At 65.4% G+C, this 55,221-nt stretch carries 60 protein-coding genes (1 of these 60 only partly in view); 23 read left to right on the top strand and 37 right to left on the bottom strand.

What is annotated here, in order from left to right; genetic code table 11:
• On the bottom strand, positions 1-1,288 hold the 5' portion of the coding sequence (locus H6A16_RS08520) for a Na+/H+ antiporter NhaC family protein (protein WP_204618178.1). Its footprint begins 26 nt before the window's first position; only the first 1,288 of its 1,314 coding nucleotides appear in the window; it begins with the start codon at positions 1,286-1,288; its stop codon lies beyond the left edge, outside the window.
• Between the two features lie 54 nt (positions 1,289-1,342).
• Positions 1,343-2,185: a LysR family transcriptional regulator gene (locus H6A16_RS08515; RefSeq protein WP_239458307.1), complete on the bottom strand. Its 843-nt coding sequence runs from the start codon at positions 2,183-2,185 to the stop codon at positions 1,343-1,345.
• A 150-nt stretch (positions 2,186-2,335) separates the two neighbouring features.
• Here H6A16_RS08515 and H6A16_RS08510 point away from each other — a divergent pair, with 150 nt between their 5' ends.
• From H6A16_RS08510 to H6A16_RS08500, 3 genes are read left to right on the top strand one after another with little or no spacing between them, the layout of a single operon-like run.
• A complete protein-coding gene (locus H6A16_RS08510; RefSeq protein ID WP_204618174.1) occupies positions 2,336-3,244 on the top strand; it encodes an aldo/keto reductase in 909 nt (302 codons plus the stop codon).
• A 48-nt stretch (positions 3,245-3,292) separates the two neighbouring features.
• Complete coding sequence (locus H6A16_RS08505) at positions 3,293-4,171, top strand: aldo/keto reductase (RefSeq protein ID WP_204618172.1); 879 nt, start codon at positions 3,293-3,295, stop codon at positions 4,169-4,171.
• 45 nt (positions 4,172-4,216) lie between these two features.
• A complete protein-coding gene (locus H6A16_RS08500) occupies positions 4,217-4,816 on the top strand; it encodes a histidine phosphatase family protein (RefSeq protein ID WP_239458297.1) in 600 nt (199 codons plus the stop codon).
• 116 nt (positions 4,817-4,932) lie between these two features.
• On the opposite strand, the gene H6A16_RS08495 is transcribed toward H6A16_RS08500, so the two are convergent.
• The gene (locus H6A16_RS08495; RefSeq protein ID WP_204618168.1) at positions 4,933-5,196 is read right to left on the bottom strand and encodes a substrate-binding domain-containing protein; all 264 of its coding nucleotides are present in this window, start codon (positions 5,194-5,196) and stop codon (positions 4,933-4,935) included.
• Here H6A16_RS08495 and H6A16_RS08490 point away from each other — a divergent pair.
• On the top strand, positions 5,195-5,461 hold the full coding sequence (locus H6A16_RS08490) for a hypothetical protein (RefSeq protein WP_204618165.1): 267 nt from the start codon (positions 5,195-5,197) through the stop codon (positions 5,459-5,461). The two genes, H6A16_RS08495 and H6A16_RS08490, sit on opposite strands and share 2 nt — an antisense overlap.
• Before the next feature lie 130 nt (positions 5,462-5,591).
• The gene (locus H6A16_RS08485; RefSeq protein WP_204618163.1) at positions 5,592-6,911 is read left to right on the top strand and encodes a glycoside hydrolase family 32 protein; all 1,320 of its coding nucleotides are present in this window, start codon (positions 5,592-5,594) and stop codon (positions 6,909-6,911) included.
• Between the two features lie 23 nt (positions 6,912-6,934).
• Here the strand turns inward: H6A16_RS08485 and H6A16_RS08480 are convergent, their stop codons facing one another.
• The 4 genes from H6A16_RS08480 to H6A16_RS08465 form a co-directional block, all read right to left on the bottom strand.
• Positions 6,935-7,828 carry a proline iminopeptidase-family hydrolase gene (locus H6A16_RS08480; RefSeq protein ID WP_204618161.1) on the bottom strand — a complete coding sequence of 298 codons (894 nt, stop codon included), beginning with the start codon at positions 7,826-7,828 and terminating at the stop codon, positions 6,935-6,937.
• Positions 7,829-8,407: 579 nt separating this feature from the next.
• Positions 8,408-9,028, bottom strand: coding sequence for a DNA-3-methyladenine glycosylase I (locus H6A16_RS08475; RefSeq protein WP_204618159.1), 621 nt, complete (start codon positions 9,026-9,028; stop codon positions 8,408-8,410).
• Between the two features lie 38 nt (positions 9,029-9,066).
• Positions 9,067-9,867, bottom strand: a complete 801-nt coding sequence (locus tag H6A16_RS08470; protein WP_204618157.1) for a class I SAM-dependent methyltransferase — start codon at positions 9,865-9,867, stop codon at positions 9,067-9,069.
• 84 nt (positions 9,868-9,951) lie between these two features.
• Positions 9,952-10,398: a GNAT family N-acetyltransferase gene (locus tag H6A16_RS08465; protein WP_204618155.1), complete on the bottom strand. Its 447-nt coding sequence runs from the start codon at positions 10,396-10,398 to the stop codon at positions 9,952-9,954.
• A gap of 154 nt (positions 10,399-10,552) precedes the next feature.
• Between H6A16_RS08465 and H6A16_RS08460 the strand changes: the two genes are divergently transcribed.
• Positions 10,553-11,068 carry an AAA family ATPase gene (locus H6A16_RS08460; RefSeq protein ID WP_204618153.1) on the top strand — a complete coding sequence of 172 codons (516 nt, stop codon included), beginning with the start codon at positions 10,553-10,555 and terminating at the stop codon, positions 11,066-11,068.
• A gap of 34 nt (positions 11,069-11,102) precedes the next feature.
• On the opposite strand, the gene H6A16_RS08455 is transcribed toward H6A16_RS08460, so the two are convergent.
• From H6A16_RS08455 to H6A16_RS08445, 3 genes are all read right to left on the bottom strand, one after another.
• Positions 11,103-12,341, bottom strand: a complete 1,239-nt coding sequence (locus tag H6A16_RS08455) for an MFS transporter (protein ID WP_204618151.1) — start codon at positions 12,339-12,341, stop codon at positions 11,103-11,105.
• A 65-nt stretch (positions 12,342-12,406) separates the two neighbouring features.
• The gene (locus H6A16_RS08450; protein WP_204618149.1) at positions 12,407-12,811 is read right to left on the bottom strand and encodes an HI0074 family nucleotidyltransferase substrate-binding subunit; all 405 of its coding nucleotides are present in this window, start codon (positions 12,809-12,811) and stop codon (positions 12,407-12,409) included.
• Complete coding sequence (locus H6A16_RS08445) at positions 12,795-13,082, bottom strand: nucleotidyltransferase family protein (RefSeq protein WP_204618146.1); 288 nt, start codon at positions 13,080-13,082, stop codon at positions 12,795-12,797. Before H6A16_RS08445 ends, H6A16_RS08450 begins: the two co-directional genes overlap by 17 nt.
• Before the next feature lie 158 nt (positions 13,083-13,240).
• Here H6A16_RS08445 and H6A16_RS08440 point away from each other — a divergent pair, with 158 nt between their 5' ends.
• On the top strand, positions 13,241-13,756 hold the full coding sequence (locus tag H6A16_RS08440) for a nitroreductase family protein (RefSeq protein ID WP_204618143.1): 516 nt from the start codon (positions 13,241-13,243) through the stop codon (positions 13,754-13,756).
• A gap of 61 nt (positions 13,757-13,817) precedes the next feature.
• On the opposite strand, the gene H6A16_RS08435 is transcribed toward H6A16_RS08440, so the two are convergent.
• From H6A16_RS08435 to H6A16_RS08405, 7 genes are all read right to left on the bottom strand, one after another.
• Positions 13,818-15,245 (bottom strand): MFS transporter, encoded by a 1,428-nt coding sequence (locus tag H6A16_RS08435; protein WP_204618141.1) that lies wholly within the window; start codon positions 15,243-15,245, stop codon positions 13,818-13,820.
• A gap of 30 nt (positions 15,246-15,275) precedes the next feature.
• Positions 15,276-16,139: a hypothetical protein gene (locus H6A16_RS08430; protein WP_204618139.1), complete on the bottom strand. Its 864-nt coding sequence runs from the start codon at positions 16,137-16,139 to the stop codon at positions 15,276-15,278.
• A 527-nt stretch (positions 16,140-16,666) separates the two neighbouring features.
• A complete protein-coding gene (locus H6A16_RS08425) occupies positions 16,667-17,770 on the bottom strand; it encodes an AI-2E family transporter (protein ID WP_204618137.1) in 1,104 nt (367 codons plus the stop codon).
• 82 nt (positions 17,771-17,852) lie between these two features.
• The gene (locus H6A16_RS08420) at positions 17,853-18,743 is read right to left on the bottom strand and encodes a sensor histidine kinase (protein ID WP_204618135.1); all 891 of its coding nucleotides are present in this window, start codon (positions 18,741-18,743) and stop codon (positions 17,853-17,855) included.
• 99 nt (positions 18,744-18,842) lie between these two features.
• Positions 18,843-19,727 carry a hypothetical protein gene (locus tag H6A16_RS08415; protein ID WP_204618133.1) on the bottom strand — a complete coding sequence of 295 codons (885 nt, stop codon included), beginning with the start codon at positions 19,725-19,727 and terminating at the stop codon, positions 18,843-18,845.
• 78 nt (positions 19,728-19,805) lie between these two features.
• Entirely contained in the window at positions 19,806-20,828 is a 1,023-nt protein-coding gene (locus tag H6A16_RS08410; RefSeq protein ID WP_204618131.1) for an ABC transporter ATP-binding protein, read from the bottom strand.
• A gap of 147 nt (positions 20,829-20,975) precedes the next feature.
• Positions 20,976-21,701 carry a response regulator transcription factor gene (locus H6A16_RS08405; RefSeq protein ID WP_204618129.1) on the bottom strand — a complete coding sequence of 242 codons (726 nt, stop codon included), beginning with the start codon at positions 21,699-21,701 and terminating at the stop codon, positions 20,976-20,978.
• Positions 21,702-21,831: 130 nt separating this feature from the next.
• Here H6A16_RS08405 and H6A16_RS08400 point away from each other — a divergent pair, with 130 nt between their 5' ends.
• A complete protein-coding gene (locus tag H6A16_RS08400; RefSeq protein ID WP_204618127.1) occupies positions 21,832-22,242 on the top strand; it encodes a hypothetical protein in 411 nt (136 codons plus the stop codon).
• 285 nt (positions 22,243-22,527) lie between these two features.
• On the opposite strand, the gene H6A16_RS08395 is transcribed toward H6A16_RS08400, so the two are convergent.
• Both H6A16_RS08395 and H6A16_RS08390 read right to left on the bottom strand, forming a co-directional pair.
• Complete coding sequence (locus tag H6A16_RS08395) at positions 22,528-22,884, bottom strand: helix-turn-helix domain-containing protein (protein WP_204618124.1); 357 nt, start codon at positions 22,882-22,884, stop codon at positions 22,528-22,530.
• Positions 22,885-22,947: 63 nt separating this feature from the next.
• Positions 22,948-23,811: an alpha/beta fold hydrolase gene (locus H6A16_RS08390; RefSeq protein WP_204618122.1), complete on the bottom strand. Its 864-nt coding sequence runs from the start codon at positions 23,809-23,811 to the stop codon at positions 22,948-22,950.
• Between the two features lie 60 nt (positions 23,812-23,871).
• Here H6A16_RS08390 and H6A16_RS08385 point away from each other — a divergent pair, with 60 nt between their 5' ends.
• The 4 genes from H6A16_RS08385 (at position 23,872) to H6A16_RS08370 (ending at position 26,667) form a co-directional block, all read left to right on the top strand.
• Entirely contained in the window at positions 23,872-24,360 is a 489-nt protein-coding gene (locus H6A16_RS08385; RefSeq protein WP_204618120.1) for a GNAT family N-acetyltransferase, read from the top strand.
• Positions 24,361-24,612: 252 nt separating this feature from the next.
• Positions 24,613-24,981: a GntR family transcriptional regulator gene (locus H6A16_RS08380; RefSeq protein WP_204618117.1), complete on the top strand. Its 369-nt coding sequence runs from the start codon at positions 24,613-24,615 to the stop codon at positions 24,979-24,981.
• 39 nt (positions 24,982-25,020) lie between these two features.
• Positions 25,021-25,941, top strand: a complete 921-nt coding sequence (locus H6A16_RS08375; RefSeq protein ID WP_204618115.1) for an ABC transporter ATP-binding protein — start codon at positions 25,021-25,023, stop codon at positions 25,939-25,941.
• On the top strand, positions 25,942-26,667 hold the full coding sequence (locus H6A16_RS08370) for an ABC-2 transporter permease (RefSeq protein WP_204618113.1): 726 nt from the start codon (positions 25,942-25,944) through the stop codon (positions 26,665-26,667).
• Positions 26,668-26,751: 84 nt separating this feature from the next.
• Here H6A16_RS08370 and H6A16_RS08365 read toward each other — a convergent pair whose 3' ends face one another.
• Both H6A16_RS08365 and hemH read right to left on the bottom strand, forming a co-directional pair.
• Positions 26,752-27,198: a zinc ribbon domain-containing protein gene (locus tag H6A16_RS08365; RefSeq protein WP_204618111.1), complete on the bottom strand. Its 447-nt coding sequence runs from the start codon at positions 27,196-27,198 to the stop codon at positions 26,752-26,754.
• 136 nt (positions 27,199-27,334) lie between these two features.
• The gene (hemH, locus tag H6A16_RS08360) at positions 27,335-28,324 is read right to left on the bottom strand and encodes a ferrochelatase (protein WP_204618108.1); all 990 of its coding nucleotides are present in this window, start codon (positions 28,322-28,324) and stop codon (positions 27,335-27,337) included.
• A 194-nt stretch (positions 28,325-28,518) separates the two neighbouring features.
• Between hemH and H6A16_RS08355 the strand changes: the two genes are divergently transcribed.
• Together H6A16_RS08355 and H6A16_RS08350 are read left to right on the top strand one after the other, a co-directional pair.
• A complete protein-coding gene (locus H6A16_RS08355; protein WP_204618106.1) occupies positions 28,519-28,809 on the top strand; it encodes a DUF6110 family protein in 291 nt (96 codons plus the stop codon).
• 8 nt (positions 28,810-28,817) lie between these two features.
• Entirely contained in the window at positions 28,818-30,893 is a 2,076-nt protein-coding gene (locus tag H6A16_RS08350; RefSeq protein WP_204618104.1) for a heavy metal translocating P-type ATPase, read from the top strand.
• A 183-nt stretch (positions 30,894-31,076) separates the two neighbouring features.
• On the opposite strand, the gene H6A16_RS08345 is transcribed toward H6A16_RS08350, so the two are convergent.
• The gene (locus H6A16_RS08345; protein WP_204618102.1) at positions 31,077-32,810 is read right to left on the bottom strand and encodes an ABC transporter ATP-binding protein; all 1,734 of its coding nucleotides are present in this window, start codon (positions 32,808-32,810) and stop codon (positions 31,077-31,079) included.
• Entirely contained in the window at positions 32,811-34,415 is a 1,605-nt protein-coding gene (locus tag H6A16_RS08340; RefSeq protein ID WP_204618100.1) for an ABC transporter ATP-binding protein, read from the bottom strand.
• A 53-nt stretch (positions 34,416-34,468) separates the two neighbouring features.
• Here H6A16_RS08340 and H6A16_RS11025 point away from each other — a divergent pair, with 53 nt between their 5' ends.
• A complete protein-coding gene (locus H6A16_RS11025; RefSeq protein WP_204618098.1) occupies positions 34,469-35,368 on the top strand; it encodes a helix-turn-helix domain-containing protein in 900 nt (299 codons plus the stop codon).
• Between the two features lie 211 nt (positions 35,369-35,579).
• Positions 35,580-36,920, top strand: a complete 1,341-nt coding sequence (locus H6A16_RS08330; protein ID WP_204618096.1) for an ATP-binding protein — start codon at positions 35,580-35,582, stop codon at positions 36,918-36,920.
• 28 nt (positions 36,921-36,948) lie between these two features.
• Here the strand turns inward: H6A16_RS08330 and H6A16_RS08325 are convergent, their stop codons facing one another.
• The 3 genes from H6A16_RS08325 to H6A16_RS11020 form a co-directional block, all read right to left on the bottom strand.
• Positions 36,949-37,335 (bottom strand): MmcQ/YjbR family DNA-binding protein, encoded by a 387-nt coding sequence (locus tag H6A16_RS08325; protein WP_204618094.1) that lies wholly within the window; start codon positions 37,333-37,335, stop codon positions 36,949-36,951.
• A 195-nt stretch (positions 37,336-37,530) separates the two neighbouring features.
• Positions 37,531-37,812 (bottom strand): HigA family addiction module antitoxin, encoded by a 282-nt coding sequence (locus H6A16_RS08320; protein ID WP_204618091.1) that lies wholly within the window; start codon positions 37,810-37,812, stop codon positions 37,531-37,533.
• On the bottom strand, positions 37,787-38,005 hold the full coding sequence (locus H6A16_RS11020) for a Txe/YoeB family addiction module toxin (RefSeq protein ID WP_342589746.1): 219 nt from the start codon (positions 38,003-38,005) through the stop codon (positions 37,787-37,789). The genes H6A16_RS08320 and H6A16_RS11020 overlap by 26 nt, the downstream gene beginning before the upstream one ends.
• Positions 38,006-38,271: 266 nt before the next feature.
• Between H6A16_RS11020 and H6A16_RS08310 the strand changes: the two genes are divergently transcribed.
• The gene (locus H6A16_RS08310; RefSeq protein ID WP_204618089.1) at positions 38,272-38,484 is read left to right on the top strand and encodes a type II toxin-antitoxin system Y4mF family antitoxin; all 213 of its coding nucleotides are present in this window, start codon (positions 38,272-38,274) and stop codon (positions 38,482-38,484) included.
• 54 nt (positions 38,485-38,538) lie between these two features.
• On the opposite strand, the gene H6A16_RS08305 is transcribed toward H6A16_RS08310, so the two are convergent.
• The 3 genes from H6A16_RS08305 to H6A16_RS08295 all read right to left on the bottom strand — a co-directional run bounded on the left by H6A16_RS08305 (position 38,539) and on the right by H6A16_RS08295 (position 42,225).
• Complete coding sequence (locus H6A16_RS08305) at positions 38,539-39,888, bottom strand: FtsX-like permease family protein (RefSeq protein ID WP_204618086.1); 1,350 nt, start codon at positions 39,886-39,888, stop codon at positions 38,539-38,541.
• Between the two features lie 193 nt (positions 39,889-40,081).
• Entirely contained in the window at positions 40,082-40,945 is an 864-nt protein-coding gene (locus H6A16_RS08300) for an AraC family transcriptional regulator (protein WP_204618084.1), read from the bottom strand.
• An 86-nt stretch (positions 40,946-41,031) separates the two neighbouring features.
• Positions 41,032-42,225, bottom strand: coding sequence for a helix-turn-helix domain-containing protein (locus H6A16_RS08295; RefSeq protein WP_204618082.1), 1,194 nt, complete (start codon positions 42,223-42,225; stop codon positions 41,032-41,034).
• 256 nt (positions 42,226-42,481) lie between these two features.
• Here H6A16_RS08295 and H6A16_RS08290 point away from each other — a divergent pair, with 256 nt between their 5' ends.
• Positions 42,482-43,084 (top strand): hypothetical protein, encoded by a 603-nt coding sequence (locus tag H6A16_RS08290; protein WP_204618080.1) that lies wholly within the window; start codon positions 42,482-42,484, stop codon positions 43,082-43,084.
• A 30-nt stretch (positions 43,085-43,114) separates the two neighbouring features.
• Here the strand turns inward: H6A16_RS08290 and H6A16_RS08285 are convergent, their stop codons facing one another.
• Positions 43,115-43,996, bottom strand: coding sequence for a DMT family transporter (locus H6A16_RS08285; RefSeq protein ID WP_204618077.1), 882 nt, complete (start codon positions 43,994-43,996; stop codon positions 43,115-43,117).
• A gap of 140 nt (positions 43,997-44,136) precedes the next feature.
• Here H6A16_RS08285 and H6A16_RS08280 point away from each other — a divergent pair, with 140 nt between their 5' ends.
• Positions 44,137-44,700: a TetR/AcrR family transcriptional regulator gene (locus H6A16_RS08280; protein ID WP_204618075.1), complete on the top strand. Its 564-nt coding sequence runs from the start codon at positions 44,137-44,139 to the stop codon at positions 44,698-44,700.
• Between the two features lie 100 nt (positions 44,701-44,800).
• A complete protein-coding gene (locus H6A16_RS08275) occupies positions 44,801-45,124 on the top strand; it encodes a DMT family transporter (RefSeq protein ID WP_204618073.1) in 324 nt (107 codons plus the stop codon).
• A 73-nt stretch (positions 45,125-45,197) separates the two neighbouring features.
• Here the strand turns inward: H6A16_RS08275 and H6A16_RS08270 are convergent, their stop codons facing one another.
• The 3 genes from H6A16_RS08270 to H6A16_RS08260 are packed head-to-tail and all read right to left on the bottom strand — an operon-like array spanning position 45,198 to position 48,514.
• Positions 45,198-46,376, bottom strand: a complete 1,179-nt coding sequence (locus H6A16_RS08270) for an ABC transporter permease (protein ID WP_204618070.1) — start codon at positions 46,374-46,376, stop codon at positions 45,198-45,200.
• Positions 46,363-47,565: an ABC transporter permease gene (locus tag H6A16_RS08265; protein WP_204618068.1), complete on the bottom strand. Its 1,203-nt coding sequence runs from the start codon at positions 47,563-47,565 to the stop codon at positions 46,363-46,365. Before H6A16_RS08265 ends, H6A16_RS08270 begins: the two co-directional genes overlap by 14 nt.
• Positions 47,566-47,575: 10 nt before the next feature.
• Positions 47,576-48,514 carry an ABC transporter ATP-binding protein gene (locus H6A16_RS08260; RefSeq protein WP_204618067.1) on the bottom strand — a complete coding sequence of 313 codons (939 nt, stop codon included), beginning with the start codon at positions 48,512-48,514 and terminating at the stop codon, positions 47,576-47,578.
• Between the two features lie 141 nt (positions 48,515-48,655).
• Between H6A16_RS08260 and H6A16_RS08255 the strand changes: the two genes are divergently transcribed.
• A complete protein-coding gene (locus H6A16_RS08255; protein WP_204618065.1) occupies positions 48,656-49,747 on the top strand; it encodes a sensor histidine kinase in 1,092 nt (363 codons plus the stop codon).
• Entirely contained in the window at positions 49,744-50,376 is a 633-nt protein-coding gene (locus H6A16_RS08250) for a response regulator (RefSeq protein WP_204618062.1), read from the top strand. The genes H6A16_RS08255 and H6A16_RS08250 overlap by 4 nt, the downstream gene beginning before the upstream one ends.
• A gap of 54 nt (positions 50,377-50,430) precedes the next feature.
• Here H6A16_RS08250 and H6A16_RS08245 read toward each other — a convergent pair whose 3' ends face one another.
• The 4 genes from H6A16_RS08245 to H6A16_RS08230 are packed head-to-tail and all read right to left on the bottom strand — an operon-like array spanning position 50,431 to position 53,930.
• Positions 50,431-51,696: an ABC transporter permease subunit gene (locus tag H6A16_RS08245; protein WP_204618060.1), complete on the bottom strand. Its 1,266-nt coding sequence runs from the start codon at positions 51,694-51,696 to the stop codon at positions 50,431-50,433.
• Entirely contained in the window at positions 51,689-52,618 is a 930-nt protein-coding gene (locus tag H6A16_RS08240; protein ID WP_204618058.1) for an ABC transporter ATP-binding protein, read from the bottom strand. Before H6A16_RS08240 ends, H6A16_RS08245 begins: the two co-directional genes overlap by 8 nt.
• A gap of 41 nt (positions 52,619-52,659) precedes the next feature.
• Entirely contained in the window at positions 52,660-53,424 is a 765-nt protein-coding gene (locus H6A16_RS08235) for a hypothetical protein (protein WP_204618056.1), read from the bottom strand.
• Positions 53,421-53,930 carry a sigma-70 family RNA polymerase sigma factor gene (locus tag H6A16_RS08230; RefSeq protein ID WP_342589744.1) on the bottom strand — a complete coding sequence of 170 codons (510 nt, stop codon included), beginning with the start codon at positions 53,928-53,930 and terminating at the stop codon, positions 53,421-53,423. The genes H6A16_RS08235 and H6A16_RS08230 overlap by 4 nt, the downstream gene beginning before the upstream one ends.
• A 254-nt stretch (positions 53,931-54,184) precedes the next feature.
• On the opposite strand from H6A16_RS08230, the gene H6A16_RS08225 reads away from it, so the two are divergent.
• Positions 54,185-55,162 (top strand): VanZ family protein, encoded by a 978-nt coding sequence (locus H6A16_RS08225; protein WP_342589743.1) that lies wholly within the window; start codon positions 54,185-54,187, stop codon positions 55,160-55,162.
• The last annotated feature ends 59 nt before the right edge of the window (positions 55,163-55,221 follow it).

Here is a 55,221-nt window from a genome sequence, read left to right as displayed (position 1 = left end):
ATGGTGCCGGGTTCAATCTTGTCGCAAGCCGCCAGAGGGGCACGGCGTAGAGGAAGACGGCGAGCGCCATGCTCTCGATCGGCGCGCCCATGGAGGCGAGCGGCACGCCGCCGGCGATGGACCAGGGCACAAGCCCCGCCACCAGCACGACCGAGTCCTCAAGGTCGAGCGCGTGGTCCTCTGCGGACGTCGCGAGGTCGCGGCTCAGCTGGTGCGCGAGCATGATGGCGAGCGTCTGGTTGCACGAGATCGCCGAGGCGAGCACCGAGATGCCGAGCGTTGCCGCGAAGGGCGACATGCGTGCGGACAGGCGCGCCACCACACCCTCGACGCCGTGAAGAAGGCCCGTCTCCTCGAAGATGCCCGCGTAGGTCGAGGTGATGACCACGATGGCGATGGCCGACACCATCGACGCGATGCCGCCGCCTGCAAGGGCCGCCGTCTCGGGCGTAGGCGCCGTGAAGCCGAACAGGGCGGTGCGCAGGACATCGGCCGCACCCATCCCCTGCACGGCCAGGCAGAGCGGGACGGAAGACACGATGCCCGCCGCGATTACGAGCAGGATGTCCATCCGCGCAAGCGCAAGGGCAAATACGAGTGCCGGGGGCACCAGCACGATGGGCGACAGGTCGAACGCGGCCGCCAACGCCTTTGCGGTATCGGCACCGGCGGCGCCGGCGGGCACGAGCCAGCCCAGCACGAAGTAGATAAGGCAGGTCAGCGCAAACGGCACGACCGCCGTGCGCAGCATGTTGCGAAGGTTGCCATAGAAGTCGGTGCCGGTGATGTTGGCCACGAGCAACGCGCTTGTCGAGATGGGCGACCAGCGATCGCCGAAAAACGCGCCCGAAAGCGCCGCACCGCCGGCAAGCACGAGCGGCACGTCCATACTCGCCGCGATCGAGATGCAGATGGCGCCCATGGTCGCCGCCGTGCCGAACGAGGTGCCCGTGAGCACCGACACCAAGCAGCTGAGCAGAAACGTCATGAGCAGAAGGAGCCCCGGCGTGATGAGCGGAACGGCGTAATACACGATGGCCGGGATGACGCCCGCCGCGCGCCAGAGTCCCGTGAGGACGCCCACGGTCACGAGCATGCCCAGGATGCGGCAGATGGGGCGAACGCCGTGCCAGCACATCTCGGCCACCCGGCGCGGCGAGTTGCCGGCACGCCACGCGTAGACGCTAAACAACGCGAGCCCCGCCACGAGCGCGTACGCCGTCGGGATGCCCACGGCGACGCAGGCAACGAGCACGGCGACGAACGCACCTAGCACGAACAGTTCCACAACGCCCCTTCCGCTCAATGCAGGTGAAAAAACCTCTAGGGTGTTTTCACCTAACTATAGCCCTGCGACCCAGGCGAACAGGCGTGCAACGATGTCGGACGCGTCGGCTCGCGCGGCCAGGTGGAACACCGCGTGGGCGCCCTCGTCCACGATGGGCACGACGGCGCGGCCGGGAACGGGATCGCTTTGGAACGGGGCATCTGTGATAAACGTGCAGTGCGGTGTCGAATGGGAAAGCTGCGTGAACACCATGCGGTCGCGCTGCTCGATGTAGGTGGCATCTGGAATCTCGCGGTCGACGACGCCGCGCCAAAATCCGATCTCGGTCATGATGAGAAAGGTCTCGCCGGCGAGGTCGGCAAAGGTCACCTGACGCCGCGCCGCGAGGGGGTGGTTCGGTGGCAACGTCACCGAGAGGTTCTCGCGCATGAGCTCGCATGACATAAGGCCCGGCCGGTGCGGCGGATCGAGCACGATACCGAAGTCGAAGGCCCCCTCCACCACGCCGCGCAAGACCGAAGCCTCGTCGACGATCTCGGAGGTAAGCGTCTCCTGCGGAAATCGCTCGACCATAAGTCCCGTCAGGCGCCATACGGGCGCGGGCGCCACCGACGCCACGCGCAGGGCGTGCACGCGCTGAGCCGCCGCGGCAACCGCCTCGCGCATGAGGCGCTCGTCGCGCAGCAGCTCGCGGGCCCAATCCACGGCCACGCGACCGACGTCGTTCAGCGCGATGCGCCTGCCCTCGCGGTCGAACAGCGCGCAACCGAGCTCCGTCTCAAGCCGTTGGATGGAGCGGCTGAGCGCTGGCTGCGAGATATGCAGCTCCTCGGCCGCGGCGGACACGGTCCCCAGCCGCTCAATCGCCTCGATCTGCCGCATCTGCTCGAGCTCCATCACGTTCCCCTTCTTCCGCATGCCAGTGTGCAATCGTGGTCTCCTTATGCGTTGAACGCATATAAATAGCGCCATCTTGCATTGTACTTTCAAGCATTTGTGCAGGACACTTGCATTGTAAGCAATACCTCACAGAAAGGAATACCGCATATGACTGCATCGGTTCCCGCCTTCACCCTCGCGAACGGACGCACGATTCCCGCCATGGGTTTCGGCGTCTACATGATGAGTTCCGAGGAGGTGCTCGAGCATCTTCCGCAAGCGCTCGAACTTGGCTACCGCCACATCGATACGGCAAACGCATACTTCAACGAGGTCGCCGTGGGCGAGGTCATCCGCTCCTGCGGCATTCCGCGTGAGGAGCTCTTCGTGACCACAAAGCTCTTCCCGCAAAGCTACCCGTATGAGCAGTGCGCAGCTGACATCGACGCCACGCTCGCGCGCCTGGGCCTAAACTACGTCGACCTGCTGCTGTTCCACCAGCCCTACGGCGACTACGCCTCCGGCTGGCGCGCCATGGAGGAAGCGGTCGCCAACGGCAAGGTACGCGCCATCGGCCTCTCTAACTTCCCGGTGCACAAGATCGACGAGATCCTCGAGGTCGCAACCATCAAGCCCGCGGTGCTGCAGGTCGAGATCAACCCCTACTGGAACCAGCACGAACTCAAGGCGACCCTGGCGAAACGCGGACTTTCCGACACCGTGTACGAGGGCTGGTACCCGCTCGGCCACGGCGATGCCGCCCTGCTCGCCGAGCCCGTGTTCACCGAGATCGCCGCTGCGCACGGCAAGACGCCCGCGCAGGTCATCCTGCGCTGGAGCTACCAGGAGGGCAACGTCACGTTCCCGAAGACGCTGAACCCTGCGCATATGGCCGACAACCTCAACATCTTCGACTTCGAGCTCACCGACGACGAGATGGCTCGCATCAACGCCCTGCCCCAGCGCCCCTACTACGAGGTGCCCGAGGAGCCGCCCGCGTTCGTGCTGACGGTCAACGACTACAGCAAGCAGGCGACGTCTGGCCCCCGCTCCCCCATGCGCCCAAACGGCGAATAACGGCAGCGCTCCCGATGCGCACCTCCGTTTACGAAAGAAAGGATCGCCATGCTCTACAAGACCCTCAACAACGGCGTGAAGATGCCCATGCTCGGCTTCGGCGTGTTCCAGACGCCGCCGGAGGACACCGCGCGCTGCGTGGCGCAGGCACTCGACGCCGGATACCGCCTGATCGACACCGCGCAGGCCTACGGCAACGAGGAGGGCGTCGGCGCCGCGGTGGCGGCCAGCGATGTCCCGCGCGACGAGATCTTCATCACCTCGAAGATATGGGTCTCGAACATGAATTACGAGCGCGCAGCCGCCTCGATCGACAAGACGCTCGCCAAACTGGGCACCGACTATATCGACCTCATGCTGCTCCACCAGATGATGGGCGACTATCCGGGCGCCTACCGCGCCATGGAGGACGCCTACCGTGCCGGCAAGATTCGCGCGATCGGCGTGTCCAACTGCAATCCGGAGCGCCTCGTGGACCTCTGCGCGCTCGCCGCGGTGCCGCCCGCGGTGAATCAGATCGAGACGCACCCCTTCCGCCCGCAGCGCGAGGCACACGAGCTGATGGAGCGGCTCGGCGTGGCTCACGAGGCCTGGGCACCGTTCGCCGAGGGGCAAAACGGCATCTTCACCAACGAGGTGCTCGCCGGCATCGCCCAGAAGCACGGCAAGACGCCTGCGCAGGTCGTGCTGCGCTCGCTTCTGCAGCAGGACGTGATCGTCATCCCCAAGACCGTGCGCCCCGAGCGCATGGCGGAAAACATCGACGTCTTTGACTTCGAGCTCGACGCGGACGACATGGCAGCCGTCGCCGCGCTGGAGGACCCCGCCTTCCCTAGGATCTTCGACCACTTCGACGTCGATACCGTGAGCTGGCTTCTGAACGACCTCGTGAAGACACAGCAGCTCGCTGGCGCCACCCTGTACTAGCATGCAAGTTTGGGGACAGGTCCCAAACTTTCACAAGGAGGAATGATGTCCAAGCTCTACCTTATGCGTCACGGTCAGACGCTGTTCAACGTACTCAAACGCAAGCAGGGCTGGTGCGACTCCCCGCTCACGGAGCTGGGACGCGAGCAGGCGCGCCGCGCGGCCGCGTGGTTTGCTGAGCACGATGTCGCATTCGATCACGCCTACTCGTCAACCTCGGAGCGCGCCGTCGATACGCTTGAGCTCGTGCTCGAGGGTATCGGCCAAACCGAGCTCCCCTACGAGCGCGTGAAGGGCCTGAAGGAGTGGAACTTCGGCGGCTTCGAGGGGCTCACGGAAGACGTGAACCCGCCTCTGCCCTACGGCGACTTCTACGTGCCGTTCGGCGGCGAGGGCGAGATGGCCTTCCGTGAACGCCTCGTGACCACGATCACCGCGCTCATGCAGCGCCCCGACCACGAATGCGTGCTCATGGCGTCGCACGGCGCAGCGGTGGCGCAGTTTTTGCGCGCCCAGGGCGCGCACGCGGAGGCGCGCCTGCGCGGCGACGGCCGCCGCATCGGCAACTGCGGCATCACGGTGTACGAGTTCGATCCCGCCACAGCAACTTTCGACGCGCTCGAGCTCATCAACCCCAACGGGTAATGCATGCAATTCCTTGGTTTTTTGCTGCGGCATGCAAGACAATCGTCCCGCATGCCGCACCGCTTGTCGCGTTGAACCCGACCGACAAGATTGAACCCGGCCCCATCTTGTCGCTGTTAGCGCGCGGTGTCCCTGCGAACGAGCACGGGGTCGACCACTTTGTGGATGGGCTCATCCAGAGGCTTCGGCCGACGCTTCTTCCGCTCCTCCATCTGCATCACCAGCACCTCCATCGCCTCTTGTGCAATCGTTTCGACCTGCTGCCCCACCGTGGCTATGGGGACGATGGATTCCCGAGATACGGGAGAATCGTCAAAGCCGACGATCAGATAGTCGTCCGGCATCTCGCGCCGCGCACGCACAATCAAGTTGAGCAGCATGTTCGCGTACGTATCGTTCGACACGAACACGCTCTTGCGCTTTCCCTTCTACGCCGCCCTCATCGGCGGTGGCATCGGCGCCGCGTACGCCACCATGGTCCACGTGCTGTCCGTCTCGCAGGGACCCTGCGGCATCATCGGCGTCATCTGCATCCGCCCCGACTGCATGGTGCAGTTCCTCGTCTCGACAATCATTGCCATCGTGTGCACGTTCATCATCACGCTGACCTTTGGCAAGACGATCGGCCGAAAGCAAATCGCGTAGCATAAAGGACCGCAACATACCATGCGGCGGCAGAAGCGGTGCGGTGGTGGGGCGATTGCCTTGCACGCCGCGCCGCCTGCCGCGTTGTACTATCGTTCAATACACCACGACCTCCAATGGATAGGAATGTATGAAACAGACAGGCCATATCAAAGCACCCGGCAACTGGATCAACGACCCAAACGGATTCATCTACTACCGCGGGCGTTACCACGTGTTCTACCAGCATTTTCCCTATGAACCTCGGTGGGGCACCATGCACTGGGGCCACGCGGTGAGCACAGACCTCGTCCACTGGGAGCACCTGCCCATCGCGCTGTACCCCACCAAGCCGCAAGATCGCAACGGCTGCTTTTCGGGAAGCGCCGTTGAGCACGACGGCAAGCTCTACCTGTTCTACACCGGCGTGCGCTACCGCCAGGAGAACCCCGAGAACATACACAAGCACGTGGACAACGACTTCGAATCATGCCAGATGCTTATGGTTTCCGACGACGGCGAGCACTTCGACAACCTGGGATCCAAGCACGTAATCATCCCCAAGATCACCGATCCCGAGGTGGGTGACGTCACGCACACGCGCGACCCGAAGGTCTGGCGCGGTTCGGACGCCTGGTACATGGTGCTGGGCAGCACGCGCCACAACGAGGGCGAGGTGCTCATCTATCGCAGCCGTGACCTCACGACGTGGGAGCTGGCCGGGCAGGCGGAGCGCCCGGGCATCGGCTGGATGTGGGAGTGCCCCGACTGGTTCACGGTCGACGGGCAGGGCGTCTTGCTGTTCTCCCCCATGGGATATATGAAAGACTGCGCCTGTCCGCCCGATATGTCGCTCTGCGCGCTCGCCGATTTTGACGAGGCGACGTGCGCCATGCACATCGCGGACGACGGGCGCTTCTTCGATTACGGGCTTGACCTCTACGCACCCCAAAGCACGCTCGACGCCGAAGGGCGCCGCATCGTGATCGCATGGCTGCGCATGCCTGGACCGGTCGATGAGGGCAGCCGCCCCTGGTGGGGCATGATGTGCCTGCCACGCGTCGTGTCGGCGCGCGACGGGCGAGCGCGCTTCTCGGTGCACCCCGATGTGCGCGCAGCTTACGCGCACCCGATTGCCGCGCCTTCAGAGGCGGGCAACGGGGGCTTCCGTATGACGCTTGAGCTGCACGAGGGCGAGACCCTCGACATCGGCGGCTACCGCATCGCACGGATAGAAGGACGCCTTCGCGCCGACCGCAGCGCCGTGTGCCCGCACAATGGGAAGTGCCGGCTCGTCTCCGAGACGCCCGAGGCTCGCGAGGGCGATCATCTGGAAATCTACGTGGACGGCAATATCGTCGAGACCTACGTGAACGACGGCGAGTACACGCTCACCAATGCGGTCTATGGGCTCAGCGACGATATTCATCTCGAAGGTACCGGCACGATCGCGCTCTACGGCCTTAGGTGAAAAGACCTCTAGGGTAATTTCACCTAGTCGAAGCGGCTGATGAAGCCCTCGACGGCGGCGAGGCACTCATCGGGGTGCGTGATATTGGCCAGATGCGGTGCGCCCTGGATGAGCGTCCATTCGCAGCCGGGGATGAGGTCGACGCTCTCCTTGATGGTGTAGGGCGTACCCTCGTCATCGGTTCCAGAAAGCGCCATGCACGGCACGCGGATGCTCTTCACGCCCTCGCGGATGTCCCAGTCCTTGAGCTTACCGGTGCACACGAACTCGCTCGCGCCCTGCATGACCATGTAGCACTCGCCCGTGCCCGCGTTGGAGTCGATAATCTCCTGCGGATAGTCGGCGGCGTAGACGCCCATCACGTGGCGCTTGTAGTACTCGTCGGCTGCCGCTGCCGCCGCCGGCGCGTCATAGTCGCCCGTGCGCTCCGCTTCCTCCAGGGCCTCCTGCATGTCCTTCGGGAGATACCGGATGAGGCGGCGCGCCTCGGAAAGCCAGGTATCGATGCGCACCGGCGAGCTGTTGATCACGAACGAGTTGACTCCCGCGTCGTCCCTCATCATGCAGAGCATGCCGAGCATGCCGCCCCACGAGTTGCCGAACAGGTGGATGTCGTCGAGACCGAGCGCGCGGCGCACGGTGTAGAACTCGTCGATCCACAGGTCGCAGGTGTAGAAGTCGTCCTCCTGATGAGGGATGGCGCTCTTGCCGCAACCGATCTGGTCGTAGAACACCACGGTGCGCCCGTAGCGGTCGGCAATCTGCGCGTAGGTGAGCAGGCAGTTGTGGCAGGCGCCGGGACCGCCGTGCAGCACGAGCAGCGGCTTTTTGCCCGCGGCGGGCTCATCCGGCTCGACGGTCTTGCAGTAGGTCTTGAACCCAGCGTAGTCGACATAGGTCTCGGTGATGTGCGCCATGGCAGGCTCCTTTGCTCCCGCGTCGATAGATATGGGATAGATACCCGCGCCGCACCCGAGCCATGCAAGTTTTTATGACGGGCGAGACGGGTCCAGCGTCATAAGGCTCATAATGCCATGACCCACCCGGCCGCCGCGCGCCAACGGGGCACGCAGAGCGCAAAAGCATGACAGTGGAACCTGTCCTAACTGTCATCATTGGGCCTCGTGGTCGGGAGCTGGACAATCTGACCAGATATGTATCTTTTTTCGCCGGTCCGGAGGGAGAAATAGGGGTTCGAAGTGGCGGGACAGAAGCTCACACCTGTTATTCTCGGGGAATCGCAATATTTCATATTGCGATTCCATGTCTCATCGAGGTGTGTCGCCAACCGAATAGTACATATCTGGGGAGATTGCCCACATGGGCCTTACGGGAGGGCCGGCAGGGCCAAAACGAGCCGAATCGCTGGCGGCAAAGCACAAAAGAACCCGGCTCCAGCGCCGATGCGAATCGAGGCACACGTCGCGAGAAGTGATGGGGCCCCGCAGAAGCCGGGACATAGATGCAAGTTTGGGACCTGTCCCCAAACTTGCATGTCAGCCGTAGTGGCGGATATCGCGCTCGAGGTAGCGACGGCGCTCGACCGTGGGGTGAGCATCGTTGATCTGCCGGTAGCGCGGGCAGTCCTCGGCGTGGTCGTTAATAATGCCGCACGCCTGCAGGTGCGAGTAGACGACCACGGGGCCCAGGTACTTGAAACCGCGCCGCTTGAGGTCCTTCGAGATCTTCGCCGAAAGCCCGTTGCTCACCGGGATGTAACCCTGGGCATGCTTGTGGTAAAGAATCGTCTTGTTGTCCGAAAAGCCCCACAGGTAGGCCGAGAAGCTGCCGAACTCCGCGCGCGCCTCCAGAAAGCGCTGCGCGTTGTTGATGATGGCCTCGACCTTGCGACGCGAACGGATCATCCCCGGCGTCGCCAAGATGAGCTCTACGTCGTCCTCACCGTACGCCGCCACGCGATCGTAGTCGAAGCCGTCGAAGCATCCACGCAGGATCTCACGCTTCGCCATCATCATGTTCCAATTGAGTCCGCACTGCATGACCTCAAGCGAGAGGAACTCGAATTGCCCGATATCGTCGTGCAGCGGCACGCCCCACTCTTCGTCGTGGTAGCGGCGCGTGATCTCGCTCGATCTATCCCAATCGCAGTACGACATGGTCACCCCCCGACAAGATTGTACCTGGCACCATCTTGTCACTTTTCGGCACAGGTTGCCCAGAAGGTGGGGATGCCCAGCTCGTGCAGGCGACCTTCGCCATTGGTGTCCTCGTACAGGTCGAGCAGGCGGAAGCCCGCCTGGATCTGCCCACGGATCTGCTCGTCGAGCGTGTGCGAGAACTGCACGCCCCAGTCGGCGAGCTCCCCTTCGGGGATGAGCGAGGGGTCGCGCAGCGGGTTGAACGGCAGGCCGCGCACGATACGCCCCTCATCATCGTCCACCACGTAGTTGAACCCGTTGTCGAGACCCGCCAGCAGGCGGCCGCCCGGCGCCAGCACGCGGAAGCACTCGCGCCAGACCGGCAGGACCTTCTCGATGTAGCAGTTGGACACCGGATGGAAGATGAGGTCGAACTCCCCGTCCTCGAAAGGCAGCGGGCGCGTCATGTCGGCGCGCACGGTACGGATCTCGTAGCCCTCGCGCTCGGCGACAAGCCGCTCCGAGGCGATCTGCTTCTCGGAGTAGTCGAGTACCGTGCACGCGGCGCCCATCGCCGCGAAGATCGGCATCTGCTGGCCGCCGCCGGCCGCAAGGCCGAGCACGCGGATCCCGCGCATGTCGTCGAACAGCCAGCTGCGCGGAACCTCGCGCGTGGGCGTGAGCACCATGGACCGGTCGCCCGCGAGCGCCGCCTCGTAGCGCTCGTGCGAGATGGGCGTCCCCCACTGCCAGCCGCCTTCAATCCACTGGTCGATGATCCGCGCGTTCAGATCGGTATACGAATCGGTCGGGGCGGTATCCTCCGCGCCCGTACCCCCATGTTTCTGCAATCCCATATCCGCTCCTTCATGACAGTTAGGACGGGGCCAGCTGTCATAAGTATGACAGCTGGCCCCGTCCTAACTGTCATGCTCTTTCTGCTAGCGGCGCATGAACAGCAGCGGATAGGGCGCGCCCTCGCTGTCAGTTTCGGTGCGGCGGTAGGTCGCAAACCCCATGCGCTCGTAGAAGCCAACTGCCTGCGGGTTCTGCTCGTTGACGGAGACCTCGGTCGCACCGTGCTCGGAGATCGCGCGCTCGACCAAGCCGAAGCCGATACCCTGCCCGCGGCAGGCAGCCGACACGAAAAGCATCTCGATGAAGGTGCCCTCCATGCCGAGGAACCCGACCGGCTCGCCGTCGCGCATGCACACGAGCAGCGTCGGCACACCCGCGATGGCCTGCGGGACCATCGCGCCGATGCGTTCGACCTCGCCCGCAGGCAGGTAATCGTGCGTCGCGCGGACGGCGCCCTCCCACACCGCGCAGAGCGCATCCACGAGCTCAGGCGTGCGATCCGCCGCTTCGATCTCAACGATATGCAACATAGACCCGCTCCCCTTTCCCGTAACCGATAAGATGGGGCCAGGTTCAATCTTGTCGCTTGGCGCTCAGACGCGTTGTTCCCGCATCATGCTACCGTAAGATGCACGCCAGTCGGGCCAGCAAGCCGCCAACCGTCGACCGTCGAAAAGGAGCCCCGTGAGCGAAAACCCAACTCCAAATCGCGTCCTTGTCGCGGGCTGTCCCGGCGCCGGCAAGAGCACCTTTGCACGCCGGCTTTGCGACCGCCTCGGCCTGCCGCTCGTCCACCTCGACATGATCTGGCACAAGCCGGACGGCACGCACGTGACACATGAGGAGTTCGACCGCAGCCTCGATGCGGAGCTGGCGCGCGACCGCTGGGTCATCGACGGCAACTACCTGCGCACGCTCGAACGGCGCCTCGCCCGGGCGGACACCGCGTTTCTGTTCGACCTGCCGACCGCCACCTGCCTTGCCGGAGCCGCCGCGCGCATCGGGCACCCGCGCGAGGACCTGCCTTGGGTCGAGTCTGAACTCGACCCCGAATTCGTCGACTACATCCGCCGCTTTCCCGTCGAACAGCGCCCACAGCTGCTCGAAACCCTTGGAACCCGCCCCGCGGGGTGCCGGCTGGTCACCTTCCGCTCGCACGCGGAGGCGGACGACTATCTCGAGCGTATGCGACAAGATTGAACCTGGCCCCATCTTGTCGGCTCCATCTTGTCGGCTAATCCTCAATCGTACGGATGCTGGGGATCGCCCAGGTCGCCACGGCAAGCAGCGCCATCGCAACGCCCGCGCCCGCAAACCAGACCGGCGCGCCCACGGCGTCGGCGAACAGCGACGAAACCGCAAGGCCCACCGGCATCGCCCACGACATGATGGCGCCATACAGGCCGAACACGCGGCCCAGGTACTCGGGCGGAATCTTCTCCTGCATGAGCGCGGTCTGCGGGCCGGAATAGAACGGCGAGCTCAGGCCCATGAGGAAGCTCATCGCCAAAAACAGCAGGTAGCCGTTCGCGCCGAGCATACCCGCCACGAAAGTCGCAACACCGTAGAGAGCCGTGGCCGCCACCACGGTGAGCGCGCGGTTCCTGAAGCCGCCCGTCGAGGCGAGCAGCGCCGAGCCGGCGATCATGCCCACCGAGAACACGATCTCGGCGGTCGCCGCGTCGGTCGTGGTGCCGCCGAAGTGGTCGAGCGTCATGAGCGGAAAGAGCGCCGCGATGGGCGAGAACACAAGCGTGAACACGAAGCCGCACCACAGCAGCGCGAACAGGCCGCGATAGCCGCGCAGCACGCGATATCCGGCGGCCGTCTCGCCCATGAGCGCGCGGACCTGCGCGGCGACGCCGACGCGGCCCTCCCCCGTCGTCGTCTGCGCGCCGCCCGCGTCGAGCCGCGCCGCGAGCACGGCTACCGTGGCGAACAGCGCGCCGGCGACATCGAGCGCAATCATCGCCGTGAAACCCCACAGCGGGTAGATCACCGCCGCGAGGGCCGTGCCCAGGATGTAGCCGCCCGACTGCACCGCCTGCGTGACGCCCGCCAGGCGGGTCAGGTGCTCGGCCGGCGCCACAAGCGGCGTCAGCGTCTGGAACGCCGGGGTGTGGAAAGCGCTGCCGATGGCTCGGAAGAACAGCGCCGCGATGACCACCCAAACCGGTAGCGCGCCCATCGCCGACACGAGCGCCACGACGCCGCTCACCGCGGCGATGAACAGATCGGCGCCGATGAGCACGCGCTTGAGCGGCAGCCGGTCCACGATGGCGCCGGCGAAGGTTCCGAACAGCGCCAGCGGCAGAAAGCCCGCGAGCGACGCCAGCGACAGCATGCTCGCGGAATTCGTCGCGAGCGTGATATGCCAGATGAAGCCCATCTGCAGAATGGAGCTCGTGAGCACCGAGACGAGCTCACCGACCCACACGCAGGCGAGCTTCGCCTGCCACGACCGATTGGCCATGAGATCCCCCTTGTTGTTCAGCAGACGCTCGGGCGACAAAGCTCGCCCCCGCCCTTTCGCTACGGCTACATACGATCGAGTAGCTTACCATACCGTTCGCGCAAACAGTCTTCTACGTGTTGGAATTCTGGAATGTAGCGCTCGATGATGACATCCACTAAAGCTCTTGCCTTGGTGGAATCGTATTCATGCGACGTGTTATTGCGATCGCGCAGCATGCACAGCCAGGTATCCTCATCCATGCAGTCGAAATACCGATAGGCAACCTTTATGATGTCTCGCGGCGAGCCGCTTGCCGAAACGGGATCGCCCTCGTACGACAGAAGCTGTTTGAACAGCTTCCACCCGAGTTCGAACTGCACGAAGAACTTGTCGATGACGCCGCCTTGGATGAACTCGTTCGCAAGATCCTGCTCATGCGCAGTCTTAAGGACCGACAAAGCGGACGCGTAGCTATCGAATCGCTTCATACAGCACCTTTCCATCCCGGGCGATCTCCGAGCGCAGCTCGTCCGATATCTGCTCATCAAGATTAACGACATCGACCTCCAGCAGCGACCAGAGACGCTCCTGCAGGTCCTCTTCGAATCCAGCCGCATCCCCACCGGAAAACGCGATATCAAGGTCGCTTTTCGGGGCATTATCGCCCCGAGCACGCGAACCGAAGAGCACGACCCGCTCAACCCCTCGCGCCCGCGCGAAGGCACGAATGTCCTCGTAAGTCCGCTCGATCGTCGGCATATGCCCTCCTTCGTCCACCCAATCATATCTGATGGCAGGGCGATTTGATGAGCGGCATACCGACAAGAGTGAACCCGGCCCCATCTTGTCGCTGCTTGATCGGGCGTAAGATTATGACACTGGAGCACGTCCTACCTGTCATGAAAGGATGCGATGGTATGGAATTCAGCGATGTGATCAAGAGCCGGTATTCCTGCAAGGAGTACGATTCCGCGCGTCAGGTGACGCCCGAGCAGCTCACGGCCATCCTCGAGGCGGGCCGCGTGGCGCCTACGGCCAAGAACCTGCAGGAGCAGCACATCTACGTATTGCAGGGCGATGCCGACCTCGCCCTGATCGACGAGCTCACCCCGTGCCGCTATGGCGCGCCGACCGTGCTCGTCGTGGCCTTCGACACGAAGAACGTCTACACCTACCCGGGCGACGAGCGCGATTCGGGCATCGAGGACGCGGCGATCGTGGCGACGCACATAATCCTCGCCGCTACGAACGAGGGCGTCGACAGCTGCTGGCTCAACCGCTTCGATCCCGCCGAGGCCAAGGCGAAGCTCGGCCTGCCCGACAACGAGGAGATCCTCATGCTGCTCGACCTCGGCTTTGCCGCCGAGGGCACGGGTCCGCTCGCGAACCACGCCAGCCGCAAGCCGCTCGAGGAGACCGTCACCTACCGCTAAAACGACAAGAAGGGGCCAGGTACAAACTTGTCGCGACTAGTTTGTACCTGGTCCCAACTTGTCACTTCCGGTCGATCACCAGGGTGCGCACGAGCGAGATGGCCAGCGCCGCGGCGACGAGTGCCGCCAGCAGATGGAACACCGTCGCCAGGCCATGCATGAAGAGCTCGGGCCGGTCCGCCACGAAGCTCGACACGCGATAGCCCGCCTCGGCACTCATGGTGCCATACAGCACGCCTGTGGAGATGGTGATGCCGAGCGACTGACCCAGATAGCGCATGAGGTTGCCGAGCGACCCCACGAAGCCGAGCATCTCGGGCTCAGCGTGACCCATGATCAGCGAGTTGTTGGGGCTCTGGAACATGGCGCTGCCGAGCGAGGTGAACATGAGCATGGGCACGATCCGCGCAATCGGCGTGTCGAGCGCGAGCGTCGAGAGCCCAAGCAGGCCGAGGGCGAAGACGACCTGACCGGCAAGCGTCGGCTTGATGCAGCCGATCCTGTCGGACAGGGCGCCCGAGAGCGTGCCGATCGTCGCGTTGACAAGCGGATAGCACGCCATCACGAGGCCCGCCACACCGGGCTCAAGGCCAAGCGCACTCTGCAGGTAGAACGGCATGATAATCGTCACGCCGGAGAGCCCCAGGAACACGAGCACCATCGCGATGAGGTCGATGTCGAAGCTCGCGTTGCGAAAGATCCGCAGCTGCACAAGCGGCTCGGCTGCGCGGCGCTCCACCGCGATGAACGCCGCCACCAGCGCCAGCCCACCCGCGAGCATGCCGAACTCCATCGGGCCAGCACCGTCCTCCATAAGCGTGATGGCGGCGAACACGAGCAGGATGGCGGGCACGACGAGCAGCGCTCCGGGCACGTCGAGCGCACGTTTCTCCGCAGGGCGCTGGTTGGGCAGGGCGATAGCGCCGATCGCAAACGACAGGATGCCGATGGGAATGTTGATCACGAAGATCGACTCCCAGGGAAACATCGACACGAGCACGCCGCCGACCGTGGGGCCCGCCATGGCGCCGAGCGCGGTGAACGTGGCAACCAAGCCCAGCGCGCGGCCGCGGCTCTCGGCGAAGAGCTCCGTGATGATGCCCTGGTTGTTGGCGAGGCTGCATGCCACGCCAAGCGCCTGCACGGCGCGCGCCGCCACGAGGACGGGCAGCGTCGTCGACAGTGCGCAGAGCGCCGAGCCCACCGTGAACAGCACGACGCCCGTCTGGAAGACGCGCACCTTGCCGAGCATGTCGCCCAGCCGGCCGAACACAAGCAGGAAGGCGCAGGTCACCACCAAAAACACGCTCGCCACGAGCTGGATCTCGGTCGCCTCGACGCCAAGCTCCGCCTGCATGGTGGGAAGCGCCACGTTGACGATGGTGCCGTCGAGCACCTCCATGAAGGTCATGCACAGGATGGCGAACAGCGCCAAGCCGCGGCGTGGCGCGCGACCGGGCCTCGATGGTGCCGTCATCTCATCGCTCATGTCGTAACTCCTTATCTACCCGCATGCGGGCTACCTAACTGAGCGCCTGCGATAGTGTACGTCGCCCCGCCGGCGCTCGACCAGGCGCGCATTAGCCGCAAGCGCGAGCCGCAGGCCTATGATTACCATGCACAGGCAGACGAAACCTCCCAAGCCGCCCTCTACCACGCTGCGCGACACGGTATCGGGCAGCAGTTCCCAATCGACGCGCGAGAGCAGCACCGTCTGCAGGGCGAACACCGATATGAGGGCGCTCGCCAGGTTGAAGGCGCGCACGCCCCTGACCGCAAGCGTCTCCTCGCGGCGGGCGCGCACGAGGTTCACGAGCGCGATGAGGATCTGGATGAGCGCGTAGGCAGCGTACACATAGATGAGCGCACCGGGGTACTCGCCGCCGAACCCCTGAAGCACCAGGCGTGCCACCGTGCCCGACATGGCGAGAATCACGAGCACGAGCGCGATTCCGACGCGGCGGCAGCGCAGCAGCGATTCCTCGGTCTCGTAGCTCGAATCGATCGCGACGCTCATGAGAGCGCCCGACGCCAAATACGACTTGCCCACGTTGAGCGCGGCGATGACCAAGCCCACGGACAGCGCCCAAACCGAGCGCGCAAGGAGGGCAAGAACGACATTAGCCACGGCGAACACCACGTGGATGCTGCCGATGATCAGGCCGGTCGCCATTGCGCGGACCCGCGCGTTCTCGACAAGCGGGTGCGGCACGACGCTGCGGACAACGGAACCCACGCGCGACACCCGCCGAACCGTGATGTCGTTGTCGGCAGCACGCGTAGGCACGCCGGCGAGTCTACGAAACGCGCGGACGAGCGAGCGGCGCACCCGCGTGCGCAGCCGTGCGCGCGCACGGCCCTGCGTCTCGACGATAACCCGCATGCGCGCACCTCCCCACTTCGACAAAACGGCCCATCTTTATGATACCGGGCGAGCGGGAAAGCGGGTGCCACGCGCGCGTCGCGCTTGCGGGGAGCAACATGTTCCTTGTGGGCTTCACCCCAGTCGAATCCGCGCGAAAACGGCGTACGGGCACAGAACAGGAGGGCCTCGGTGGCATGCCGCCGATTATGAACCCAGGCGAAAATGGTGAGCAACTGCAAAGCCGACGGGCACAAATGAGCGCATTGCAGAATTATGAATGCCGTTTTCAGCGAATCTTTCGACAGCCCTTCAGTAGACCGACCAATTGCCTGAATGTCCAAGCGTTCTACCTGGGGTTTTATCGGAGACCTTCGCCCGGATTCCAGGGTATACCGGACCCCTCCAGTAAAAAACGCTGAAAACGGCCTCCATAATTCACGCGCCCGCCAAATGAGCGGGTAGACCGCTGCCGCCAGCGCCCTCGTGTCGTCATTGGCCACGATATTGAACCGCCCAAGGCGCCCTCCGGCGCAATCGCACGAAACCTACCGGGGCGCGACGCCGTAGACGTCGTTGCGCAGCAGGCGGTAGGCGACGGCGGCGAGCGGCACGCCCACGAACATGCCGGCGATACCGAAGGCGCCGCCGCCCACCGTGACCGCAGCGAGCACCCAGATGCCCGGCAGCTGGATGGACGAGCCCACGACGTGCGGATAGATGAGGTCGCCCTCGAGCTGCTGTAGCACCACGATGAAGATCAGGAAGATCAGCGCCTGCACAGGCGACACCATGAGGATCAAAAACGCCCCGACCGCCCCCGACAGCAGCGCGCCGACGATGGGAATGAGCGCCATGAACGCCGTCAGCGCACCGATCATGAGCGCATAGGGCAGCTGCAGCGCGAACATGCCGAGCGCGCACAGCACGCCGAGCACGACGGCCTCGGTGCACTGGCCCACGAGGAAGCGATGGAAGCAGTCGTCAGCGATGCCGAGCACATAGCGCACGCGCGAGAGCGTCTGCGCACTCAGGTAACGCTCCATGATCAGATCGCGCTGGATGGCAAGGCGCCTCTTGTTGAGCAGCACGAAGATGGAGAAGATGACCGCCAGGAAGAACGTCGCCGTGCCGGACACCACGCCCGACACCGCGCCGACCACACCGGACATCACCACGCCGGCAAGCTCGCTGGCGCGTGTGCGCCAGTCGAACGCCTCGAGCGAGGCCGTCACGCTGTTCACAAGGTCAGGCGTGATGAGGTCGCTTTCCTCGAGCCAGTCGAACAGGGCGACCGCCGCCACGGGGACCTCGTCGATAAGCAGCTTCACGCACTCGATGAGCTGGGGCACCACGAGCCACATGACGCCCGTCGCCACCACGACAAGCGTAAGAAGCGCGAGCACCAGGCAGACGCCCGGACGCACGCGCGCCACGACCGGGCTTTCGCTGCGCGCCAGGAAATGCCGCTCGTAGAAGCTCATGAGGATGTTCAGCGGGTACGCGAGCACGAGCCCCAGCACAAGCGGCGCCACCGCGCTCGCGATGAGCCCGATGAAGCCTGCGATATTCGGCCAGTAGTAGATGCCGAGGTACACCGCGAAGACCGCAAGCGCGACCAGGGCGATCGTGCGCCCGCTCGGTTGGTTCATAGCTGCTCCCCTTGAAGACTAGCCAGGCGTTTCGTTTCATCATACCCACTCGTACGACAGGATGGGGCCAGGTCCAAACTTGTCACCCGAGCGTGATGGTGAGCATGTTGCCCGCGAGCTCGGCGGAAAGCTCCATCCCCATGGCGCGGGCGAGGTTTGCCGCGACGGATAGACCAAGGCCGCTCCCCTTGGCGCCGCGGGCGGAATCCGCCTGGTAAAAGCGATCAAATAACCGATCCGGATCGATAGCGGTCGGGTCTTCCACGGCATTGGATATGCCAAGGAGGACCCGGCCGTTTTCCGTTCTCTGGGAGATCATCGGCGCCGACGAGCCGTGGCGCAACGCATTGACCACAAGGTTCGTGAGGATGCGCGCGAGCGCCTCGCGGTCGGCCTCGAGGGTCGCCGCGGCATCCTCGAAGGCGATCTGCGGCTCCCAGCCGCGCTCCTCGAAAGCCGGATACTGCCCGAGCAGGATCTCTTCCACAAAGGGCTTAAGCGCCACGGGTTCCATCTTGAGCGCCAGGTCGGGATCGGTCGACTTTGTGTAGGCGAAAAGCTGGTCGAGCAGCTCCGTCGTGGCGTCGATGCGCGCCGCCGCGGCATCCAGGTGCCGGGCGCGCTGGCCAGGATCTTCCTCGTCGCGCGCAAGCTGCAGGTAGCCCTTGGCGCCCATGAGCGGCGTGCGAATGTCGTGCGAGAGCGCCGAGAGATCGCGCTGAAACTCTTGCTGGTGACGCACCGCTTCGATATGCGCCTGCGCACTGCGGTCGAGCTCGGCGTTGACGGCGTCGGCCAGATCCGTCACGCCCGGAGCCCCGCCCGCCGTCACGCGTGCGTTGCTCTGCGGATCGCGTCCGCGCAGAAAGCGCGCGATGCGGCGCAGCTCGCCCAGGTAACGCGTCCCGGCAAGCAGCGCGCCCATGCCCAACCCGACCACGAGCAGGACGATGGCAAGCAGGCTGGTGTCCATGGCTCCTCCAGTTATCTGAAAGGGGCACCTCCCGGCGCTGCTTATGCGCGGGAGCTGCCCCGTACTTCCCTAAGGATAGGGACCGCCTCTATTGTCCCACTAGATATCGCGCTTGCGAGAGATGGCGAGCACGAGAGCGCCGGCGAGAACGATCCAGATGATGCCCGTGAGTACCGTCTGGATGCCGGGGGCGATGGTGAAGGCGTAGCCCGTCTCTCCCCAGATGCCAAGCGACGCGTTGAGGAACAGCTGCCCGCCTTGGCTCAGATTGCTGAGCGCCGTGGAGGGTATCCAAGCGGCGAGGGTCTCGAGCACCGGGCGAATCGGCTGCAGCACGCTCAGGATACCGCCGGTGGAGTACGCGAGGCCCATGAGCGTCTGCGGCACAACAGAGGCGCAGAAGCAGAAGGCGCCGATATAGCTCACCGGGCTCACGCGGGTCGCGTACACGAGGATGAGCGAGCACGCGGCAAGCGCCCAGGTGTTGAGCCAGAAGCCTACGAACCAGCCAATGACCTCGAGCGGTCCGTCCACCGTGTTGAAGACAGGGTGACCGGCGGTCATCACCGGCAGGCACGCCAGCACGACGAGCGTCGAGAAGATAATCATGAGCGCAGACAGCACGCCCACGAACAGCAGCTTGCCCGTGATGTACGAGAGGCGGCCCGAGCGCGCCGAGAGCACAGATTTGATGTAGCCGTTCTTAAACTCGGCAAGCGCGTGCTCAACCGCCATGAACGCCACGCAGAGCGGCACGAGGCCGTTCAGCATGTCGGCGAAATACACCGTGAGCGAGGTCTTCGTCACCACATCGCCGATGGTGCCGCCCGTCATGTCGAGAAACACCTGGCTGTTCGCGAAGGCCACGAGTGCCACGACGATCCCGTAGGCGGCAAGGATCGCGATGCCGTACTGCCAGAAGCTGCCGCGCAGGCCGCGCGGGCGAGTGATACGGTAGAGGTCGGATTTGATGAGGTTCAGCATGGTGTTACCTGCCTTTGCGACGCGAGAAGAGGGACGGTACGAGTTCGACGAGGAGGTCGATCAGGCAATCGAGCACGACTACCTCCTATCGACCGGGCTCGGACCGGGCGCCGCAGAGGCGCCGCCGTCCATGAGCTCCACGAAGTAATCCTCGATGTCGCGCTCGAGCACCGAAAGCTCGAGCACCACCTGGTCTGCCTCGTGCAGGATGCGGGACACGTCCTCGACCGAAGGCGCGCCGGATGCCGCAGGATCGGTCGATGCGCCGCCGAAGGATGCGGCGGCACTCCGCGCTCCCCCGCTGACCACGATGGCCTGGTCGGGTTCCATGCGGAAGGTCGCTCCCGCCAGACGCTCCTCGAGGATTGCCAGCGCGCGGGCGGGATCGGCGGTCCGTACGCGCACCGAGCTTCCGCAGGTGGCGTGCAGCTCCTCATCGGTGAATTCGCGCACCATGCGGCCTGCCGCGATGACGCCGAAGCGCGTGCACACGCGCATGAGCTGGTCGAGCACGTGGCTCGAGATCACGATGGTCACGCCGCGCTCCTGGTTGAGCCGCACGAGCGCACGGCGCAGGTCGCGCGTGGTCTCGGGGTCCATGCCGTTGAACGGCTCATCGAGCAGCAGCAGGTCGGGCGAGCCAACGAGCGCAAGCGCGAGACCCAGGCGCTGCTTCATGCCCTGCGAGAACTTCTTGACCTTGCGCGAGCCCGCCGCCTCGAGACCCACGAGCTGAAGCAGCTCGACCACCTGCTTGCGCGGACGCACGACGCCCATGGCAAGCGCCTTCATCATCAGGTTCTCGCCTGCCGAGAAGTTGGGCATGACACCCGGCTCCTCGATAAGCGCGCCGATGCGCGAGGGCGCAGCCGAGAAGCTGCCGGCACGGCCCTGGCCGGCGCTCACGCTGTTGAACAGTGCGAGCTCGCCTGAGGTCGGCGTCGTGAGGCCGGCGATCATCTTCATGGTCGTCGACTTGCCGGCGCCGTTTTTGCCCACGAAGCCGTAGATGTCGCCTGAGACCACCCGCATGTTCAGGTGATCGACGGCGAAGGTTTTCCCGTACCGCTTGGTGAGACCGCGGATATCGATCGCGTTCATGGTTGCTCCCATCTGTCGTTTCCATCTGTTGCCTACGAGTATGGAAGCCAACCTTTGAGCAGGTCTTATCCAACATTTAAGAAACCCTAAAGCATGACAGGTAGGACGGGGCCCAGTGTCATGCTTTTGCGACGCGAGGCCTCTGCCTTAGTCTTCCTGCAGCTTGAAGCCCATTCCCCACACGGTTTTGATGTAGCCGTCGGTGCCGCTCGCCTTGAGTTTCGCGCGGATGTTTGACAGGTGCACGTTCACCGTGTTGTCGTCGGCAGCATAGGGCTCTCCCCATGCACGCTCGAACAGCTCCTGTTTGGAAAAGACGCGCTTGGGGTGGGAGATGAGCGCGTGCAGGATGTTGAACTCGATGCGTGTGAGCTCAACGGGCTCGCCCGCGACCGTGAACGTATGCGCCTCGGGATCGAGCTCCCAGGCACGGAAGGTCAGCACGCTCGACGACGCGCCGGCCGTTGCGCCACCGGCATCGTTGCCCGCACCGGCAAGCCCGCGATGCCGTAGCTGCACCTCGATGCGCGCCACGAGCTCATCGAGGTCGAACGGCTTGGTAAGGTAGTCATCCGCCCCGAGCTTCAGCAGGTCGATGCGGTCAGATGCCGCCGTGCGCGCCGAGATGACGATGATGGGTACGCGCGCGTCGCGCTCGCGGATGAGGGCGACGAGCTCCTCACCATTCAGGCCCGGCAGCATAAGGTCGGAGACCACGATGTCAAAGGGAAACTCGTCGCCGCTGGCGAGCAGCCGCGCCTCGCTGCCTGAAAACGCCTGTGTGCAGTCCATGCCGTGCCGCGCCAGATGCGTGGCGACGATCTGGTTGATATCGGCATCATCCTCGACGATCAGCACGCGCGTTGCCGCCATATAAGCCCCCTTACGACAGTTGGGACGGGTTCAGCTGTCATCATTATGACAGCGACAAGATTGTACCTGGCACCATCTTGTCGCTATTCTGGTGACAGGTGAACCATCCCGGATGCCGCGAAGGAGCACGATGATCGGCAAGACGCTTGCAAAGGCCGCGATTTCTTCAGTTGCGGCGATGTTGGCTTTTCCCGCTTGCGCGTGGGCCGACATGGGCCTTGTGCAAAAGACCACCTCGGAAGGCACGATCGTCTACTACGACTTCGACGGCATCGGTTATGCGCTGATTATCGTCATCGCGCTCGTCTTGATCTTCCGTGGGCAGCGGAAGACGCTGAAGCGCATGGCAGCCGGAAAACGGCGTGCCCGGCGTGGCGAATCTGCCGCTGGCGAGCCCGCCGACCCCGGCGCCGAGGCCCTTGCCGCCGTCGAGCGCCTGAAGCGTGCCGAGCAGGCCGCCCGCGCGCCCAAGAAGCGCGTCATGCGGCAAAGGCCCGCCAACGCGCAGCGTCAGGGAGACGCAAATCAGAAGCAGCCCTGAGTCAAAGAGGCATTCTGAACGCTTTCGACGCCTTTCGCAGACTGCCGCCGTGGATCACTCACCAGCTCTTGGATGAAACCGCAACTTTTGTACCGCTGCACTTCCGCTGCAGCGCCAAATTGTGACGATAGCAAGCGGACATATCGCGCAATACGGTCAAATCAGCGCATAGCTTCCGGTCATTCGAAGCTTACCGTGACCATCTCGCGGTACAAAAGTGGCGGTTTCATCCAAGAGCACCTCGAATGTCGCCCAAACAGACGAAAACACGCATGAATGCGGCCGTCATCCCTCGACCTCGCGCAAAAGATCCGCGGGGTCCACATTGAACACGCGCGCGAGCTTGATGAGATTCGTGGTCGAAGGCTCGGACGCCCCCTGTTCCCACTTGCTCACCGCTTGCCGGCTGACGCCCACCTGCTGGGCGACGAGCTCCTGCGTCATATGGCAGGCCTCGCGATGCGAGCGCAGCACCTCGCCGAGGGTGCGGCGCGTCGCCACCGCTACGGGGTCCTTTGCCGCTTTCTCCTGACGCAAGAACCATCTGATAGCGAAGACGCAGACGACAACGAACAGGACAGGTGGAATAAGGCTGAGCAGCAACGAGGCGATGATGACTACCTCGAACCCTGACGGCACCATAGCAACTCCTCCCTACCGGACTTCGCCTCCATCGTATCCGGCAGCACGCGAAATGCCCAGCAACTATCGCGCTACATGCGGTTGCGTTTCGGTTGCAGCATGCGACAAGATTGAACCCGGCACCAACTTGTCAACGAACTGGCCGATCAGCCTGTTCACGTACTCCGACGCATCGGTGTTGGCGTTATGGCCCGCACCTTCGATCCATCTCATGGGAAGACCGGCGCGTCTTTCCCATGCTCGGTTGTAGCGCTTGGCCGACCCCGCAGCGTCGCGGTCTCCGCAGATGAGAAGTGCGGGGCAGTCGATGCGGTACGGCCGGTCCGCAAGCACGGCTTCCGCGAGCGCCCGGTAGCCGCAAACGGCAAGATCGATGTACTCCTGTTTAGAGTAATCGCTCATCATCCGACGCATAAGCTCCTGCCCGTACGAACTGGTCGCGCAGCCGCGTGAGCCGATGTCGAGCAGCATCTTCCAGGGAATCGACTGGTAAATCGCGCGCGTGTGCTTGAGCGCCCACAGCTCCGCCGACGTGTAGTACACACGCTGCAACGGACAGGAATCGATGGAGATGAACCCAGCGGCCTCGCCTGGATACAAATCGAGATACGCTTGCGCAACGTAACCGCCCATCGACTGCCCGATAAGCACGGGGTGTGTTAATCCCTCGCGTTGAAGAATCGCATGTAGCAGCCGGGCTAGGTCGGCCATGCTCCACCCGAGCTTGAATGGTCGCGATAACCCATGCGAGGGAGGGTCCCACACCAAGCAGCTCGCACGCGATTCAAAATGCCCGATCTGCTTGTCGAAAAGCCGATGGTCCGCCGTGAGTCCCGGAAGGAACACGAGCTGCGGCGCTTTCGGACAAGCGCATGATATCCAATAGCGGATGGCCCCGCCGTCGGCTGAGAACTCCTGTCCGACCATGAACCTCTCCCATCGTGGGAAAATAGGGACAGGCACCATTTTCCCACACAGGAGCGCATCGTGAGCGACATCATCATCCGGCAGATCACGGCGAACGACGACGCGGCGATCGCCGCCATCATCCGAGCGAATCTCGAGGCGCACCGGCTGGACATCCCCGGGACCGCATACTTTGACCCGGAGCTCGACCACCTGAGCGCCTACTACGATGCCGCCCCGGATCGCCGCACTTACTTCATACTGACCGATGCCGCAGGCACCGTGCTGGGCGGCGCCGGCCTGGCGGAGTTCCCCGGGCTGGACGCGTGCGCCGAACTTCAGAAGATCTATCTGAAGGATGCGGCCAAGGGCAAGGGGCTGGGAGCCGCCCTCGCCCAAGCCGTCGAAGCGCGCGCCCGTGAGCTTGGCTACCGTCGACTGTATCTGGAAACCCACACCGCGCTCGACGCCGCCATCCGCCTCTACGAACGCCTCGGCTACCAGCGCATCGAGCAGCCCGTACCCACCGCCCACACCACCATGGACCGCTTCTACCTCAAGGAACTGTAGCGGCCAACCGACAACTTGGGGCCAGGTCCAATCTTGTCGCCCACGCGGGCGACAAGATTGGACCTGGCCCCAAGTTGTCGGTTGCAACTGTGTATAGGTGAGTATATACTGTGCTTGTCGGGTATATACACTATACCCAAGGGGATGCGACGCCGACGTCAGTCGCCTCCCCCGCCGCGTGCACGGGGACGCCCGCGGACGCGGCACCCCGACGAGGGACGCCTTGCCGGGCGGCACGAAAGGAATCCGATCTTGGAAATCATCATCTCGAACGCAAGCAGCAAGCCCATCTACGAGCAGATCACGGACAGCATCAAAACCGCGATCCTCTCGGGCGAACTCGCTGAAGGCGAGCAGCTCCCCAGCATCCGGGCGCTCGCCAACAGCCTGCGTGTGAGCGCCATCACCACCAAGCGCGCCTACGCCGACCTCGAAGCCGCGGGCTTCATCGAGACGGTGCAAGGCAAGGGCAGCTTCGTCGCCGGCGGCAACGCCGAGCTCATCCGCGAAGAGCAGCTTCGCCAGGTGGAGGCGCACATGGCCCGCGCGATCGACGCCGGCCGCGCCATGGGACTCACCGACACCGAGCTCACCGAGATGTTCGCGCTCGAACTGGAATAGGCGCCCGCCGCAAGCGAACGCCGCAAGAAAGGACCGGCCATGTCAGCTATGGCATCCGATATCACCTCCGGCGCGCCCCTCATCGAGGCGCACGGACTCACCAAGCACTACCAGGACTTCTCGCTCCAAGGCGTCGACCTCACCGTAGACGAGGGTGAGATCGTGGGCTTCGTCGGCCAGAACGGCGCCGGCAAGTCGACGACCATCAAGGCCCTCCTCGGCCTCACCACCCTCGACGGCGGCACCGCTCGCATCCTGGGCACCGACGTCAACGACCTCGCCCATGGCTCGACGGGGGCATGCATCAAGGAGCAGATCGGCGTCGTCTTCGACACCGTGTCGATCCCTGGCCACCTGCGCGTGGCCGATGTGGGCCGTGTGCACGCCCGCGCGTTCAGCCAGTGGAGCCAGCACCTGTTCGACCAGCTCGTCCGCGAGTTCGGCCTCGGCACCAACAAGCAGGTAAAGGACCTGTCTCGCGGCATGGGCATGAAGCTCAGCCTCGCCTGCGCCCTGTCCCACGACGCCCGTCTGCTCGTACTCGACGAGGCCACAGCGGGCCTCGACCCCATGGCGCGCGACGAGATCCTCGACCGCCTGCGCGCTTTCGTGGAGACGCCCGGCCACGCGGTGCTCATGAGCAGCCACATCACGAGCGATCTCGAGAAGATCGCCGACCGCGTGCTGTGCATCGAGGGCGGACGCATCGTCTTCGACCTCGCCAAGGACGAGATCACCGACGAGATGGGCATCGCCCGCTGCCGCGTGGCGGAGTTCGAGGCGGTCGCCGCATCCGGCATCATCCCCGAGCGCGAGCTTCGCTACCGCAAGCACGACTACGGCATCGACCTACTCGTTCCCGACCGCTTCGCGTTTGCGCGGCAGTTCCCCAACATCCCCGTCGACCACATGACCATCGACGACTACATGACGCTGACGCTGAAAGGTGGTGTGCGATAGATGAAGCGCGCATACCTGATTGAAATGACCGTTATCCGCGACTACGCCCGTCAGCTCTTCGGCCTGGGCATCTTCGTCGGCCTGTGCACGAGCCTGGGCATGCAGAGCATCGTCGCCATCCCCGGCGTGCTCACCTGCATGTACCTCATCATGGGGACCATCGCCGGCTCGGCATACGACGAGCAGAACAACTGGGGGCTCTACCGGCTCACCATGCCCGTCAGCCGCCGCGACGTGGTGCTCGGACGCTACGGCGTCATCGCGACGCTCGGGCTTCTGGGTATGCTTGCGGGCTTCATCGCCACGATCGCGCTCTCGCTGATCGCCGGCGTGGTCCCGCTGCCGGGAGACCTCTCGAGCTCGCTCGGGCTTACGCAGGACAACGTGCAGGCGATGGTGTTCTCCTGCGCGGTCTGCACGATCATCGGATCTGCCGTCGCGAGCATCGAGACGCCGATCTATTTCCGCTTGGGCCAGACGAAGGCGACCCAATGGATCCCCATGATCTCCGTGTTCCTGTTCATCGGCCCCATGGTGATCCTGGGCGCCACCGGCGGGCTCGACAACTTCGCTGGCATCGCCGACGCGGTCCGCGGCCTGTTCGCCTTCATCGAGACGCCTATCGGCGTTGTGACGAGCATGGCCGTCGCCATCGTGGTCGCCTGCATCATCCTCGGCATCTCCGCCGCCGTCTCGCTCAAGCTCTACGAGCAGCGCGAGCTGTAGCGACAAGTTGGGGCCAGGTACAATCTTGTCGTACTCCACCTCATCTCGCGACAAGTTTGGACCTGGCCCCATCTTGTCGCCTGCTCACTTCCAGCGCTTGAGTGTCGGCAGCACCGCGCCGAGCAGCGAGGCGCACTCGTCCGGCGTCCAGCCCATGAACTCGGCCATGCGCGGGGCGCAGTCTTCGATCATGTCCTCCATCGTGGTCTCGTAGGTGTAGGCGCCGTCCTCGTAGCACCAGCGGCAAAAGTCCTCGGCCTCGGCGCCATCCGCCTCGTGACCGTGCTGGTCGGGACCGGTGAACATCATGCCGCAGCTCTGGCAGTAGTGCTCCGGCATGTCGAGCAGCGTCGTCACAGGCACGTCCAGCTCGCGCGCGATAAGCTTGATCATGTCGATGCCCGGCTCCGTGGCACCCGTCTCCCAGCGGCTCACGGCCTGACGGGTGATGTAGAGCCGGCGCGCCAGCTCTTCCTGGGTGAGGCCGCGCTCGCGGCGCAGGCGGGACAGGGCGTCTTTCAGCATGATCATCGAGGGGCTCCTCTCGGTCGGGTCCGCCACCATTGTCGCCGGCGGTGCCCAGCGCGTCGAGCAACAACCTGTTGCGACAAGATTGAACCTGGCCCCATCTTGTCGACCGGCCACGCCGCGCCAACCAACTCCCCGGCTACCGCAACGCCCGCTTGATCTCGTCAAGCAGCAGGTCGATATGGTCATCCCGATGATTGAGTGCCGGAATGTAGGTAACGTCAGGATTCCCGCCGCGCGCCCGGCAGCACTGCTCGAACCGCCCTTTGGCGACAGATGCGATGTCGTACAGCGATTCGAGGCAGTCGGACGCGAAGCCCGGCGTCACGAGGGCGATTCGGTCCACACCCTCGTCCGCCCAGGCATCCAGAATCGTGTTGGGATGCGGCGTCGCCCACGAGCGCGAGTCCTCGAAGCGCGAGTGGAATGCGACTGCCCAATCGTCAACGGAAAGCCCCAAGAGCTCGGCCACCCGACCCATCGAATCTCGAACCTCATCGAGATAGGTATCGCCCGCCTCGACGTCGTTCAGGGGCACCGAGTGAAACGAGAACAGGACCTTGCTCCCCGCGCGCCATTCCCACCGCTCCGCGATCGACCGGGCAAGTGCTTCCCAATAGAGCGGGTTGTCCGCATAGCCCTCGACGACCCTCGCCACCTCGGAGGGGGCGACAACGCTCAGAAACCGCTCCTTACAGGTGCCTACCGTGCAGGTTGCCGTCTGCGGAAAGAGCGGGAACCCAAGAAACCGCGTGCACCCCTGGCGCCGCAGCGACACCACGGCATCCTCGATGGAAGGCGACCCGTAGCGCATGCCGACCTCGGCAACGAAGGGCAGCCCCTCCCGGGACATACGCTCGTTGAGCTCATCGCGCTGCTTGAGCGACTCGACAAGCAGGGGTGCGCCCTCAGGCGTCCACACCTGCCGATACCGAGGAGCGGTCTTCTTCGGACGATTTCGCGCCACGATTCCATGGAGAATGGGAAGCCAGATCGCATGGGGAACGCGAACGATGTTCCTATCGGAGAGAAACTCGATGAGATAGGAACGGATGTCCTCGGGATCCGGCGATGCGGGAGACCCCGTGTTGATCAGGATGACCCCGGTTTTTTCATGCAAGCAGTCCATGGAGCCGACTATAGCAAAACGTCTTCCAATTGTGAGCCGCAAGACGCGAGCAGTTTGGCACGAAGATGCCCTTGCCTATCCTTCGCGATGAGACCCATCACCAGAAAAACCCTTCCCTTCTTGAAAAAGTGAGCTACAGTAAACTTGTATTTGTTTGTCTAGGCGTACTTTTGGCACGCATGAAGGGAACCGCCATGAGCGCATTGAGCTTTCTCAAGGGAACGCACGGCCTGCTGTTGGGAGCAGGAGTGGCTATCGGATCGGTCGGCGTCAAGGTGCTGACGAGCGACTCCGCCAAGCGACTTTACGTCAAAGCCGTCGCAGCGGGCCTGCGTGCCAAGAGCGCCTGCGAGGACACGCTCGAGAGCGCACGCGCCGAGGTGGATGACATCATCGCCGAAGCGAGCTACCTCAACGAGACCACCTACCGCTCCGATGCGCAGGCGGATGGCGAATCCTGCGAGTCCGCCCCCGTCGAAGCATAGAGCAGACCGTGAGATACACCATCGATCACGAGCTGCCACAACGAATCCGGCTGACCCTTTCCGACCGCGTCTCCGTATCCGACGCCGCCGCTTTGGAGCCGATGCTCGCATCCTGGACCGGCATCGAGCGCGTGCGTGTCTACCCGCGTATACGCTCTGTTGCCGTCTGGAGTCGCGACGAACTGGCAAAAACGGCCCTGCTCGGCAGGCTGGATGCCCTCACGCCCGAACAGCTGAGTGCCGCGGGCGCCCAGACGCCCGGTGCCCTAGCGCCCGTCGATGCGCCCGTCGTCCGCAGCATCGCCCGCCTTGCCGGCTCCTACCTGATGCGCCGCTGGTTCATGCCACCCGCGCTCCGGACAATCTGGGCAGGCATCCACTATCTCGGCTTCCTACGCGCCGGTCTGGCATCGCTTGCACACGGCAGGCTAGACGTGCCGGTGCTCGACGCCTCGGCGATAGGCCTCTCGTTTGCCAAGCGAGACCCCAAGACCGCCGCGAGCACCATGTTCCTGCTCGATCTGGGCGATGCGCTCGAGGACGCAACCCGCGCGAAATCTGAACACGAGCTCATTCGCTCACTTATGGCGATCCCCCAGAACGCGCGGCGTCTAGAGGATGGCGAAGAGGTCATCGTGCCCGCGCAGAGCCTCCGTGCGGGCGACCTTGTCGTGGCGCGCACCGGAATGCCCGTGTGCGTGGACGGCGTTGTGGAGCACGGCTTCGCCCTCGTCAACCAAGCAGCGCTCACCGGCGAGCCGCTCGCCGTGGAGCGCGCCGTCGGCGACGACGTCTTCGCCGGAACAGCGGTGGAGGAGGGCGAGATCCTCATCCGTGTGGGTGCCGAGCCCGCTTCGACCAAGCTGCGCTCCATCGTGAACCTCGTCGAGGCGTCCGAGGCGCTCAGAAGCGAGGTGCAGGCGCGCCGCGAAAACCTCGCCGACCGCTTCGTGCCATGGAACTTCCTGCTCGCGGGCTTCGTGGCGGCAACGACCCGCAGCCTCACCAAGTCCTCCGCCGCCCTCATGGTCGACTACTCGTGCGCACTCAAGCTGACTTCATCCATCAGCGTGCTCGCAGCCATGCGGCAAAGCGCGCAGGAGGGCATGACCGTGAAGGGAGCCAAGCATTTCGAGGCGATTGCCGCCGCCGACACTATCGTGTTCGACAAAACGGGCACGCTCACCGAGGCCACACCGCGCGTGGCGCGCGTGCTCGCCCTATCGTCCGGTTGGACAGAAGATGAGGTCTTGCGCACATCCGCCTGCCTGGAAGAGCATTTTCCCCATCCCGTGGCGCGTGCCATAGTTGCCGCCGCGACGGCACGCGGCCTCGAGCACCGTGAGCGCCATGCCGAAGTTGCCTACATCGTGGCGCACGGAATCGCTTCCGAACTCGACGGCAAGCGCATCGTCATTGGAAGCAGGCACTTCGTGATGGAAGACGAGCACATCGACGTCTCCCCCGAGATGGAGGAGCTCGTCGAGTGCGAGCTCGAGGGCCTCTCCCCGCTCTACCTCGCCCAAGACGGCAGGCTCGTGGGCGCCATCGGCATCGAGGATCCCCTGAAGCCCGGCGCATCCGAGGCGATCGCCGCCCTGCGCGCACAGGGCATACGCCACGTCATCATGCTCACTGGCGACAACGAGCGCACCGCCGCCCGCATCTCCGCCGAAGCGGGCATCACGGAGTTTCGCGCCAACCTCCTTCCCGAGGACAAGCACGCCTATGTGGAGGAGCTCGTGCGCCAGGGACGGCACGTGATCATGGTGGGCGACGGCGTCAACGACGCCCCGGCGCTTTCCGCCTCCGACGTCGGCATCGCCATGGGCACAGGCACCGCCATTGCCCAGGAGGTAGCCGACATCACGCTCGCAACGGGCGACCTGAGCTCCGTCGTGCGTCTCCGCGAGCTGAGCCGCGCACTTATGGCCCGCCTCGACCGCTCGTTCGCTGCCGTCATGGGAATCAACTCCGCCCTGCTTGCGGCGGGTATCGCCGGTATCATCCAGCCCCAGACCTCGGCGCTGCTGCATAACGGGAGCACCATCGCGCTCGCTGCAAAGAGCGCTTGCCGGCTCTAGCGAAGCCAGCCCTCCCGACCTGGCGCCCGCTGCGCGCACGACACGCTGGTCATGCGCGCAGCGGGCTTTTCCGCAGGTCCCTCGAAGAACGGCCCGATGCGCGGCCGGGAGGACATGCGGGTCCCGGACGCCACCGAATCCCGCAACGTCCAAAACCCGCACATCCATGAGGCGATGATCCGCCTACAGCGCCCAGTTCGCGCTCTCGGTCTGCAAGCGCACCATGCGGGCGAAAAGACCGCCGCGCGCCAGGAGCTCAGCAGGACTCCCCTGCTCGGCCACGCGCCCGCCATCGAGCACCACGATCTTGTCCGCCGCCTGCACCGTGCGCATGCGGTGGGCGATCACGATGACGGTCTTGCCGACAAGGAGCCTCGAGAGTGCCTCCTGGACCTTCGTCTCGTTCTCCACGTCCAAGCTCGCCGTCGCCTCGTCGAGCAGCACGACGGGCGCGTCCTTGAGCAGCGCGCGGGCGATGGAGATGCGCTGACGCTCACCGCCGGAGAGCTTGGAGCCGTTCTCGCCGATCATCGTGTCGTAGCCTTCCGGCAACCTGCTCACGAACTCGTCGCAGTTGGCGGCACGCGCAGCTGCCAGCACCTCCTCGTCGGTGGCGCCGCGTCGACCCAAACGGATATTGCCCATCACCGTGTCGTCGAACAGCAGGACGTCCTGAAAGACCACGGCGAAATCGCGCAGCAGGGCCTCCGGGTCCACGGTCGCCACATCCACGCCGCCCACGGTGACGCGGCCCGCGTCCGCATCCCACAGGCGCGCCGCCAAGCGCGCGCAGGTGGACTTGCCGGAGCCGGAGGGCCCCACGAGTGCCGTGACCTCGCCCTCGCGGGCCGTAAACGTCACGCCGTCGAGCACCTTCTCGCCGCCGCCGTAAGAGAACGAAACTCCCTCGAAGCAGATATCATGACCTGCCGGGTCATAGGCCTCTGAACCCTGCGCGAGCGGCTCCTCGAAAAAGCCCTTCATGCGCGCCGCGGCCGTCTTTGCCGAGAAGAGCTCCGCGATGAGCATGAGGCACTGGTCGAAGGGCGCGTAGATGCGGCTCACCACGATAAGGAAGGCGAACAGCGTCATAAAGGTGCAGGAGCCCTCCAAGATGAAGACGGCGCCGGCGAGAACCGTCGTCGCGAGGCCCAAGCGCAACACGATCTGCGCGCCGTTCACGCAGACGCCGCAGGCGATCTCGGAGCGAGCCGCCTGACGCTCGGCGGCGTCCACGTCGGCGTGGATATGCTCGAGGTAGCGGTCCTCCTGGTTGGTGGCGCGCACCTCGCGCACGCACTCGAGTGCCTCCTGGATGTCCTCCGAGGTGACAAGGCCGCGCATGCGCGTCTTCTCCATCATGGGCTGAAGCGTGCGGCGCGCGCCGAACAGGATTGCCAGACCCACCGGGCAGCTCCACAGCGACGCCGCCGCGAGCCGCCAATCGAATGCGAAGAGCCCCACCGCGGCCACAGCGAGCGTAACGTAGGCTCCGTAGAGCTCGGGCAGCACGTGGCTGTAGGCGTGCTCGGTGGTCTTGACGTCGGTCATGAGGGTCTCGGTGAGGTCGGCAAGATCGCGCCTGCCGAAAAACGAGAGGGGCAGCTTGCGCAGACGCTCGGCAAGTCCGATGCGCTGCCGGCCGCTCTCCTTGTAGATGACGCCGTACTGGTAGTAATATGCCCAATACTCGGTCACGAAGAGCACGACGGCGAAGACCGCGATGGCAAGCGCGTAGGGTGCCGGCGCGGGCAGCGGAGCGCCTTGCGTAAGGTGCGCCACAAGCGACTCCATAAGCTTGTAGATGATGCCCACCCCGCCGAAGATGACGAGGTTCGAGGCCGCCGTCCACACGGTGCCGAGCTTGACGTTGCGCATGCCCTCATCGGTGAGGGCGTACTTCTCCTGGAGACTCATCTACTCCACCTCCTGGGCGCTCGTGATGCGCCAGCTCACGGACCGCTCATAATCCGCCCACATGCGGGCGTACAGGCCGCCTGCCGCCAGCAGCTCGTCGTGCGCGCCCTGCTCGGCCACGTGTCCGGCGTCCAGCACCACGATCTTGTCGGCGTTCCGCACCGTGGAAAGCCTATGCGCGATCATGAGGACCGTGCGAGGCTCGCCATCGCGCCCGCGGGCAAGCCGTCTGAATGCCGCCTGGATCTTGACCTCGTTTTCCGGATCGGCGAAGGCCGTGGCCTCGTCGAGCACCACCACCGGCGCGTTCTTCAGGATGGCGCGGGCGATCATCAGGCGCTGGACCTCGCCGCCGGAAAGGTGCGCTCCACCCGTACCCACAAGCGTGTCGACGCCCTGCGGCAGCTTGTCCAAAATGTCGGAGCACTGGGCGGCCTCGAGGGCGGCAAGCACCTCATCGCGCGTCGCGTCGGGACGCGCAGCGCGAACATTCTCCAGCACCGTCTGCTTGAACGGCCTGTTCGCCTGAAATACGAACGCCACGCGGTCCATGAGGTCATGCGGGTCCATATCGCGCACATCCACGCCTCCGAGCTCCACGCGCCCCGAGCCGACATCCCAGAAGCGCGGCACGAGACTCGCCGCCGTGGTCTTGCCGCCACCGGAGGGCCCCACGAGCGCCACGGTGGCGCCCGCCGGAACATCGAAGCTCACGCGATCGAGCGCCGGGACATCCGAACTCTCATAGGTGAAGGAAACGTCCGCGAAGCGGATAGCGTTGCCCTGAGGCGTGCAGGGGCGCGCAGGCGCCGAGATGACGGGAGCGGCGAGCACATCCTCAACGCGTGAGACCGCGTCCGCCGCGGACTGGAAGGCCTCGGACATGAACATCACACGCGTGACCGCAGTGGGAATCACGGCCGCGAAGATTGCGTAGAACGCGAAGTTGGCGACGAAGCGCGCGAAGTCCCCCTCGCCCGGCGCCAGCAGAATCGCCGCGGGCACGAGGAAGATCGCGACGCCGTTGATGACCGTGAGCGAAAGCGACTGCGGCGTCTGGCACCATTTGACCGCGTAGTCCTGCGCAAGGCGCGTGAACTCGTCGATGGCGTCGTGGAACGCCTTGAACGAGTAGACCGTCTGCTGGAAGACCTTGACCACGGGGATGCCACGCACGTACTCCACCGTAGCGTTCGTCATGCGCTCCTGGTTGACCAGATGGCGCCGCATCTTGTCCGTGATCGACTTATTGGAGAAGCCCGCCGCCTCGACGCCGAACGCCGCGACCATGCACGCCACCGCCGCCAGGCCGAAACGCCAGTCGAAGACGAAGAGCAGCACCACGATCGCCACCGGCGCGGTGAATGCCGCCGCCATGTCGGGCAGCGAGTGGGCCAAGAACCCCTCGATGGCGCCGACGCTCTCGTCCATGACTTTCCCGACGCGCCCCGTGCCCAGAGCCTCGAGGCGCCCCAGCGGGATGCGCCCCAGGTGCTCGACGATCTGGAGCTTGAGGTTGTACTCGGCGTCGAAGGCCGCCGAATGCGCGCAGAGAAGCGCCGCGAGGTAGAGGCCGATGTTGCCCGCCACGTCCCCGAGGGCCATCCAGCCGAGGCCCGCCGCCTGCAGGCGACGACCAGGGCGCCGGCGAGCTGTTCGTGGGCGACGGCGTGCGTGCCGAGGGCTGGTACCGTGCGCGGGCGGGCGACGGCCTCACGGTGGTCACCTGCGACTTCACCATCCTCGTCGACACGCTCTTTGCCATAGACACGCGTCGCTACCTCACGGTGCGGGGCCAGGCGCCGGGGGCAGGCGGAGATGCGGTCGTATCTGGCCCCATAGCAGTTGCCTACATCGAGACGCGCGAGGGGTGGGTCACAGCGCCCGTGCCAGCCGGCTCGCACTTCGCCTACACGGAGGTCGAGTACTTCGAGGGAGCGCTTCGGGGCGCGTTCGCCGAGCTCGGATGGAAGTCCATCGAGAGCATCTCGTCCCTTCTCGCCGAGATGCGGCACAGCGTGGGCTGGGCCCCCGGGGTCCTCTCTGCGCTCGGTGAGATCTCCAACGTCGATCCCGCTGCGCCGGGAGCCCCGCTTGTCTACGAGGGAGCGGCGAAGATCCTTCTCGGCTCGCTTGTCGGGACCGCCGCGGCAGCTCTTCCGAAGGAAGGCGACGCGCGAACCGGCATCCTTGCCGCCATCGAACTCGCGAATATGCGGTGGCGGGAAGGCGTAAGCCGAAAGGAGGCCGCATCTGTCGCCGGAATGGGGACCACCAAGTTCAAGCTCCTGTTCAAACAGGCGACCGGAAGCTCTTGGTCGGCCTTCATAACTGCGCGGCGAATGCGTGAGGCGAGGGCCCTGCTGCTGGCCGGAAAAAGTGTCGCTGAGACGGCACGGGAGGTCGGCTACCGCTCTCCCACGAGCTTCTCCGAAGCCTTCGCTCGGATACACGGCCTCTCTCCAGCGAGGTGGAGGGACGCGGCGAAGGCGGAGGTGGAGCAAGTCAGTCTTTATGAGGGGGATTCGTCTGGACAAACCCGACGAAAGTACTTTTGAGCCGAATCGGGAGGGCGCTGGGATGCCTCCTCAGATGTCCCGCCTACCCCCGTGTGCAACATAGGCAGGCTTGATCATAGAAAGATAGCGAAATCTGACTGATTTGCCATTTTTAAGGACGAATTTTTGTATAGATTGCCAATTATAGCGACGATTTTTTGGCAATTAGCCTCTTCCCCCTATAATGGAAAAGAGAAGATAGGAGGCGTCCATGAGAAGGAATGTCCTGGACCAGCTTGTCCAGTGGAAGCAGCGCTCAACGAGGAAGCCCCTGCTCGTTCAGGGCGCACGTCAGGTGGGCAAGACCTGGGCCATCAAGGAGTTCGCGCGACGCGAGTTCGACGATATGGCCTATGTTGATTTTCTCGCCGATGAGGACATGAAGGCCGTTTTTGACGGAAGCCTCGATCCGGAGCGCCTCCTTGAGGCGATCTCCCTCAGAACAAACACTGACGCGGGAGAGCCGAACGTTCTTGTTGTGCTCGACGAGATCCAAGAGTGCCCACGAGCCCTCAGCTCGCTCAAAACCTTCTGCGAGCGGCGGCCCGACGTGCCCATCGTTGCGGCGGGATCGCTTCTTGGCGTTGCCCTGCACGGACGAAGGCGACCGGGGGGCGACGAACCGCACATCTCCTTTCCCGTCGGCAAGGTCGACTTTCTTACCATGTATCCCATGACGTTCGAGGAGTACCTCGACGCCGTGGGCGAGAACCGCATGGCACGCGTGCTCAGCGAGGCCAACACGTCCCTTCTCGATGCGTTCTCCGAACGCTTTACCGACCATCTGCGTCGGTACTACTTCGTGGGCGGCATGCCGGAGGCGGTTAGGACCTACGCGGAAACCCATGACTACTCAGCCGTCCGTAACGTCCAGACAAATCTGCTCACTGCCTATGAGCTGGATTTTTCAAAATATACCACCCCTCAGGTCAGCGAGCGCATCCGCTACGTCTGGCAGTCGCTGCCATCTCAGCTCGCCCGTGAGAACAAGAAGTTCATTTACTCAGCCGTGCGACCCGGCGCGCGGGCCCGTGGCTACGAGGAGGCCATCCAGTGGCTCGTTGACGCGGGACTCGCCCTACGCGTGAGGCGCATCACCAAGGCAGGACTCCCCCTCTCCGGCTATGAGGACCCGAACGCCTTCAAGCTCTACCTCCTTGACACAGGCCTTCTGGGAGCGGCGAGCGGGCTCGATGCGTCAACAATTGTGACAGGAAACCGCCTGTTCACCGAATTCAAGGGAGCGCTTGCCGAGAACTACGTGTGCCAAGTGCTCAACGCGTCGGGCAAGGTGACCCCACGATACTGGTCCGCCGAAAACTCGACGGGCGAGGTCGACTTCGTTTACGAATGGAAGGGCCGGGTCGTGCCCGTAGAGGTCAAAGCCGAGCAAAACCTCCGCTCAAAGAGCCTGAAAGCGTTCCTCGACCGGTTCCACCTGGAGCGCGGCATCAGGCTGTCGCTCTCGGGGTTCGAGGGCCAGCCGTGGGTGACCAACGTGTCGCTCTACGCCGCCGGGCTCTTGCCTGACAAGATTGATATGACGGAATGAAGGGCTTCTCCAGAACAGACCGCACCTCTCACTCTGTCCCGATGATCTCCCGCTGCACGCGCTTGGGCAGCTTGGCGAAGACCAGTTCGTAGCTCATATCGCAAAGGTCGAACACGAGCTCCTCCGGCAGATCGGCATCGAGGTCGACGGAAATCCATGTCCTCCCATCGGAATAGTAACCGGGAAGGACGCCGTCGGGAAACTCGGCCACCAGCTCGCAGATGCGGTCGGGGGCGCACTTGAGCGAAAGGAGATGGCGTCCCGCATACGGCAGCTTCGCATCAGGCGAGGCGGTGAACTCGCAGGCAAACTGCCTGCCGCCCACCCAGTACACCATCCAACCCCACTTCTCGTGGAATGCCTTCGTCGCACCGGGGTGCGCAAGCAGCTGCTTATCGATAACGGAAACGTCCATATGCCCCGCCCTCCCTACGACGTGCCGCCCCGCCGACGCGCACGTTCAACCAGGTCGCTCGCGATCGTAAAGGCCGCAACACGGCGCGTCGGTACCATGGTCTTCCCCGTTCCCGGCGCTCCGGTAACGACAACGATTCTCCCCCGCTTCACGCGCACCCCCTCGAGCCAAGGCCTCAACCCTAGATGTCCCCAATCATGCAGCCTCGATATCGCACGCCGCCTGGGCACGCAGCCAGTATCCTTCAGATAGATCGAAGAACCGGCACAGCCGAAGATCGATATCCGCAGTGACAGGGCACGTACCGAGCAACATCTGCTCAATGCGCTGCTCAGGTATGCCGGTTTCTTGCGCCAGGTGGTGCTGGGAGATTCCTATAGGCTCAAGAAACTCCTCCATAAGAAGCTCCCCCGGAGTGACGGGGGCACGTGAAGCTTCGTCTCTCTTCAACTCAGCGGTAGCCGTAATGCTCGACATCTTCGCCACCTCCGTAAAACGGCGCCTGCGCGTAATGATCTTTAGCGGAATAGATGATGAGCCGATCGTCCGCAACCTCGTACACCAAGCGGTCTTCCTGATTGATGCGACGCGACCACATGCCGGACAGCTCGCCACGCAAGGGCCCGGGCTTCCCGATGCCGTCGAATGGATCGCGCTCGACAGCTCGAATGAGCCGGTTGAGCCTTTTCAGCGTCTTCTTATCGTGCCGCTGTCACCAAATATAAACGTCCTGCGCATCGTCCGTCCAGACTTTACCCATCGTCGGCCTCCGCCAGCTCGTGCTCGGAAACCGCACCTTCTTCTTCACCGACGAGGACGCGCGCCCGCAAACGTGGAATTGCCGCGGGTTTGCATGCCGGCTTCATTTCATGCCGAACTGATGGCCGCCGCAGCGGCACAAGGATATGCGTACGCATAACCGTCGAGGGAGGGTCTGTGCGCGTCACCACCATGGCGGAACTCGGCTCCCTCATCCGGGAGGAGCGCCTGCGTCAGAAACTCACGCAAACCGATCTCGCGGGGATCTCGGGCGTCGGCATCGCCTTCATATCGCAGCTCGAGAACGGCAAGGAGACCGCCGAGATGGGACGCGTGATCAGGGTCCTCACCATGCTCGGCATCGACCTCTATGCGGAGCGGAGGAGCTGATGGCTGAAATCGTTGTCGCACGGCCTTTGCGCCATGCGACGCACGCGCCTGCCCCTACGCTTCGGTTTGGCAGACCCGCATGCACAGCAGGCAGTAGACGACCAAGACGCAGAGCGTAAAGGCCAGGGTGCCTCCGGCCAGGGGCAGGAAACCCTCCGCCCCGGTCATGACCGAAAGCACGCCGATAAGAACGAAGCCGAAGATGCAGTGCGCGCATGCGATCGCCGTCGGCAGCGCGAAGCTCGCTCCCACCTGGACGCGCACCGAGGCGCGGCGCATGCCCTCCGGCGCCCCGAGCACCGCGAGTGTCCGGCACGAGCACCCGGCCTCGGATGCCTGGGCGAGCTGCTGTAGGGCGAGCACCGCGGCCGCGGCGACGAGAAACGCCGCGCCGTAGAACACGCAGGAGTAGGCGACGGGCAGCAAGGCCTGGGCGCTCTGCCCGAGAGAGCCGGCGCGCATGCCGACGCTGAACGCGAGCCCCGCGAGCGTCATGCACATCGACGCCGCCAGAAGCACGCACTCGGCCGCCATGGCCATGGCGCCGCTTTCGGCACGGGCCTCGAGCTGACGCACCGTGAACGGCGTGACGCCCGCCCAGTAGCGCTCGGGACGCCGCCGCAGCCGTTCGGGCACGGTTGCATACAGGACGCGGATGAGGAAGTAGGACCCGAACAGCGCGACGAAGCCCATGGGGATGATGAAGACGATGAAGTAGCCTGGTTGGAGCAGGCACACGCCCCATACGAGCGCGAGAAGGATCGCGGCGGCAATCTTCTGGACGCGAAGCGACCGGACGCCGGCGAGTCGCTGCTTTTCGGGAACCTTGTCGGCGTGGATCAGCTCGACGATGGGGCGCTTGCACACGCCGCGCACCGACGCCACCGCAGCGATGGCGCTGATGACGATAAACGAGCAGGCGCACTGCGCTGCCGATGCGAACGAGAACACGAGGGCGGGGCGCCAGGGCGCCCCGAACACGAACGCCGCCACGAGCGAGAACACCGGCGAGAGCAGCCAGCCCAGAAAAAGCCCGCACGCGAGCGCGACCGTCCCGACGAGCGTACACTCGACGGCGAGCACGGCCGCCACTCCGCGAGGTTCGAGGCCCACGATCAGGTAGAGCCCGAACTCCCGCTTGCGCCTGCGCAGCAAAAACGCGTTGGCGTAACCCAAAAGGAAGCAGAATATGACGTCGATGAACACGGCGAACGCCTGGAGCACTTCGCCCGCTTTCGCAAACGATGCGCGCTGGTCAAGCGTGAGGTCGAGGGCGAGCAGGTAGTCGGTCGAGGCTAGAAACGAATACAGCAGGCAGGAGGCGAACGCGAGCGTGGCGAAGTAGATCGAGAAATCGCGGACGCTGCGCCGAACATTGCCGCAGGCAAGCTTGATGGTGAGCATGGAACCCTTCCGTCGTACGGGGTGTTGCCACCATTTTCCGCGGCGGCCAAAGGGCGTGCCATCGATTCGGCTTACATGTGGCTTACGTCTGTGTAAGGTTGGTCCCCGTTGAAGCGACAAGATTGAACCTGGCACCAACCTGTCGCTTGGAATGCGCCGGCCACGCGTCCACCGAGAGGACGAACCCATGTCCTTACGCGTCCTTTCTTCGCACGGGCACCCAGATCTCGCTGTATGCCGTGCCGTCATCGCGCACGTCGCAGAACGAGAACATGCGGAAGCCGTCGAGTTCATAGGGCGCCTCGGCGAGCCACTCAGCGTAGATGCGTGCCGTCGCCTGCTGCATGGTCTCGGGATGCGGCCCGTCGTTGGGGAACACCGCCCAGGTGAGCGCCGGCACCTCCACGACGGAAAGCCCTTCTCCCGCCTCCGTCGCGGTGGTAAGCACGCCGATCAGGTGCGTGAGCGAGCCCGACTCCTCCTGGAAGTCGGTATCGGAGTTCCATGACGCGTTGACCATGCGGCGCGGCTCCAGATTCTGAAGGCGATGCAGCTCCTCGCGCTGCGCCGAGGTGATTCCGCGTGCAAGCTCTGCGATGGCGAGGTTCTCGCCCTCGAACTGCATGGGGACGCGGGCCATGACCCCGGCGAAGCGAAACGCGGGCATGTCGCAGATGCGGTATTCCATGAGGTTGCCTCCTTTGACGGCGATCTCGATATGCAGAGGAGAGCGCATGCGCGAACCCAAAACGGCCACATCCGAGGGTAGGACCCCACCCCAAGCGCGAAAAGCCCGCGAGAAGCCCTCGACGGACTCGTAGCCGTAGCGAAACGCCACCTCGGTGACGCTCGCACCCGCCATGAGGTCCGATGCGGCCGCAGACAGCCGCCGCTCGCGAATATAGCGCGTCAGGGTCATCCCGCAGATGAGCAGGAACGCCGCGCGCAGCTGCTCTGCGGAAACCCCTGTTGCGCAAGCGACCCCATCGGCCGAAGGTGCATCGGCAAGGTTGCGCTCGATATAGTCGATTGCCCGCTGAAGATACGAATCCGGCATGCCTCACCCTCCTCGAGGCAATTGTAAGGAACTGGTCACCGGCGTGCCCGATAGATTCACCCGCGTATGGTCGGGTAGGCCCCGCGTCAAATAGGTTGAACGGAACACGTCCCCAACCAACCCATCGCAATCTCACGGTAGCGGGCATCATCGTCTGCGAATGCGCGCCACTCGGGTGAGCGGAGCCGCTCGGCAACGCCCTGGCGCATGATGGCCTGCAGTTGAGCTGCCTGTCGGCCCTTGTGCTCCGCCCACGCCTCGCCCGCGCGGGCGGGATCGAGCCGCCCGGCAACACGGTCCCACAGCGGGGATTCCGTAAGATCCGCACTTTCTGAATCAACGCGCTCCATCGCAGCGACAGCGCGGTGAAGCGCCTCGAGGGCAGCCTCCTTCTCGCCTGCGTCCCGCAGCGTCTCGGCCACCTCGAGCTGCACCGTCACCAGGTAATACGGGTTCACCGTCTCCATATCCAACGCGCAGAACGCCGACTCGGCGGCCTTGCCGGCAGCGCATGCGAACGCTGCATCGCCTCGCATCCCCACCTCCTGCATGAGCGACGAGAGCACGAAGTTCGCTGCGCGCAAGCGCTCCATCTGTAGGAGATCGAGGGCGTCGTCCTCGCGGCCAAGCTTGCGGTACGCCGACGCCAGAAGCATCGTGGGGGCGCCCTCGTCCTGACGGCGCACGAGCTGCTCCAAAAGCGCCGCAGCATCCCCGTATCGCTCCGCCTGGAACAGCGTCGTCGCCTTCTGCTGCCGCGTAAGATACAGCGTCGATGGGTCATCGGAGGTCCCGAGCACGCGATCGAGCAGCACCAGCGCCTCGTCGATGAGTGCCGCAGGGGCAAGCTCCCCTTCGGGCTCGCCGCCCCTCTTGCACGCAGGCACAAAAGGCGTCGCCATGCCGCCCGCCCACATCGTCAGAAGCGAAGCCAGCATGAGCAGCAGGTTCGCATCCGAGTGGTGCGCGGCGGCAAGCTCGCGCAGGCGAGCATGCGCCGCAGCCAGGTCTTTCTCCCCCAGCGCATAGACCTCGGCGTACCGTGCGGCGGATTCCTCCTGGGTCAGCTCGTCATGCCAGTCGAACAGCTTGTCCAACGTGAGAGAGAAGTACGCGGCGATACGCGGCAGCAGCCCGACATCCGGCACGCTCTGCCCGAGCTCCCACTTGAACACCGCCGCCTTCGACACGCCCAGATGGTCGGCCAGCTGCTCCTGCGTGATGCCGACCCGACGGCGCTCGCGCGCGACGGTGCGTCCGATGTTGACCACGGTGTTCATGATGCGCCCCCTCGTTGCACGTTGCTGAATGGCTCAAAGCTGCCATCTCCAGCATGAGGTTGAACGCCGGTAGATTCAAAGGAGCGTCGGTTGACCTTTCACGCGAATCGTCAACCGAAGCTCAACAGAAGCATGGCGGCTGCGTCGAAGTCTGAACGGAACACGTCCCCAACCAACCGAACACTTACCTCCGCGTTACACGGGCCGTATGCCATGCGGTTAACATAGATGCATCTCCAACGAAAGGATGCCCGGTATGGTCGCGTTCGCAAGCCCGCCAACGCCCGACGAGATGCAGTACGCAGGCGATGTCATCCGCGGCAAACGCCCCCTCGACGTCAAGGTATTCATCGCGTTCGCCCTGGTCGGAGCGCTGCTCGGTTTCGCCGTCGGCATCTCGGCCGCCCAGGCGAACGAGCAGCCCGTCGACATCGTCTTCACCTTGGGCTGCACCGTCGGCTTCGGCGTGTCGTTCATCATTTTCGCGATGCTCATCATGAGCTCCATTCGCTACCTTCAGGCAGTCTGCCGCGTCTGGCTGCCGGCGCGCATCATCGTTGCGATCGCAGCGGTCGCGTTTGCCCTCAGGGTGCTCGACACCGTCCAGTTTGTGCTCATCGTCGGGCCGAGCGCAATCGCTTCCAAACTCGCCTTAGGCGGACTGGGCTTCATGTTCGCGCTGCTATTCCTCACGCTCGGGGTGCGCCTAATCTTCGGCATCTACTGCGCAGTGACCGGGCGCGACGAGGACGAGATCACGACGAGCAGCATCAGCGCAGATCGCGTGCCATCGCGCGATGAAGATGGGGATACGCCGGACGACAGCCCGATTATCGAACCGAACCATCGAGCTCACTAACAGCCGCCAGCGACACCCGCGCATCCCGCGTCAGTCTTCCCTCGGCGTCACGAGCCACGTGCCGAACAGCATGAGGATGAGCGCGATAATGAATGACGGCGCAAGCGGCGTGTGGAACAGCACAAACGCCAATGCGCTGCCGATGAATGGGTTCACCGCGTAAAACGCGCTTGTGCGCGCTGCACCCAGATCGCGCTGAGCGCGCACGTAACAGGCAATCGACAGCCCATATGCGACGAACCCCAACAGGAGCGCAAGCATCGCATCAACAAGCGCCGGCATCGCATCGTCCGCCTCAAGCGCCACGATGAGCGCACCTGCACCCGAGCCCCAGCCCTTGATGATGACGATGTGGGCAGGGTCGCAATCCGACAGCCTGTTCGTGCAGTTGTTCTCGATGCCCCAGCACACGCACGCCGCAAGCGTCAGAAGGGAACCGGCGGAAAACCCCCATGTGCCTGCATCCCACGACAAAAGGACGCACGCCAGGGTAATGGCACCGATGCCTGCCGCCGTGCGCGCGGCCACCCGCTCGCCGAACGCCAAGCGGGCGATGAGGGCGGTCGCCACGATCTCGAAGTTGTTCAGCAGCGACACGCTTTCCGCCGATGAGCGGGAGAGTCCCGCTAAGAGCAGCAAAGGGGCGGCGATGTCGAGCGCGACCATCGCCGCCGCATACGGGATATCAGCCCGCTCGAGCGGTCTGCCCTGCGCCCCCGCCATATCACCTCGCATGGCACGCGCAAACGCCAGCACCGTCATGCCGGCACCGGCCCCCAGATACAACAGCGCCGCCAGCATGTTCGGCGCGATATCCGCAAGCAGGACTTTGGAAAAGGGGGTGCTCAGCGCATAGAGTGCAGCGGCGGCGAGAGCAACGGCAACGCTTCGTCCCGCGCGGCCAACTCCCATATGCCACCCCCTGTTTCCGAACAAACTGTTCTATAGTTACGATACCGTCCGATAGCAACGGCGCTGCGAGACATCTCGCAGCAGGTGTTCCGTACCGAACAATTCGCTCGATATGTACCGTATCGTCGTAAGGACCGCCTATGGATCGCAGATTCGACCGAACCGAACGCGCAATCGCAAAAGCCTTTACCGGGCTCCTTTGCACCACGAGCTACGCGTCGATCACCACCTCCGAGATCATCGAGCGCGCGGGTATAGGACGAAGCACGTTCTACGCGCACTACCACGGCAAAGACGATGTCCTGCGCGCTGTCGTCCAGTCGATCTGCGACCACGTCCTCTCGCCTGTCGGACCGGAGTCCGGGCACGACTTCAGCGGCCACCATACAAGCGAGGCGCTCATCGAGCACACGCTCCTCCACCTTCGCGAACGCGAATCGGGCATACGCGCACTCGTCTTCAGCGACAGCGCCGGCGTGCTCGCACGCTGCCTGCGCGAGCAGCTCGTTGCCCATATCGAGAACATGCTCCCCCACGCGCTCCCTGGAAACGCCGGGAGCATGGACCGGGCATTTGTGGTGAGGTTTCTGGCAGGTAGCTTCCTCGATACCGCCTTGCGATGGGCACGCGACGGATTTGCCGAAGACCCGGTATACATTGCTGAGCAATACCTGCTGGCGGTGCGCCCGATGTTTCGGGAATGACAACGGCGAGGCGTGCTAAGATGGCTTCGACCCAACGGGGTCTCTGACGAGGGCAGCCGTACCAGAATCGCAAAGACGGCGCATGATCTGGGAGGTTGCCATGGATTGGGTCATTCTTATTGTGTCGGGAGCGATGGAAGCCGTATGGGCCCAAGCGCTTGACCGTTCCGAGGGCTTCTCGCAGCCCGTCCCCACGCTCATTTTTCTCGCCGCGCTCGCAGCGAGCATGTTCGGGCTCAGCCATGCCGTCCGCACGATTCCGCTGGGCACCGCCTACGCCGTCTGGGTCGGCATCGGGGCCGCGCTCACGGTCGCATGGAGCGTCCTTACGGGAGCCGAGCCGTTCTCGTGGGCAAAGCTCCTGCTCATCACGGGCCTCGTTGCGTGCGTCATCGGCCTCAAGCTGGTCGGCGAGGCTCACTGACAAGTTGGGGCCAGGTCCAATCCTGTCGATACGTCCATTGTGCGACAAGTTTGTACCTGGCCCCAACTTGTCGCTATGCGCGGGCACGCGCTCGGGCGATTGCTGCGCCGGCGACGGCGATGGCCGCGGCGAACAGCAAAACGAGCCCCGTCTGCGCCGCGACGGAGGCTACGAGCGCACCGGTCGCCTCCGTCGCCGCGTAGACCTCGCTGAGCGCATGGATCACCCACCAGATAGGCGTGAGGCGCGCGACCGCCGTCACCGCCACGCCCATGCTCGCCTGCGAGACCCACGTGCCGCCCAAAAACGTCAGCACCATCGAACCCATGTTGCCCGCAGCGTGCACGGCGTCGCCTTTAGCCCCAAGCCCCCAAAGCAGGTACCCGTAGGCCGCCCCCACGCACGCAAGGGCAAGCAGCGGCACCTGCGCAAGCGCGATGAGCATGGGGTCCGATCCGCTGAGGCTGCCGGAGCACCACAGCACGCCGAGGATGCCCATGGCAGCCCACACCGCGGCGCCGATGCCCAAGCAAGCAAGAGCCTGCTGCGCCTCGCGCGACGCATCGGGGATTCCAGCGGCGCGTAGGCGCGCGTGCACCGGCTGGTCGGACGCCAGCGAGCGCATGCCGCAGGCGATGAGCACCGCCGTTCCGCCGAAGAGCGCATAGGTCGAAAACTGCATGAAGACGAGGTAGCCAAGCGGGATGCCCGTTGTCGGAGACTCGGTGACACCGACCTCGACGCGAGCAGACTGCACCTCAGCCGCCCAGGAAACGACCTCGCTCGGCGCGGCGCCGGTGCACTCGAGAAGCGCGAAAAGCCGCTGCGCGAAAGCGCGCACATGCTCGTCCATGAGCGACCCTTGGGCACCCTGAAAACTCACCGAGCGCTCGAGGATGGGCATGGCGCCGCCCTCTCGCGCGGCGCGAACGAGCGCGTCGCCGTAGCCCTCGGGAATCACCAAAACGTAGGTCGCCAGATCCTTCGCCGCAGCATCCTGCAGAGCGTAGGCGGTGTCGGGAAGCTCCACGGGCGTGCCGGCTCCGAGCACGAAGTCGGCGATCGCACCCGAGAGCTCAGAACCATCGCGGTCGATGACGGCGACCGTAGGGCGCGTCTCCTGATAGGAGGAGGTATCGTCCCCCACGTAGGACGCCATGAGAAACCCGAAGGCGGCCATCATGAGCACATAGAGGGCCAACAGCCCGCGGTGACGGAGCGCCACGCGCCCGGCAAGCTTAAAGATATGCATAGCGCTGCCTCCTCATGAAGAGAGCCGCCACGGCGAAGAGCACCGCGGAAATGGCGACAAGGGTCGCAAGCGAGCCCGCGAACGGAACGAGCGAGTCGTAGAACGCGAGCCGGTAGAACGCCTCCCCCACCTGGACGGCAGGGTTTGCAAGCTGCACCAACGGGAAATTGACCGAAAGCCAATCGCACAGGCGCTGGGAAGGCGTGCCGAAAAGGCCAGCCGGCAGCGAGAGCCCCATGGTGAGAACGGTGCAGATGACATCTTTCGTCTCGCTGGAGAGGCGCGGGATCGCACCGATAAACGTGCCGATCGCGCAGCTCACGAGCGCGCAGGCGGCACAGGCTGCCACAGCGAGACCCTCTCGGCCGCCCAGGCTCACCCCCGCGACCATCCTGATGTAGACGAGCGACACCACAAGACAGCAGAAGACCACGATCCACGAGGCAACAAGGCCCGAGGCAAGCTGCGTGGCGGGCCCCGCCGCGGAAACCTGCCTCCGCATGCCCGCAGGGGACCCGTCCGCCCGCTTGGAGATCACGAGCAGAAGGGCGACCTGCGCGCCCATGAGGCTCGAGAATCCCAGCATGGCGTAGTAGTAGCGCGAAAACTCACTCGACTGCGTCCGCAGGACGGAGATGCGCTCGCTCACGATGTCGTCTCCGGAAAGGGAGGCAGCGAGCTCCTCGACGGCGCCGGAGGCGGCAAGCGCAGAGGGATCCTTCTCGGCAACGACCTCGATCGCCTCACTCACCTGCAGATACCGGTCGAGCACGATCTGCACAATAGCCTGGTCCGTACCTCCCGCCGAGCGCGCGGGCACCACCATCCGCGGGTCCTCGCCCTCTTGTGCCACCACATAGGCGCAGATGTCACCGGCATCCGCCGCCAAGGCCGCCTCGCCCTCGTCCGCGTACGGCGTGAGGTCGAGCAAGGCGCCCTCACCCCGCGACACGCCCTCGAGCGCTTCCGCGAGCCCGCGCGCTTCGGGCGAGCCGTCCTCAACGAGGCCGACGGGAACCCCAACGATCGCCTCCCCGGACTCGTAGCCGTCGAACATGAACATGAAGACCGTTGAGAGCAGGATGGGAAAGACCATGACCCAGATGACGATACCGCGGTTGCGCAGCGCCTGGACCAGATCGAAGCGCACCAAGCGAAGCGCCGAGCGCAAACCGTTCGAAGCGTTCATGGTGCACCCCCTAGTCGCGCAGCTCGCGGCCGCAAAGCTCGAGGAACACGTCGTTCAAGGTTGGCGGCTCGGACCACACGCGGCCGGGCTCAGCACCCGCTTCCTCGAGAGCGGCGAGCACGTCGAGCAGCGCATGGGCCGCCGGGGCGCAGTCCACGCGAAGCTCGCCATCCGCGTAGGAGGCGCGCGTGACGCACCGCAGGTCGCGCACCCTCGCGAGCAAAGATTCGCCGGGGGCATCGAGCTCGACCACGATCCTTTCGCCAAGGTCGATCAGACGCTTGAGCTCATCGGGCGTGCCCTCCGCAACCGACCTGCCCGCGTCCATGATCATCACGCGCTCGCAGATCTGCTCGACCTCCTCCATGTAGTGGCTCGTGTAGACCACGGTAGCCCCTTCGTCGCGCAGGCGGCAGATGCCGTCCAGGATGGCGTTTCTGCTCTGCGGGTCCACGGCGACGGTGGGCTCGTCAAGAAAGAGGAGCTCGGGCTTGTGCGCAATGCCGCAAGCGATGTTGAGGCGGCGCAGCAGGCCACCCGAGAGCCTGCGGGGCCGCTGCCGCGCGTGGTCGGCAAGGCCCACGAAGTCGAGCGCGTCGTCCACAAGGCACCGCCGCTTGCGGGCGTCGGCCACGTAGAGCGCACAGAAGGCGTCCACGTTCTCGCGAACGGTGAGCTCGTCGAGGACGGCCACCTGCTGCGGCACCACGCCGATGCGGCGCTTGAGGTCATAGCGGGCGGGCGTCATCGGCTCGCCGAAGAGCTCGATGTCGCCGCGGTCGTAGGTGAGCAGTTGGAGCATGCAGTTGATGGCGGTGGTCTTGCCGCAGCCGTTGGGGCCCAGAAGGCCGAAGATCTCGCCGCGGGCGATGCGCAGGTCGAAGTGGTCGAGCGCGAGCTTCTCGCCATAGCGCTTGACGAGCCCCCGCACGTTCACGATGTCGGACATCGCTACCTCCTTCTCGTTTGTTCGTGACACCACCTTATGGCGCGAGGCGAACATCGGGAAGTGAGCTTTGTCACGAGTTGTCGCGGGGCATGTGACATTTGTCATCTATGAAGGGCGGGCGTCCTACCTTAGACTTGTGCCATGGAGAGAATCGTCGACAAAGTCATCGCGCTCGCGTGCTGCGTGCCTGCGCTGGCGCTCGCGGGCACGGGCTTCGCGGCGACCGGCGCCCTTCTCGCTGCCGTGACGTGCGCGTTTCTTGCCGAGCTGCTGCCCGAACGGGCGCGGATCGCCCTTGCCGCCCTGTACTGCGTGCTCGCATGCGTTCTCCCCGCCGGCTCCGTCTTCACCGCACCCGCCGCGTACGACCTCGCGCGCGTCTCGCCAGCTGCCTCCTTCGCCGCCGCAGCCCCCACCACCATGGCCTTGTTGACGGGTGCAGTCGACCCGGGTGCTGGCGCGTGTGGCCTGCTCGCCTGCGCGATTGTCGTCACGCTCTCGCTGCGCACCGAATCGACCCTTCGCGCCCGAAGCCAAACCCTGTTGCGCGCCGACGAGCTGCGCGAAAGGGAACTCGCCCTCGAAGCGAAAAACCGCGAGCTCCTGAACGCACAGGACTACGAGGTCCGCCTCGCCACGCTCAACGAGCGCGCCCGCATCGCCCGAGAGATCCATGACAATGTGGGTCACCTGCTCACGCGAGCGACGGTACAGGTGGAGGCCTTCCGCGTCGTCCATACCGGCGAACCCGTTGAGCGGGACCTCGCCGCCGTGGCGGATACGCTGCACGAGGCGCTCGATGAGATCCGCGCAAGCGTCCACAATCTGCGTGACGACGCCAGCGACCTCTCGGTGCAGGTGCGCGCCGTCGTGGAGCGCGCCTGCGCGGGGACGGGCATTTCGTCCTCGGTGAACGTGGAGGCTGGGGAGGCGCCGGCGCCCGTGGCGAGCTGTCTTACGGCGGTCGTGCGCGAGGCCGTGTCCAATGTGCTGCGCCACTCGAACGCAAACCGGGTTGCGGTGGAGCTCGTCGAGCACCCGGGACTCTGGCGCCTCACGATCGTCGACAACGGGACGGGAACAGCGCCCGATGATACGGCGGGCGGCATGGGACTCGCCTCCATGGAGGAGCGCGTGAGGGCGCTCGGCGGGACCTTCCACGCAGGCCCCGGACAGCATGGCGGCTGGACGGTCTTCGCGAGCATACCCAGACCCGAGAGGAGGCCCGCATGAGGGTCATCGTGTGCGACGACGACGCGGTGGTCGTGTCGTCGCTGGCTATCGTGCTCGGAGCGCAACCCGATATCGAGGTTGCAGGCACCGCGTCGAGCGGCGACGAAGCCGTGCGCCTCGCGGCGGAACTCGCCCCGGACATCGTCCTTCTCGACATTCAGATGCCCGGCACCGACGGGCTCACCGCTGCCGAGCGGATCCTCGCCGCGCCGAATCCGCCACGCGTGGTGTTCCTCACCACCTTCTCGGATGACGAGTACATCGTGCGCGCCTTGGCGCTCGGCGCCGTGGGGTACCTCATCAAGCAGGACGTCGCCGACGTGGCCCCGGCCCTGCGCGCGGTCGCTGCCGGCCAAAGCGTGCTTGAGGGCGAGGTGCTCGAGCGCGCGGTATCGCTTAAGGTGACAACACCCGGCAAGCCCGACATGGTAAGCCTGTTCCCGCAGCTCACCGAGCGCGAGCGCGAGGTCGTGGCGCTCATAGCCGAAGGCCTCGACAACCGGGAGGTCGCCGATGCGGCCTACATGGGAGAAGGCACCGTACGCAACCATATCAGCTCTATCTTGGCGAAGCTGCACCTTCGAAACCGAACGCAGATCGCCATCGCCTACTGGCGCGCCCTGTGCTAGGGCCGCCCGTGGGGGTCGCCTTCTGGGCGACCCCGCCCGAGTCGAACGGAGCGGCTACGCCACCTGGCGTCTCCTGAACGAGACCACCGCCACGGGGGTCGAGACGAGCACGAGCGCTGCGTAGACGAGGAGCACCATGCCGATGAGGTCGAGCACGAACGGGCCGAGCGGGTAGGACTCGAGCGCCGTGTAGAGCACGCTGAAGTTGGCGAAGTTGATCGGGAAGAGGGCGAGCACGCGCTCGAGCGCGCCCACGCCGGCCGAGGGGACGAGCCCCGTGAGCAGCACGAGCACCACGTCCGTCAGGAAGACCGAGAGCGTCGAGCGGGTGCGCGACGAGAGCGCGAGCGTGAGGCACGAAAAGCCCAGGCACGCGGCGTACATGAGCCCCACGCACGCGAGCGCGGCCTGCCCCGCCGTGAGCGGGTAGGGCGAGGAGAGCGCCATGCTCTGGACCGAGAGCCCGAAGCCCTCCGCCCCGTAGAAGGCGAGCGAGACCCCGACGACGATGGCGGCGCAGAGGGCGAAGTAGGCGGTCGCGTAGGCGAGCGCGGCCACGACCTTGGCGGCCACGAGCGACGAGCGCCCGCGCCGGGTGGCGAGCACCACCGCGTCCGCGCCGGAGCTGTACTCGAAGGAGAACGTGGGCGCCAGCGTCACGCACGCCGCGAGGATCGGGAAGACGAGGAAGGCCGCGCAGTTGACGATGTTGTCCCAGCCGCCCGAGTAGCCATATGTGATCGGCTCGGGAGCCCCAGCGCGCAGCTCCGTCCAGTACGCGCGCTCGGCCTGGCCGTACTCCCACATGCCGCCCTGGCCGTCGTCGAGCGTCTGTTGGGTGAGCTCAGCCGCCGCGCCGTACCAGTCGGCCGCCATCTCGGGCGTCACGCGGGCGGCCGTCTGCGCGGGCTCCTCCCTCGCCACGCGCCAGGGGCGCAGAAGCCAGCTCCAGTAGGGGTTGTAGAGCTCGTAGACCTCCTCGTCGGAGAAGCTCTGGAACATGAGGTCGTAGACGGCCGAGCCCGTCATCTGGGTCACGGCGTCGCGGTCGATGCGCGAGAAGACCGTCTCCTGGTAGGCGGCTATGTCCGCCGCCGCGCGCTCGGCGGTTATCGTGCCCGCGTGCTCCTCGGCGTCGGCGCGCATCTGCGCGATAGCCTCGGTGCCGGAGACGATCTCGCCCCGGGCGTTCGCCGTCTTGGTCTGGACCACGTTGAGCGCCATGATCGCAGCGAGGAATACGACGACGCCGACGTTGGCCGCGAGCGCCACGCGGCGGGAGAGCATCTTCTTGAGCTCGAACAGGATGAGCCTAGGCATGGCGTCCCTCCTCGAAGTGGGACCCGCGGGCGGCGCGGGGCGATCCCGCCCCGGCGACGCCGTCGCGGAACACGTACAGGTACAGGTCCTCGAGCGTGGGCTCGGCGGGGGCGGAGCCCGGCACCCTGGGCTCGTCGGCAACGTAGCGCAGGAGCGCCAACCCGCCCTCGAGGTGGCGGACGTTGCCCACCGTGAGCGCGGCCTCGAGCGCCTCGACCCGCCCGGCGGGGACGGCGGCCTCCCAGACCCTGCCCTCGGCCTTGGAGACGAGCTCCTCGGGCCTCCCCGAGAGCACCACGGAGCCCGCCCGCATCACGAGGATCTCGTCGGCGATGTGCTCCACGTCGGAGACGATGTGGGTGGAGAGCAGGACGATCTTGTCGCGCGCGAGGCCGGCGATGAGGTTGCGGAACCGCACGCGCTCCTTGGGGTCGAGCCCTGCCGTGGGCTCGTCGAGCACGAGGACCTCGGGGTCGTTGAGGACGGCCTGCGCGATGCCGAGGCGCTGCCGCATGCCGCCGGAGAAGGTCCGGATGCGGCGGCGTTCCTCCCCTGCGAGCCCCACGCGCTCGAGGAGGGCGAGCGAGCGGTCGCGCGCGTCGCGCCGGCCGAGGCCCTTGAGGGCGGCCATGTACTCCATGAAGTCGAGCGCCGTGAACTCGGGGTAGTAGCCGAAGTCCTGCGGCAGGTAGCCGAGGAGGGCGCGGTAGGCGTCGCCCATGCGCGCGACGGGCGCGCCGTCGTAGCGCACCTCGCCGGAGGTGGGGCGCAGCACCCCGCAGACCATCCGCATGAGCGTGGTCTTGCCGGCGCCGTTGGCGCCGAGCAGGCCGTAGACGCCAGGGGTGAGCGTCGCGCTCACGCGGTCCACGGCGATCTTGGGCCCGAACTCCCGGGTCAGCCGGTCGAGCGTCAGTTCCATGCTGGATTTCCTCTCTGGTAGTCGGTCTTACGGTGGGGTCGCTAGAGCGCCCCGGCGGGGGCGGGCGCGTCGGCGAAGCCGGACGCCGCCGCGCGCAGCCACGCGCGGGCCTGCACCGCGGCGAATGCGAGCGCGGCGGCAGCCGCGGCCCACCAGGCGAGCGCCGCGGCGGGGGCGAAGGCCGCCGGGCAGACGGTTCGCGCGAGGACGCAGGCGGCGCACACCCCGGCAGCCGCCGCGACGGCGGCGACGGTCGCGTCCGGGCTCGCCGCGCGGCGGGCGGCGAGGAGCCCCGCCCCGAGGGCCGCGAGGTAGGGCGCGAGCCCCTGGGCGAGCACGGCCCAGGGCGCGCCCCCCGCCGGGCCGGCGAGGGCGGCGAGGAGGGCGATCACGAGCGCATCCGCGCAGCAGAGCACGAGCCCCCGGGCGCACGCCGCGGCCTGGGCGTTCACGGGGCAGGCGGCCTCGAGCTCGGCCATGCCGCAGGAGCGCGAGCGCGTGACGCCCGCGAGCGAGGCGAGCGCGAGCGCCGCCCCGAGGGCCGCCGCGACCGTACCGACGCCGACCCCGGAGAGGGCGCACGGCACGGCGAGAAGGGCGAGCGCCGCGTGCAGCGCCCACGCCCCCGCCCCGACGCGGCGGGCCTGGCCGGCGACGACCTCCGCGGCGCGCGGCCGGGCGGGCCGGGCCATCTCGGCCGCGACCGCCTCCACGAGCGCGCGGGGCGCGGCGGCGTCGGCGCCGGGAACCGCCCGGTAGTGGTCTCGCAGCGCGTCCTCGAGGGCGCGTTCTTCTCGCCTTCTCATCGTGTGCCTCCCCACTCGTCCGTCGATGCGTCCAGGTCCGCCCGCAGCGCCTCGAGCGCCGACGACAGGGCGCGCGCCGCCGCGAACCTGCTCATGCCCAGCGCGGTGCCCACCTCGCCGACCGTGAGGCCCTCCCCGTACCTGAGCTCGAGCGCCTCGCGCTGGGCGCGGGGCAGCCGCGCGAGGGCGGAGGCCAGGTCGCGGTGGTCGTCCGCCTCGCCCGGGTCGCCCCCGCCGGGGAGCCCCTCCGGGAGATCGGCCCACGAGGAGGCGCGGTCCCGGGCCATGTCGGCGCAGACGTTGCGCGCGATGGTGACGAGGTAGGCGCGGGCACGGCCCCGCTCCCGGTAGCGCGAGCGGGCGCGGACGAAGCGCAGGAACGTTTCCTGGGCGGCGTCCTCGGCGAGCCCCGCCGGCGCGTGCCTGCGGCAGTACCGCAGCACGTCCGCATAGTGCTCGTCGACGAGGCGCTCCGCCTCGCCCGTCCGCTCGTTCCTCTTGCCCACGGCGCCACCTCCCTCTATCCCTATTAACGCAGCGGCGCCCCCGTATGAGCGGTCGGATCGAAAAAACTTTCGCGGACGGCGGGCGCCCGGCGAGACGAACGTTTTCGTCACCTTTCCCCGCGGGGGGCGGGGGCGCCGCATCATCATGGTAGAGCGCCAAGAGGCGCATCGGGATAAAGAAGGGTCGCGAACGTGGGCTTTATCGCAAGGTTCCTGTCAGGCTACACCGAGAACTTCCTCGTAGCGGTGGCGCTGTGGCCCCTCGCCTCGGCCGCGCTCACGCTCCCCATCCTCGCCTGGCTCTACCACCGCGACGGGCGCCTGCGCTTCGGGTCTGCCGTCTCGACCTGCCTCGCGGTGCTCTACGTGCTCGGCCTGAGTGCTTCACGCTGTGGCCGCTGCCGAGCGGCGACTCGGGCCTCGGCATCACCTACGGCGTGCCCTGGCAGCTCGACCCGCTCGCCTTCGTGGGGGACTTCCTGCGCGAGGGCGCGAGCACGATCTCGCAGATCGCGTTCAACGTGGTGCTCTTCATGCCGCTCGGCTTCATCGCGGGGCGCCTGCTGCGCTGGGGGTTCTGGCGCTCCGTCTTCACGGGCCTCCTGGCGTCGCTTTTCATCGAGGCGGCACAGGGCACGGGGCTCTTCGGGATCTACCCGTACGCCTACCGCACGGCCGACGTTGACGACCTCATCTACAACACCTTGGGCGCGGCGCTCGGCTGGGCCTGCGCGACGGCGCTCGCGCGCGTCCTGCCGCCGGGTGCGCTCGCCGGGGAGGGCGAGGTCACGCACGGGCCCGGCCTCATCCGCCGCTGCGTGGCGCTCTGGCTGGACGCGACGCTCATGTCGGTCGCGACGCTGGCCGTCTCCGCAGCGGTCTCGCTCGTGCTCCACAACGTACCCGGCGCCGAGGCGTGGGCGGACGTCCCCTACGTGCTCCTGGTCGCGGCGGCGGCGTTCATCTGGACGGAGTGCGTGCACCCTTGGCGGCACGGCGGGTCGACTCCCGGCGGCGCCCTTCGTTCGAATGAGCTGCGAGACGAGGGAGCGCACGGGCGCGCGCCGCGCCGCGTTCTGCGCCGCCCGCGCGGCGACGCTGGGCGCGGCGCTGCTCTTCCCGCCCATCCTCTGGCTGGCCCTCGCCCTCTTCTACCTCGTCGCCCGCAAGATGCCCTTGGATTGGCAACACTTACTTGGACGGTTTCGACAGGATCAGCCCCGCCTTCCTGAACTCGACGGGGCTCATGTAGCCGAGCGTCGAGTGGATCCTGAAGTTGTTGTACCAGTGC

This window comes from Collinsella tanakaei (assembly GCF_016900375.1).
Classification (GTDB): domain Bacteria; phylum Actinomycetota; class Coriobacteriia; order Coriobacteriales; family Coriobacteriaceae; genus Collinsella.
Note: the sequence above shows the minus strand (reverse complement) of the source record. Positions and strands in the feature narration are given on the sequence as shown.

Coding starts and splice junctions, on each gene's coding strand:
- H6A16_RS08245 (WP_204618060.1), bottom strand. CDS start 51,696: ATGCCTAGGCTCATCCTGTTCGAGCTCAAGAAGATGCTCTCCCGCCGC.
- H6A16_RS08480 (WP_204618161.1), bottom strand. CDS start 7,828: ATGGCGCACATCACCGAGACCTATGTCGACTACGCTGGGTTCAAGACC.
- H6A16_RS08510 (WP_204618174.1), top strand. CDS start 2,336: ATGACTGCATCGGTTCCCGCCTTCACCCTCGCGAACGGACGCACGATT.
- H6A16_RS08420 (WP_204618135.1), bottom strand. CDS start 18,743: ATGGACACCAGCCTGCTTGCCATCGTCCTGCTCGTGGTCGGGTTGGGC.
- H6A16_RS08500 (WP_239458297.1), top strand. CDS start 4,217: ATGTCCAAGCTCTACCTTATGCGTCACGGTCAGACGCTGTTCAACGTA.
- H6A16_RS08280 (WP_204618075.1), top strand. CDS start 44,137: ATGGATCGCAGATTCGACCGAACCGAACGCGCAATCGCAAAAGCCTTT.
- H6A16_RS08430 (WP_204618139.1), bottom strand. CDS start 16,139: ATGCGGGTTATCGTCGAGACGCAGGGCCGTGCGCGCGCACGGCTGCGC.
- H6A16_RS08440 (WP_204618143.1), top strand. CDS start 13,241: ATGGAATTCAGCGATGTGATCAAGAGCCGGTATTCCTGCAAGGAGTAC.
- H6A16_RS08375 (WP_204618115.1), top strand. CDS start 25,021: ATGTCAGCTATGGCATCCGATATCACCTCCGGCGCGCCCCTCATCGAG.
- H6A16_RS08295 (WP_204618082.1), bottom strand. CDS start 42,225: ATGAACACCGTGGTCAACATCGGACGCACCGTCGCGCGCGAGCGCCGT.
- H6A16_RS08275 (WP_204618073.1), top strand. CDS start 44,801: ATGGATTGGGTCATTCTTATTGTGTCGGGAGCGATGGAAGCCGTATGG.
- H6A16_RS08260 (WP_204618067.1), bottom strand. CDS start 48,514: ATGTCCGACATCGTGAACGTGCGGGGGCTCGTCAAGCGCTATGGCGAG.
- H6A16_RS08270 (WP_204618070.1), bottom strand. CDS start 46,376: ATGCATATCTTTAAGCTTGCCGGGCGCGTGGCGCTCCGTCACCGCGGG.
- H6A16_RS08485 (WP_204618163.1), top strand. CDS start 5,592: ATGAAACAGACAGGCCATATCAAAGCACCCGGCAACTGGATCAACGAC.
- H6A16_RS08285 (WP_204618077.1), bottom strand. CDS start 43,996: ATGGGAGTTGGCCGCGCGGGACGAAGCGTTGCCGTTGCTCTCGCCGCC.
- H6A16_RS08515 (WP_239458307.1), bottom strand. CDS start 2,185: ATGGAGCTCGAGCAGATGCGGCAGATCGAGGCGATTGAGCGGCTGGGG.
- H6A16_RS08235 (WP_204618056.1), bottom strand. CDS start 53,424: ATGAGAAGGCGAGAAGAACGCGCCCTCGAGGACGCGCTGCGAGACCAC.
- H6A16_RS08265 (WP_204618068.1), bottom strand. CDS start 47,565: ATGAACGCTTCGAACGGTTTGCGCTCGGCGCTTCGCTTGGTGCGCTTC.
- H6A16_RS08495 (WP_204618168.1), bottom strand. CDS start 5,196: ATGCTGCTCAACTTGATTGTGCGTGCGCGGCGCGAGATGCCGGACGAC.
- H6A16_RS08465 (WP_204618155.1), bottom strand. CDS start 10,398: ATGTTGCATATCGTTGAGATCGAAGCGGCGGATCGCACGCCTGAGCTC.
- H6A16_RS08370 (WP_204618113.1), top strand. CDS start 25,942: ATGAAGCGCGCATACCTGATTGAAATGACCGTTATCCGCGACTACGCC.
- H6A16_RS08320 (WP_204618091.1), bottom strand. CDS start 37,812: ATGTCGAGCATTACGGCTACCGCTGAGTTGAAGAGAGACGAAGCTTCA.
- H6A16_RS08395 (WP_204618124.1), bottom strand. CDS start 22,884: ATGGTGCCGTCAGGGTTCGAGGTAGTCATCATCGCCTCGTTGCTGCTC.
- H6A16_RS08390 (WP_204618122.1), bottom strand. CDS start 23,811: ATGGTCGGACAGGAGTTCTCAGCCGACGGCGGGGCCATCCGCTATTGG.
- H6A16_RS08435 (WP_204618141.1), bottom strand. CDS start 15,245: ATGAGCGATGAGATGACGGCACCATCGAGGCCCGGTCGCGCGCCACGC.
- H6A16_RS08240 (WP_204618058.1), bottom strand. CDS start 52,618: ATGGAACTGACGCTCGACCGGCTGACCCGGGAGTTCGGGCCCAAGATC.
- H6A16_RS08345 (WP_204618102.1), bottom strand. CDS start 32,810: ATGAGTCTCCAGGAGAAGTACGCCCTCACCGATGAGGGCATGCGCAAC.
- H6A16_RS08325 (WP_204618094.1), bottom strand. CDS start 37,335: ATGGACGTTTCCGTTATCGATAAGCAGCTGCTTGCGCACCCCGGTGCG.
- H6A16_RS08450 (WP_204618149.1), bottom strand. CDS start 12,811: ATGAAGCGATTCGATAGCTACGCGTCCGCTTTGTCGGTCCTTAAGACT.
- H6A16_RS08405 (WP_204618129.1), bottom strand. CDS start 21,701: ATGGCGGCAACGCGCGTGCTGATCGTCGAGGATGATGCCGATATCAAC.
- H6A16_RS08445 (WP_204618146.1), bottom strand. CDS start 13,082: ATGCCGACGATCGAGCGGACTTACGAGGACATTCGTGCCTTCGCGCGG.
- H6A16_RS08365 (WP_204618111.1), bottom strand. CDS start 27,198: ATGATCATGCTGAAAGACGCCCTGTCCCGCCTGCGCCGCGAGCGCGGC.
- H6A16_RS08410 (WP_204618131.1), bottom strand. CDS start 20,828: ATGAACGCGATCGATATCCGCGGTCTCACCAAGCGGTACGGGAAAACC.
- H6A16_RS08300 (WP_204618084.1), bottom strand. CDS start 40,945: ATGCCGGATTCGTATCTTCAGCGGGCAATCGACTATATCGAGCGCAAC.
- H6A16_RS08290 (WP_204618080.1), top strand. CDS start 42,482: ATGGTCGCGTTCGCAAGCCCGCCAACGCCCGACGAGATGCAGTACGCA.
- H6A16_RS08340 (WP_204618100.1), bottom strand. CDS start 34,415: ATGGCCCTCGGGGACGTGGCGGGCAACATCGGCCTCTACCTCGCGGCG.
- H6A16_RS08305 (WP_204618086.1), bottom strand. CDS start 39,888: ATGCTCACCATCAAGCTTGCCTGCGGCAATGTTCGGCGCAGCGTCCGC.
- hemH (WP_204618108.1), bottom strand. CDS start 28,324: ATGGACTGCTTGCATGAAAAAACCGGGGTCATCCTGATCAACACGGGG.
- H6A16_RS08355 (WP_204618106.1), top strand. CDS start 28,519: ATGAGCGCATTGAGCTTTCTCAAGGGAACGCACGGCCTGCTGTTGGGA.
- H6A16_RS08470 (WP_204618157.1), bottom strand. CDS start 9,867: ATGGGATTGCAGAAACATGGGGGTACGGGCGCGGAGGATACCGCCCCG.
- H6A16_RS08425 (WP_204618137.1), bottom strand. CDS start 17,770: ATGAACCAACCGAGCGGGCGCACGATCGCCCTGGTCGCGCTTGCGGTC.
- H6A16_RS08255 (WP_204618065.1), top strand. CDS start 48,656: ATGGAGAGAATCGTCGACAAAGTCATCGCGCTCGCGTGCTGCGTGCCT.
- H6A16_RS08330 (WP_204618096.1), top strand. CDS start 35,580: ATGAGAAGGAATGTCCTGGACCAGCTTGTCCAGTGGAAGCAGCGCTCA.
- H6A16_RS08475 (WP_204618159.1), bottom strand. CDS start 9,028: ATGTCGTACTGCGATTGGGATAGATCGAGCGAGATCACGCGCCGCTAC.
- H6A16_RS08400 (WP_204618127.1), top strand. CDS start 21,832: ATGATCGGCAAGACGCTTGCAAAGGCCGCGATTTCTTCAGTTGCGGCG.
- H6A16_RS08250 (WP_204618062.1), top strand. CDS start 49,744: ATGAGGGTCATCGTGTGCGACGACGACGCGGTGGTCGTGTCGTCGCTG.
- H6A16_RS08505 (WP_204618172.1), top strand. CDS start 3,293: ATGCTCTACAAGACCCTCAACAACGGCGTGAAGATGCCCATGCTCGGC.
- H6A16_RS08455 (WP_204618151.1), bottom strand. CDS start 12,341: ATGGCCAATCGGTCGTGGCAGGCGAAGCTCGCCTGCGTGTGGGTCGGT.
- H6A16_RS08415 (WP_204618133.1), bottom strand. CDS start 19,727: ATGCTGAACCTCATCAAATCCGACCTCTACCGTATCACTCGCCCGCGC.
- H6A16_RS08490 (WP_204618165.1), top strand. CDS start 5,195: ATGTTCGCGTACGTATCGTTCGACACGAACACGCTCTTGCGCTTTCCC.